We start from the raw sequence: 57,671 nt of genomic DNA on the forward strand, positions 1-57,671 counted from the left end.
TTTCGCGACCCGCCGCTCTTGCGTGCTGCCGTGCCGCACCGACAGACGAGGCACGGCGGGTGGTCCGGATGTCCGAGGGCCCCAGCCGGGGCCCTCGTGGACAACCGGGCAGCAGACACCCCGATCTGTGCTCTTGGTGCTGTGAACCCCTGCGGGCGGGCGCGACCTGGCCGGTCGGCGGCGCACCATTGCTCCTCGGCGTACCACAGCACATCTCTCACATCACCACGTTCGGTTTGCCCGCTTCCACACCTCCTGATACACCGCCTCACCGTGAAGGCGAGACCTGATGTATCTGCCCTACACACGAGTGGCCCCGCAGCGTCGAGGAGGGCATCCGGCAGCGCAGTCCAGGCCGTAGTCGTAGACGGTAGTGAACGATGCGGCGGCGGCCAGTGTCCTCGCTCCAGCGGATTGCCCTGTGTTGGCCGGATCCCGGGTCGCACCCGGTGCTGTCCGAGCTGTCCCTGTGTGTGGAGACGCGGGTCGCTTACCGCTGTGGGCTGGGGTGTGTGAGAGGACGGCCCTCGGGCCGCCATCGGGGCCAGTTTGACACTGTCGGCTGACACAGTGTTATTGACGTTTGAACATTGGTAAGCTCTCTTGAGCCTCCGCCCTTGCCGGGGCGGTTACCCGTGGTCAGGCCGGGCGCACGGAGGTCCGCCGGTGCCACGGCGTGCGAGAGCCGCTACGCGCCCTCGTTTCCGAGAGGGACCCATTTCTCATGGCCGACGCATCATGGCGTGATCTCCGCCCTTCGACCGCCATATCGGGCGTATCGGATGGAACCACGAAGTACCTCGACTACTTCCAGGTCCAGCAGTTACACAATCTGCAGCAGCCCGTCACCGAGACCCCTTACGAGATGGCCTTTCTGGTCAGCTCCCAGGTGATGGAACTCTACTTCGGACTGCTGTGCCACGAGCTCGGCAGGGCGCGGCAGGAAATCCGCGCCGACGACGTCGCCGACGCGCTGCGCACCCTGAGCCGCAGCGCGGCCCACCTGCGCGCTCTGGAGGGCACGTGGGAGAGCTACACCGACATGACGCCGGCGGACTGGAACCCGATCCTGGCCCACCTTGGCGGCTCATCGTCCCTTCAGTCGCCGATGTACCGCCATCTGAACTTCCTGCTGGGCCTGAAGTCCCCGGAGATGCTGGCGCCGCACGAGCCCACACCGCGGATCCACGAGGAGCTCAGGCAGGCACTCGGCGAACCCAGCCTGTACGACGAGGTTCTCGCCCTGCTGTACCGCTGCGGAGTGCCGCTGCCCGACTCGGCCGTTCGGCGGGACTACACCGAACCGTACGCCGCGCGGCCGGAGGTCGAGGCGGCCTGGACGCGGGTCTACGGGGACGGGTCCCTCGGCGAACTGCGTGAGCTGGGCGAGGCATTGATCCGTGTTGCCGATTGCTTCACCCGCTGGAAGCAGGGCCATCTGACCGTCACCCAGCGCACCTACGGGACCAAGCCGGGCTTCTACGGTACCGACGCCGTCGCCTGGCTGCGCCACAGCCTGGACCTGCCCGTGTTCCCCGAGCTGTGGAGTGCTCGCGCCGCCATGTGACGGCGCAAGCTGCCCGGGGCGCCCACCAGAGCCGAAAGGACGCCCCGGGATTCAACGCGAACGCCCCGCCCCCGCCGCGCGGCGGGGGCGGGGGCGGGGCGTGGTGCAGACCCTCACAGATTGGGCGAGTAAGGCGGCGCCGGCGTCGGGGACCGGCGCTTCCTCATCGGTGACACCAGCAGCGACCGCCAGGTCGTGGACGCCACCGCGCAGGCCGTCACCGGCGGGGACACGGGCCTGCGTGGCCGGCCTGAGTCCGGGGAGGAGGCGGACCGGCAGTGCCGGGGTCGTGCAGGCGCAGCTGCGCATCGCCGCCGGCGAGACGCTCGCCGGCGGCGCCTCGGCCCCGTGAGCTCCCCCTCTCGCCAGGGCTGGGGAGCGCAGCGCGGCTTGGCCGAAGGAAGTGCGTCAGGCGGGCGTGAGGGTCGGGTAGTCGGTGTAACCGGTCGCGTCGCCGCCGTAGAAGCTCTTCGGATCGGCCGTGTTGTACGGGCCCTCGGTCCTGAGCCGGGTGATGAGGTCCGGGTTGGCCAGGTAGGGGCGGCCCAGGGCAACCGCGTCGGCGATGCCCTCTCCCAGCACCTCGGCCACCGCCACGTGCGGCGCGTGCTCGTCGTAGAGGGGGTTGAGAACGAACGTGCCCGGCCAGGCGGCGCGCATCTTGCGCGTGAGGTCGCGCTCCCCGGTCTCGCGCATGTGGACGTAGGCGAGGGACAGGTCGGACAGGGCGCTGAGCAGCGTGGCGTACAGCCCCGCCGGGTCGCTCTCCACGATGCCGAGGTCGGTGTTCCCGGGGGAGATACGCAGGGCGACCCGCTCCGCGCCGATGGCCGACGCGGCGGCCTTGACGACCTCGACCGGGAAGCGGACGCGGTTGTCGACGCTGCCGCCCCAGCGGTCCGTCCGCAGGTTGACGTTGTCGGAGAGGAACTGCTGGAGAAGGTAGCCGTTGGCGCTGTGGATCTCCACGCCGTCGAATCCGGCGTCGACGGCGTTGCGGGCGGCGGTGGCGTGGTCCTCGATGGTCCGGAGGACTTCCTCCTCGGTCAACTCACGTGGGACACCGTTGTCCTTGGGGCCTTCCGCGGTGTACGTGACACCCGGCGCAGCCACTGCGGACGGAGCCACGGGGGTCAGACCCGTCAGCAGAGGGTGGCCCACGCGGCCCGTATGCATGATCTGGGCGAAGATCATGCTGCCCGCAGCGTGCACGGCGTCCGTGACGGCTCGCCAGGCGGCGACCTGCTCGGCGTTGTGCAGGCCGGGCGTGGAGATGTAGCCCTGGCCGACCACGCTCGGCTGGATGCCCTCGGTGACGATCAGACCGGCACTGGACCGCTGGGTGTAGTAGTCGACCATGATGTCGGTGGCCCGTCCGTCCGGCGTGGCGCGGTTACGCGTCATCGGGGCCATGAACACCCGGTTCGCCGCCGTGATGGTGCCGACCTCGACGGGTTCTAATGCGTTGGTCACAACTCTTCCTCTCCTGTGACAGCCCCGCGACGAAACGGTCCCGGGGACGGCGTGGGGTGACCTGCACGCAGGCGGGCAGAGTCTCCGTCCACAACTGGTTTATACATCAACGAAGTTCGACGGTTGGGCAAATGCAGAACAACAATGTGACACAGTGTTGGACCGCTCGCCCTCATTGTCACACTGTTGTGCGCCTCGGTGGCGTGCCGCGGTGGCGCGGAATGCGCCGGGCCGGCTCCGAAGTGCTGCTTGCCCGCGATCATCACGTTCTTCTCGGCGCACACGCCCGCGCCGAGGAAAGCTCCCTCCTCGGTGGTGGCCCGGCGCCATTTCTCGCGCGCCCGGCCGCGGCCGACGCCCCGCGCTCCGTCGCTGCGCAGACCGGGAAGACTTCGTCGTACCCGGTCGACACGATCACCTCGGGACCAGGCACGGCCGGGCAGTAATCAGCCGCGCCTTCCTCTATATGTCGGAGGATCCGGCCCCGCCGCTCTCAGGCGGGTGCCGGTGCTCCTGGAGGCGAACATGATCTGACCGCGCAGCAGGCCGGCCTGGGCGAGCTGGCGCTCGTCCGTCGGGCTGAGGTCGGCGGCGTCCAGGAGTGCTGGACCTGGCCTACGACAAGCTGGTGCTGGCCGCGGGCAGCCGGCTCGTACGGCCTGACTTCCCAGGCTCGCAGGAAATCTTCGACGGCAGGCCGCTTCTCCACCGGCTCACAGTCGGCCCAGAGCGCCACCAAGGTGGACCGGCTGGTTTGCCCTGGACTCCACCGTTGTCCGCACCCATCAGTGCTCTGCCGCGAAAGGGGGCTCGACGAACGTGGACTCGGACGCTCCCCCGGCGGTCTGGCGAAGAAGATCCATCTGCCTGCGACGGACGCGGCCGGCCCCTGGCGTTCCCGGTCACCGCAGGCACCCACAACGACTTCACGTTCCGCGCCTACCCGCGGCGGCGGGGCGTCAAGGCCACCATTCCCGAGCGCGTCAACCACTCGCCGTGGGCCACGACCACGCGCTTGTGAATCGCTGTTGCGGCCGTGTCGTCCACCGGAGCGGTGCGGCAACCGGCCCGTCGGCGGCTCATGGCCCCCAGGGCTGATGGTTCATCAGGATAGTCGGCAACGGGTCAGTGTGAGTCCTGAAACACCTGGGGCAGCTGACCGAAAATGCGAATCGTTGTACGCTCCGGAGACCGCCCTTGACCTGTAAAAAGCAGGCAGGGAGCAGACGAATCGGGAGTTTTTCCGTGTTTCGTACAATGTTCAAGTCGAAGATCCACCGTGCCACGGTCACGCAGGCCGATCTGCACTACGTCGGATCCGTCACCATCGACGCCGACCTCCTCGACGCCGCCGATCTGCTGCCCGGTGAGCTTGTCCACATCGTCGACATCGCCAACGGCGCCCGCCTGGAGACGTACGTCATCGAGGGCGAGCGCGGCTCCGGAGTGGTCGGGATCAACGGGGCGGCGGCCCATCTCGTCCGTCCCGGAGATCTGGTGATCATCATCAGTTACGCTCAGGTCTCCGACGCCGAGGCGCGGGCGCTGCGGCCGCGGGTCGTGCACGTGGACCGGGACAACCGGATGGTGGCCCTGGGGGCCGATCCGTCCGAGCCGGTGCCGGGCTCGGACCAGGAGCGCAGTCCACAGGCAGTCACCGGCTGAACCTCTGCCTGAAACCCTGCCATGGGAGTCGGACGACAGAGGACCCGAGGACGCGAAGGAGTACCCATGAGCGACATCAAGATCCGCGACGACCGGGCGGGCGGACGCCTGGAGGCGCTGGCCGGGGAGGAAGTGGTCGGCCACATCGAGTACTTCGTCCTCGAAGCCCCCGCGCGCGCCCTTGTCCCCGTGCACACCATCGTGGAACCCGAGCACGAGGGGCAGGGCATCGCGGGCTCCCTTGCCCGCGAGTTGTACGCCATCGCCGCGCGCGAGGGCATCGTGGTCGCGCCGCTGTGCCCGTACGTCGTGAAGTGGGCGGCACGCCACCCCGAGGAGGCTCCGGTGGCCGCCCCGGAGCTGCGGGAGGCGGCGGTGCAGTGGCTCAAGGCACATCCGGGCCGCTTCTGATGACCGGCGTTTCTGACGACGGGGCGTCGGTGAAGTCCCGGCCCGGAACGCTTGCTCTGCTGCACACCTCGCCCGCTCACGTCCCCGTCTTCGACGCGCTGCGCGACGAGGCGCACGAGGGTTTGCGGCTGCGGCACTTCGTGGACGAGGGACTGCTGGCCCGGGCTCGGATCGAGGGCCCGGACGCGGTGGCCGAGGAGGTGCGGGCGGTGCTCGACCGGGCCGCCGCGGAGGGCGCGCGGGCCGTGCTGTGCACCTGCTCGACCATTGGAGACGTCGCGGAACGGGCGGGCGCAGCGGTGCCCGTGCTCCGCTCGGACCGGCCGATGGCCGCCGCCGCGGTGGCCGCGGGCCCGCGCGTCGTCGTCCTCGCGACCGTGGAGAGCACGCTGGAGCCGACGGTCGCCCTCGTCGAGGAGGAGGCCCGTCGTGCCGGGCGTCCCGTCGAGGTCCGTACCGTGCTGGTCGAGGGCGCGTGGACGCTCTTCGAGGCAGGCGACACGGACGGCTGCGCCCGCGCCGTGGCGGCCGCCACCGACGCGGTCACCGACGCCGACGCGATCGTCCTCGCCCAGGGGTCCATGGCTCCGGCCCAGCATCTGACCACGACCTCGATCCCGGTTCTGTCGAGCCCCCGCCGGGGTCTCGCCGCCGGGGCGGACGCGGTGCAGTAGGTGACGGTGGCGCACGTCGAGTAGACCCACCTGGTCCGCATCCCTCGCGCGACGGGGTGAGTGGGTGCGCGCGGACCGGGTACGTGTGGGACAAGTCCCAGGGCCGATGTACCGACTGGCTGGAGGACACCATGACGCATCCGTTCCCCGATCCGGTGAGGCCGGGCCCGACACCCGGGCCGGGCCCGGACCGCCCGCAGCCCTTCCCGGAACCGCAGCCTGTCCCGGACCCGGCTCCGGGCCCCCACCCGGCACCGGAGCCCACACCGCCCCCGTCCCCGATCCCGCAGCCGCCGGGCCCCGAGCCGGTGCCGGAGCCCGAACCGCGACCGCTCTCCTGAAACTCGACGGGGTCCATGGACCCCATGGACCCCGTCGCACGCGGCGAGGCCGTCATGTCCCCGGAACCGGGGACATGACGGCCTCAGTGGCGCATGTCGACCGCGCTCAGGCCTCGACCTCCGACCGGTCGCCGCCCCACAGCGTGTGGAACGACCCCTCCCGGTCCGTCCGGCGATACGTGTGCGCCCCGAAGAAGTCCCGCTGCCCCTGCGTCAGAGCGGCGGGCAGACGCTCGGCGCGCAGCGCGTCGTAGTAGGCGAGGGCCGCGGAGAAACCAGGCGCGGGCACGCCCTGGCGGGTGGCGGCCACGAGGACCTCCCGCCAGTCGTCCTGAGCCGCCGCGATCTCCTGTGCGAACGTGTCGTCGGACAGCAGGCTCGGCAGATCGGGCCGGGCGTCGTACGCGGCCCGGATACGGTCCAGGAAGGCAGCCCGGATGATGCAGCCGCCGCGCCAGATCGAGGAGACGGCGCCGAGGTCGATGTTCCAGTCGTACTCGTCGCTGCCCGCGCTGATCTCGTGGAAGCCCTGCGTGTACGACACGATCTTCGAGGCGTACAGCGCCTGCTCCACCCGGTCCGCGAAGGCCGCCGCCTCGGACTCCCCGAGCTGCGTCGCCTTCGGGCCCGCGAGCCCGCGCGAGGCGGCCCGCAGATCGGCGTGCCCCGACAGCGAGCGGGCGAAGACCGCCTCCGCGATACCGGAGACCGGCACGCCCAGGTCGAGGGCGATCTGCACGGTCCAGCGACCGGTGCCCTTCTGCTCCGCCCGGTCCTCCACCACGTCCACGAACGGCTTGCCCGTCGCCGCGTCCACGTGCGACAGGACCTCGGCCGTGATCTCGATCAGGTAAGAGTCGAGCCGACCGGTGTTCCAGGTGCGGAAGATGTCGGCGATCTGCGCGGGGGAGTACCCGGCGACATCGCGCAGCAGCTGGTACGCCTCGCCGATCAGCTGCATGTCGGCGTACTCGATGCCGTTGTGCACCATCTTCACGAAGTGCCCGGCTCCGTCGGGACCGACGTGCGTCACGCAGGGAGCGCCGTCGGCCGCCTTCGCGGAGATCTTCTCCAGCATCGGGCCGAGCGACTCGTACGATTCGGGCGAGCCGCCCGGCATGATGCTCGGCCCGTTCAGCGCGCCCTCCTCGCCGCCGGAGACGCCCGTGCCGACGAAGTGGATGCCCTGGCCGCGCAGTTCGCGCTCCCGGCGCCGGGTGTCCGCGAAGTGCGCGTTGCCACCATCGATGATCATGTCGCCGGGCTCCAGGAGCGGGGCGAACTCCTGGATCACCGCGTCGGTCGGCTCACCGGCCTTCACCATGATCACCAGGCGTCGCGGTCGCTCCAGTGCGGCCACGAACTCCTTCGCGGTCTCCGCCGCCACGAACTCGCCCTCATGGCCGAATTCCTCCACCAACGCGTTGGTCCGGGCCACGGTGCGGTTGTGGAGGGCGACCGTATAGCCGTTGCGTGCGAAGTTGCGGGCGAGGTTGCGCCCCATGACCGCGAGACCAGTGACGCCGATCTGGGCTGAAGTGCTCATACGGTTGGCTCCTAAGAGGTCCTGCAAGAGGTCCTGTAATCGGTGCTGCTGTTCGGTGCTGTCAGTCGTACTCGTCAGTGCTGCCTCTGGCCATCCTGACGCGTCGAGGGTGTGTACGCAGAAGAACCCCTTGGTGCCTCATCGCCGGGTGTGTCGGCAGGGCGGCGGCTTTCACCGGTCCGGTCGCCGGTATGCCCGAGTGTCAGCGGCGATCGCCGCTGTGATCAGGCTCTGCTGCGCGCAGACGACGACGGTCGGAGGAAGCCTGCGGGCCTTGATCAGGCTACCCGGGAGAGGTCTGGGGCACCTATGCGGATCGGGCCGCCTGCGACGGCGTGGTTGATTGTCCGTGTGAAGGTCAGGCCGCGGAGGCGGCCGACAGACCGCCCGAACGACCCGGCATCACCTCACTCGCCGCCGCCTGCGGCGAAGTGACCCAACGTCAGCGGAGGCTCATCCAGGCCACCTGGCGGCGCAGTACGACCGATTGCACCCTTGTCATGGCCTGTTCGCAGCGCTTACTTTTGCCGCTCCTGACGCATGTCTAGGGGGCTCCCACATGGCCGTACGCGGCCGGCACCGCCGGTATCAGCCGAACAGGATCAATCGCGCCTCACTCACCGTCACCGCGGGCGGCGCCGGAATGGCACTCCCGCTCATCGGCACCGGCGTCGCGCACGCGGCCGACGTGGACACCTGGAACAAGGTCGCCGCCTGCGAATCCACCAACAACTGGAGCATCAACACCGGCAACGGCTACTACGGCGGACTGCAGTTCACCCAGTCCACCTGGGAGGCCTACGGCGGCAAGGTCTACGCACAGCGCGCGGATCAGGCCACCAAGGACCAGCAGATCGCCATTGCCGAGAAGGTGTTGAAGGGCCAGGGCCCCGGTGCCTGGCCGGTCTGCTCGGTCCGCGCGGGCCTCACCCGGGGTGGCGACACCCCCGACATCAGCCCCACCGCCGACCCGTCCAGCACCGCGCCCCAGACGGCCAAGCGCTCCGTCCGCGACGTACAACCGCAGACCACGCCCCAGTCACAGGCCGGCACCGCCGAGATGTACACCGTCATCCACGGCGACACGCTCTCCGGCATCGCCGACTCCCGCAACGTCCAGGGCGGCTGGCAGCAGCTGTACGCCGCGAACCGCAAGGCCGTCGGCTCCGACCCGGACCTGATCCTGCCGGGCCAGCGGCTGAACCTGCGCGGCAAGACCCAGGCGCCCGCGCACACGGAGAGCGCGCCCGCGCCGACGGAGAAGTCCTCGGTCAAGAAGACCTCCTCGGACCCCGTCAAGAAGACCCACACCCTCGTCGCCCCCGTGAAGGCCGCGACCGGCACGCCCTACCGTGCTGCCGGTGCGTCCTGGTCGAAGGGCTACCACACGGGCGTCGACTTCCCCGTGCCGACCGGCACCTCGGTGCAGGCGGTCGCCGCGGGCCACGTGGTCACCGCGGGCTGGGGCGGCTCGTTCGGCTACCAGGTGGTGATCCGGCACGCCGACGGCCACTTCACGCAGTACGCCCATCTGTCGGCGATCTCCGTGAAGGACGGGCAGAGCGTGGTGGGCGGCCAGCGGATCGGCCGCTCCGGCTCCACGGGCAACAGCACGGGCCCGCATCTGCACTTCGAGGTGCGGACGGGGCCCGGCTTCGGTTCTGACATCGACCCGGCGGCCTACTTGAGGGCGGGCGGCGTCAGGATTTGACGCAGGTTCGGTGGTGGTCGAGGACGGGCGTCGGTATGTAGAGCCCGCACAAGGGGCCGACATACGCAGGCTCGCCGGGCGGCCCGTCCTCTTCGGACGAGCCCTCCGCGGCAGGCACCGCCACCGGAGCCGGTACGAAGACGTCCTCGGTCAGCACGAAGACGTCCTCAGGCGGTACGAACCTGTCCTCCAGGTCCGCGGCGAACCTGTCCTCGGCCGGTACGAACCTGTCCCCCAGGTCGGCGGCGAACCCGTCCTCGCCGGTCTGAGCGAGGTGGCGCTGCTCGGGAAGCCCCGCGAGCAGCAGCTTCTCGACGGAGGGCGACACGGCCGGGTTCGATTCGGCATCGGCGCCACCGGCCGCCGGAGCGGCTGGTGCGGCGTCATCGGCCGTGCGCCGGGTGCTGCCGATCTGCTCCGTCGTGAGGAGGATCAGACCGCCCGCGGCGACCACGCCGCAGCCCAGCGCGAGCAGGGTGCCCGTCTGGCCGTACCGGAACGTCTCGCCGAACATCGTGATGCCGACGGCGGCCGCCACGACCGGGTTCACGACCGTCAGCGTGGCCAGCGGCGCCGCGAGGCCGCCGCCCCGGTAGGCGGCCTGAGACAGCAGCATTCCGGCCGTCGCGAAGACACCTATGAGGGCGAGGCTGGGCAGGTCGGAGAGCGAGACCTGGTTCGACCAGTCCACCGCGACCGCCTTCGTGTACACGGAGGACATGCTGAAGGCGATGCCCGATCCGACCGCGAGCATCGCACTGCGCGCGGCCGGGTGCCGGTGCGCGGCGCGGCCCGCCACCATGAACGCCGCCACCGAGCCACCCGCCACCACGGCCAGCACCGTGATCTGTGCGTCGCTCAGGGATTGCGCATCGGCCGAGCCGACCAGGGACAGCAGCACCGCGAGGCCCACCGTGGCCATGATCGCGCCGCGCCAGGCGGTCGCCCCGGCCTTGCGGCCGACGAAGAGCGCCGCCATGGGGAGGGCGAACACGATGGTCAGTGCGCCCAGCGGCTGCACCAGGCTCAGCGGGCCGTAGGCGAGCGCCGCCACGTGCAGCACTCCGCCGAGGCCGCTCAGGGCGACGGCCGCCCACCAGCCCGGACGGCGCATCGGCGCGTACGTGTGGTCGGGAGAGGTCAGTGCGACCTGCTCCTGCACGATCGCGCCGCCCGCGTACGCTACGGCGGAGACGAACGAGAGCAGGACGGACAGCGCGAGTGCGCTCATGAGTCCCTCCTCTGCGTGCGGCGCGGGCGGTGTGCCCGTCGCGGCGAACGATCGGCCTTCATAGCCACTACGATGCCTCGCGCACGCGCTCACGTCGTCGTACCTGAGCAGGCATTGAGTCCTACTGCCGATGCAGTACGAAACGCACTTTGTCCTCCCCTGGGTGGGCGACACCGGGTGTGGTCCCCGTGGTGGCATCCCCTAGGGGGCTTGGTACTACTGCTCTTCGTGGACCTCGACCCCGAACTCACGGCCCTCGGCTCGCTCGGCGGCTTCTTCGTACTACGCACCGGCGTACCGCCGCGCGGCCCGCTGCCCACGCTCGCACAGGCCTATGCGACACCATGGATCGGCGACCCCGAAGAGGTTTACGCGGATTCGCTAACTTTCCGCATTCAAAAGGTCGCGGAAGGTATTCATGCGCCTGAGCCGCGTATCGCGGTCTCGGTGGCGCAGCAGGCCCTCGCGGCCCGGCTGTGGTCGATCGCGCTCGGCGCCGCCGCGCTGTACGGGCAGCTGCCGGACCTCGATCCGGAGCTGCTGCACTGGGATCCGGACGGCAGCGCTCCGGACGACCTGTGGCTGTCCAAGGTGCGCGCCCTGCCCGCCACGGCGATCGGGGAGGTCGTACGAGACCGCCACCTCGCCCCGCTGGCGGCGGCCCTGCGATCCCGGTACCGCATCTCGGAACGCCTGCTGTGGGGCAACGCGGGCTCGGCCCTGGCAGGTGCCTGGCGCCAGCTCGATCGCTGGGCCAAGGCCGACGGCCGTACGGACGTGGCCGACCGGGCCCGCGGCCTCGCCGCCGACCTCTTTGCGCACCCGGACCTCTCCGGCACCGTCGACCCCGGCACGCTCCGCCGCCGCAGCTGCTGCCTCTACTACCGCCTCCCCGGCGGCGGACTCTGCGGCGACTGCTGCTTCGACCGCCCGCCGGGCCGGGCGGCGGGCCCTCTCTGAGACCGACCGGCAATTGCTGGTCGGTCTAAGTCCGTGGTCTTCCCCAACCGCCTCATCTGGGTGACCATGAAGGGCACCAGCACACGCTATTACGGGGGGGTTCTGCGTGCGAGTGGGACTGCTGACCCGGGAGTATCCGCCGGACGTGTACGGCGGTGCCGGGGTCCATGTCGAGTTCCTCGCCCGGGAGTTGAGGTCTCTCACGCAGCTGGACGTGCACTGCTGGGGAGAGGGTGCCGCGGGCGGCGTCGTGCGCCACCGGCCCTGGTCCTCGCTCGACGGCGCCAACGACGCGCTGCGCACCTTCTCGGTTGACCTCGCCATCGCCGCCGCCCTGGAAGGCCGCGACCTCGTCCACTCGCACACCTGGTACGCCAATCTCGCCGGCCACTTCGGGAAGCTGCTCCACGGCATCCCGCACGTCATGACCGCCCACTCCCTGGAGCCGCTGCGCCCCTGGAAGGCCGAGCAACTCGGCGGTGGCTACGCCCTGTCCAGCTGGGCCGAGCGCACCGCCATCGAGGCCGCCGACGCCGTGATCGCCGTCTCCGGCGCCATGCGCGAGGACATCCTGGCCTGCTACCCGGCCCTGGACCCGGCCAAGGTGCGCGTCGTGCACAACGGCATCGACACCTCCCTCTACCGCCCGGACCCGGGGACGGACGTCCTCGACCGCATCGGCATCGACACCGGCCGCCCGTACATCCTGTTCGTCGGCCGCATCACCCGCCAGAAAGGCGTGCCCCAACTTCTGCGCGCGGTACGGCACCTCGACCCGGCCGTGCAGGTGGTGCTGTGCGCGGGCGCCCCGGACACCCCGGAGATCGACCGGGAGTTCCGCGACCTCTTCCAGGAATTGAGCGGCGTACGCGAGGGAGTGCGCTGGATCCCGCAGATGCTGCCGCGCCCCGATGTCATCCAACTCCTCACGCACGCCGCCGTGTTCGTCTGCCCCTCGGTGTACGAGCCGCTCGGCATCGTCAACCTGGAGGCGATGGCCTGCGGAACGGCCGTGGTGGCGTCCCGGGTCGGCGGGATTCCCGAGGTGGTCGAGAACGGCGTGACGGGCGTCCTGGTGACGGTCGAGGGGAACTTCGAGGCCGATCTGGCGCTGGCCCTCGACTCCGTGCTCGCCGACCCCGAGAAGGCCCGGCGGATGGGCGAGGCCGGACGCGAGCGCGCGGTGCGGGAGTTCGGCTGGGACGCGGTGGCCCGCAAGACCGTCCAGCTGTACGAGGAAGTCCTCAAACCGGGGTAACCATCGGACAGGTGTAGTTCAGCAACAGGGCCGGCCCGGTGGACCGGGGGCGGCTCGACCGGGCGTAGAGGGGCGGCGGTATGCGCGGTGGACCTTCGGTGCTGGGAATCGTACTTGCGGGTGGAGAGGGCAAACGGCTCATGCCCCTCACCGCGGACCGCGCGAAACCCGCGGTCACCTTCGGCGGCACGTACCGCCTCGTCGACTTCGTACTCTCCAACCTCGTCAACGCCGACATCCTGCGCATCTGCGTCCTGACGCAGTACAAGTCGCACTCCCTGGACCGGCATGTGACGACGACCTGGCGGATGTCGAGTCTGCTGGGCAACTACGTCACTCCGGTCCCGGCCCAGCAGCGGCTCGGACCGCGCTGGTACCTGGGCAGCGCGGACGCGATCCTGCAGTCCCTCAACCTCGTGCACGACGAGCGGCCCGACTACATCGCGGTGTTCGGCGCCGACCACGTCTACCGCATGGACCCGCGGCAGATGCTGGCCCAGCACATCGAGGGCGGCGCGGGTGTGACGGTGGCCGGCATACGGGTGCCGCGCTCCGAGTCCTCGTCGTTCGGGGTCATCAGCCCCGGCACCGACGGCCAGAGCGTGCGGGGCTTCCTGGAGAAGCCCGCCGATCCGCCGGGCCTCCCGGACGACCCCGAGTGCGTCTTCGCCTCGATGGGCAACTACATCTTCACCACCAAGGCCCTGGTCGAGGCGCTCCAGCGGGACGCGGAGGACGAGGCGTCGGTGCACGACATGGGCGGTTCGATCCTGCCCATGCTGACCGACCGGGGCGAGGCACAGCTGTACGACTTCAGCGACAACCACGTACCCGGCGAGACCACCCGCGACCAGGGGTACTGGCGCGACGTCGGAACCCTCGACGCGTACTACGACGCCCACATGGACCTCATCGCCGAACGCCCCGCCTTCAACCTGTACAACCGCAGCTGGCCCATCTACACCCACTCCGGGCAGCTCTCGCCGGCGAGATTCAACGCCGGGGGCATCGCCGGTGAGTCGATCATCAGTGCGGGCTGTCTGATCCGGGGGCAGGTCACGAGGTCGGTGCTGTCGCCCGGCGTGGTGGTCGATCCGGGAGCCGTCGTGCAGGGCTCGGTCCTGCACGACAACGTCCACATAGGGCGGGGCGCTGTCGTGCGGGGCGCGGTCCTCGACAAGAACGTCGAGGTGCCGCCGGGCGCGACGATCGGCGTGAACCCCGGGCGGGACGCCGACCTCTACACGGTCTCGAAAGGGGGAGTGATCGCGCTGGGCAAGGGTCAACTCGTGTCGTGAACACGTACTCCGAATGCCCGCTCCCGCCCGCTCGCGTTCACCCTTCGGCGCTGAGCCGTCCGGATGGGGCGCGACCGCCACGGTCGCGCCCCCTGTCCTGAACAGGCCTCAGGTGCCCCTTGTGTCCCACCCGTTTCGACGGGGTGGGACTTAATCTGCTGTTAACTGTGCGTAGCTTGATCGTACTTGACCGTAATCACCTCTCCGGGTTTCACTGCTTGCTCACCTGTCGTCGACGCGAGAGCAAGCCTTTGATTAACGACCTCCTCGCACCACTCGACCTGGCTTTCTGGAACATCGAGTCCGCTCAGCACCCGATGCACCTCGGCGCGATCGGTGTCTTCGAGGCGCACTCGCCCACCGCGGGCGCGCACGCCGCCGACCTGCTCGCGGCCCGCGCGGCCGGGGTGCCCGGACTGCGCATGCGGATCCGCGACGTCTGGCAGCCCCTTGCCTCCCCGCTGGCCTTCGGGAGCGCGACCCGGGAGCCCGCGCCCGACTTCGAGCCGCTCGACCACGTCCGGCTGCACGCGCCGACCGCGGACTTCCACGGGGTCGCGGGACGCCTCATGGAGCGCCGGCTGCAGCGCGGTCGGCCCCCGTGGGAGGCGCATGTGCTGCCTGGTGAGGACGGCACGTCGTTCGCCGTGTTCTTCAAGTTCCACCACGCGCTCGCAGACGGGCTGCGGGCGCTGATGCTCGCCGCCGCCATGATGGACCCGATGGACATGCCGGAGCCCCGCCCGCGCCCCGTGGAGCCGCCACGCGGGCTCTTCCCGGACGTCCGCAAGCTGCCGGACCTCGTCCGCGGCACCCTCTCCGATGTGGGCCGTGCCCTGGACATCGGCGCCTCCGTCGCCCGTGCCACCCTGGGCGTCCGGTCCTCGCCCGCGCTGACCTCGCAGCCCACCGGCACCCGCCGCGTCGCGGGCGTGGCCCTCGACCTCGACGATGTGCACCGCGTCCGCAAGAGCGTCGGCGGCACCGTCAACGACGTCCTGATCGCCATCGTCGCGGGCGCCCTGCGCAGCTGGCTCGACGAGCGCGGCGACGGCAGCGAGGGAGTCGCGCCCCGCGCCCTGATCCCCGTCTCCAGGCGCCGCCCGCGCACCGCGCACCCCCAGGGCAACCGGCTCTCCGGCTACCTGATACTGCTCCCCGTCGACGACCCGGACCCGCTCGGCCGGCTGCGCGCCGTACGGACGGCGATGGACCGCAACAAGGACGCGGGGCCCAACCGGGGGGCGGGCGCCGTCGCCCTGCTCGCCGACCATGTGCCGCCGATCGGCCATCGCCTCGGCGGGCCCGCCGTCGGCCAGGCGGCCCGGCTCCTCTTCGACATCCTGGTCACCAGCGTGCCGCTGCCCAGTCTCGGCCTGAAGCTCGGCGGCTGCCCGCTCACCGAGGTCTATCCGCTCGCCCCGCTGGCCCGCGGCCAGGCGCTGGCGGTCGCCGTGTCGACGTATCGCGGACGTGTCCACTACGGGCTCGTCGCCGACGCACAGGCCGTGCCCGACCTCGACCGGCTGGCCCGCGCGGTGTCCGAGGAGGTGGAGACCCTGACCGCCGCCTGCGGCCCCTGAAAGCACCGCTGATCATCGCGGGTTTGGCGCCTTGCCCACTTGCTCCGTAAAATTCCGCCTTCGAAAGCGAACGCGGTTCGAGCGCGGCGCGAAACCCCGAGGAACGGCAACGGCGATGACGGTGACAGACGACGGCCCGGCGGCCATGGACGAGGTGTCCTATGGGCCAGGGATCGACCCGGAGCGGCTGGCCGTCTGCCTCAGCGTGCTCGACGAACTCGAGAAGGTCGACGTCGACCACCCCGACGCCATCGCCGTGCGCCGCGCCACCGCGGGCATCTACCGCACGGTCAAGCAGCGCCGCCGCCAGGAGCGCCGGGCCGCCAAGACCGCCCACGACAAGGCGGTCACCGAGGCCACCGCCACCGGCTCCGCCCAGCGCATCGACGACGAGACCGAGGGCATCCTGCCCTCGTCCGTGACCGACGCCGGCGAGATCGCCGGGATACTCCAGCGCCCGCGCTCCTGCTACACGTGCAAGACGCGGTACGTCGAGGTCGACTACTTCTACCACCAGCTCTGCCAGAACTGCGCCGCCGAGAACCGCGCCCGCCGCGACGCCCGCGCCGACCTCACCGGCAAGCGCGCGCTGCTCACCGGCGGCCGCGCCAAGATCGGCATGTACATCGCGCTCAGGCTGCTGCGCGACGGGGCCCACACCACGATCACCACGCGCTTCCCGAACGACGCGATCCGCCGTTTCAAGGCCATGCCCGACAGCGACGAGTGGATCGGCCGCCTGAAGATCGTCGGCATCGACCTGCGCGACCCCGCCCAGGTCGTCGCGCTCGCCGACTCGGTCGCCGCCGCGGGCCCGCTCGACATCCTGATCAACAATGCCGCGCAGACCGTACGACGCTCTCCCGAGGCGTACAGCGAGCTGCTCGGCGCCGAGTCAGGCCCGCTGCCCGCCGGTGAGCTGCCGCCCGCCGAGGTGATCGGCACCTTCGGCTCCGGCGCGGTGGCCGCGCTCCCGGTCGCCGGCGGCGGCGCGCTGACCGCCCAGGACGTCACGGACCTGGCCCTGGTGTCCGGATCGGCCTCACTGGAGCGGATCGCGGCCGGTACGGCGATCGACGCGGGCGGTCTCGTCCCCGACCTGCACGACACCAACAGCTGGATCCAGTCCGTCGAGGAGGTCACGCCGGTCGAGCTGCTCGAGGTGCAGCTCTGCAACTCGACGGCCCCCTTCATCCTGATCAGCCGCCTGCGCACGGCGATGGCGGCGGCGCAGGCCAAGCGCACCTACATCGTGAACGTCTCCGCGATGGAGGGCGTCTTCAACCGCGGCTACAAGGGCGCCGGTCACCCGCACACCAACATGGCCAAGGCCGCCCTGAACATGCTCACGCGCACCAGCGCCCAGGAGATGTTCGAGAAGGACGGCATCCTGATGACCGCCGTCGACACCGGCTGGATCACCGACGAGCGCCCGCACCCCGACAAGATGCGGCTCGCCGACGCCGGCTTCCACGCCCCGCTCGACCTCATCGACGGCGCGGCCCGCGTGTACGACCCGATCGTGCGCGGTGAGCAGGGCGAGGACCTGTACGGCGTCTTCCTGAAGGACTACGCGCCCGGGAAGTGGTAGCCGGTTCACTCAGGAGCGGGTGAACGTGGCCCAGGCCGTCCCGCACGCGTTCCGCGGTCGCTCGGTGTCCGTGGGGGTGGGGGAGCGGCTCCGCTGTCGCAGGGAGGCCGCGGCGACTGCGATCAGCGCCGTCCCTCTGCGGTGTCCCGCCTGTCGCCGCACACCCGTGCGCACCATTCAACGCGTCGCGGGCGCCTTTGTCCTCCGGAGCCGGACGACGGCCCTCAGTCGACAGCCCCCAGTCGTGAGTGCTGCGCCGCCACCAGTTCCAGTACCGTGCGCCAGTCCTCCATGACCCCGGCGTCGAGGCCGACGACCTTGCCCGCGTCGCACGCCTGGCGCAGGCGGAGCACGTCGTCGGCGTGGGGAGCGTCCACAGCGTTCACCCGTCCGCCGGCGTGCAGGCGTACGAGATGGCAGACCCGCTCGCCGAGCAGCGGCCGCACCGTGTCCGCCGCCAGGTCGGTGTGGTCGGCGGGGTCTGCGGGCCGCAGTAGCTGCCCGATGTCGTGGACCAGGGCCGCCACCTGGAGTTCCTTGTCCGCGGGACGACTCCGGCGCACCAGCGCGGCGGTCTGCAGGGCGTGGTCGTGCGGATCGACCGGGTCGCCACCGCGGCCGGGGGTGTCCCAGGCGCCCCGGCAGGCGTGCAGCAGATCCATCAGCTCCTGGACGCTGCGCAGCTCCATGCGTCGGTCCTCCCGCGAGAAAAGCCGTTGCCGGGCGCCAGCAGACCATGGCCGGCTTGCGAACCGGCCAACGGGACTTGAACTGCGCCCCGTGTTCAGCGGTGGTCGTGACGGCCGGCTTCCCGCCCCCGCCCGTCAACAGCGTCGTCATCACATCGAGTTCGACCGGCAGATCGGTCTAGGCGATCTCAGCGGTCGGATGCTACGCCGAACAGGTGGTATGAAGCTGGGTAAACATCAGCAAATAGGCGCAGATCAGGGTCTGATGGACGGTGGTCGACTCGAGACGGTTACCTTATGTTTTCAGCCCCATCGAGCGGGTGACCGCTCATTTGGTTACTCTGTACCGGACGGGCAGCCTGCAGGGGTTCCACCCACACCCACGGTCCGTCGAGGGACAAGCCGGTCACCACGGTCTCGTCTCACAAGAGTTACCGGCGCCACCGCGTCCCTAACTGCCCTTCGACTCAGCCCCGAGCGGACAACAGGCGACCTGCAACAGACTGGCCCTGCAAGTCCCGAGGGTGACCCGACACAAAAGGAGTGCGCGGTGACACCGGAGAAGACAAATCGCGATCAGCGGCCCAAGGACGGTACGGAGCGCGCGGGCGGCCCCGAGAAGAAGCTCGGCAGCCTCGACGTGTGGGCCAGGTCCGCCCCGATCCGCCTCGCGGGCTACGAGGACGACCTCGCCGAGCCCCACATCCTGCCCAGCGTCGACTGACCGGCCGAGGCTGGACCCATCGCGAACGATGACAGCATGGGCGTGCCAGACTCACGTCCATGCTGATCAGAGAAGCCGCGGCCGACGACTGGCCGCGGATCTGGCCTTTCTGGCACCGAATCGTCGCCGCGGGCGAGACCTACACGTGGGACCCGGACACCTCCGAGGAGGCGGCCCACGCCCTGTGGATGGCGCCGGGCAAGCGCGTGTACGTCGCCCAGGACGCCACCGGGACGGTCGTCGGCTCCGCCTACGTCACCCCCAACTACGGTGGCCCCGCCGCCCGGATCGCCAACGCCGGATTCATGGTCGACCCGGACCACGCCGGGCTCGGCGCGGGCCGCGCCCTCGCCGAGCACGTCCTCGCCGCGGCGAAGGCCGACGGCTACCGGGGCATGGTCTTCAACGCAGTCGTCGAGACCAACCCCGCCGTCAAGCTGTGGACTTCGCTCGGCTTCACGATCCTGGGCACCGTGCCGGACGCGTACGAGCACGCCCGGCACGGGCGGGTGGGGCTGCACATCATGTATCGCGCCCTGTAGTTCAATCCAGCGGTGCCGTACGCCGCCACGGACGCGCCTGCTCCAACTGGCCCGCCAGCTCGAGGAGTTCCAGTTCGCAGCCGGGTCGGCCGACGAGCTGCACGGCGCAGGGGGCGCCGCTCGGCAGCGTTCCGAACGGCACCGACATCGCGGGCCACCCGGTGAGGTTCCAGGGCGGAGTCAGCGGCGAGTAGTTCGTGTTGGCCAGCACATTGCGCAGCCAGCCCCGCTCGTGCCAGGCCGCGGCGGCCGGACCACGCCGGGCGAGCGCCGGGGTCAGCAGCACGTCGTGCTCCGTGAAGAACGGCTCCAGACGCCTCCGCAACTGCTCGCGGCGATCCCCCTTGCGGACGCCGGCCACGAAGCGCCTGCCCACGGTGGCGTGCACGCGGGTACGCCGGGCGAGCCGGCGCAGGTCGAGGTCCTCGGCGTCCACCGCGGTGCCCGCCGTCCAGTGCGCGAGCGAGGTCGTGCCCAGCCACAGGGGGTACGGCGGGTCGGCGGGCCGCACCCGGTGGCCCGCCCCGGCCAGCAGCTCGGCCGCCTCCCGGGCCGCGGTCGCGTACGGGCGGCTCACCTTCACACCGACCAGCGGGCTGCGCACGGACACGGCCACCTTGCGGACAAGATTCCCCGACGGACGTATCGCCTCGGTGTCCGCCAGCACCGCGAACATCAGTCGCGCGTCCTCGACCGTGGTCGCCAGCGGCCCGTTCTCCGACATGCCGAACCAGTCGCCGTGACCGATACCGGCCGGAATGGTGCCGGGGCCCGGCTTCAGGCCGATGAGGCCGCAGTTGGCGGCCGGGATGCGCAGCGAGCCCATCCCGTCGTTGCCGAGCGCGATGGGTACCATCCCGGCGGCGACCGCGGCCGCGCTGCCGCCCGAGGAGCCGCCCGCGGTGCGCAAGGTGTCCCAAGGGTTGCGGGCGATGCCGTGCACGCCGTCCGTGGTGCCGAAGACGCAGAGCTCGGGCACGTTCGTCAGGCCCACGACCACGGCACCCGCCGCGCGCAGCCGCGCCACGGTGACGTGGTCGTGGTCGGCGGGGGTGTCCGGGGTCGCGGAGGAGCCGTTGCGGTTCGACTCGCCACGCACCGAGAGGTTGTCCTTGACCGCCACGGGCACGCCCGCGAGGGGGAGTTCGGCCAGATCCGAGCGGTCGGCCAGCTGGTCGGCCTCCGCGAGGGCCGCCTGGGCCCGGAGGGTGCGGAAGGCGCCGACGCGCGCGTCGAGCAGTTCGATCCGCGCGAGGTGTTCGGCCACCACCTCGCGGGGTGTGGCCCGCTTCTCGCGTACGGCGGCGGCGATCTCGGCGGCGGTCCGGCCGGCCCAGCTGGTCACGTGCGCTCCTCGGGGGCAGGGGATTACTGGTGAGTACGAAGAGCACTGTGCCCGGGTACGGGGTGCCGCGTCGAGAGCTGCCGCCACAGGGATGAGTGTCACCCTCACCGTCAAGCCCCGCAGGGCCCCGTACTCTCCCGCTCGATCAGCCGCGGCACCGGCACCTGCACCGTCCGCGCCGGACCGCCGTCCAGCAGCGCGGTCAGTTCCTGTGCGGCCGTGCGCCCGAACTCCACGGTGTCGCGGGAGAGCGCGGACAGCCACGGCCTGACCATGCGGCACAGCGCTGAGTCCTCCCAGGCCACGACCGAGACGTCGCCCGGCACGGAGAAGCCCAGCTCCCTCGCCGCGGCGACCCCGGCGACGGCCATCACGTCGTTGTCGTAGACCAGCGCGGTCGGCGGGGTGGCGCTCTCCAGGACGCGGCGGGTGACGGCGGCGCCCGCGGCGTCCGAGTAGTCCGTCGGCACCGAACGCACCTCGGCCAGTCCCCGCCGCTCCGCCTCGGCACGCAGGGTGCGGATACGGCGCTCGGTGTGCGCGAGCCCCGGCATGCCGGCGATGTGCGCGATCCGGCGGTGGCCGAGCGCGTACAACTCGTCCACGACCGACGCCATCGCGCCCGCGTCGTCCGCCCAGACCGTGGACATCCCGGCGTGCCGTGCGTCCGGCACGCCGCCGATGACCACGGCGGGCAGGCCCAGCTCCTCGAGCAGGCCGGGACGCGGGTCGTCGGTCCGCGGGTCGACGACCAGGACGCCGTCCACGCGGTGCTCGGCCCACCAGCGCCGGTAGACCGCGCACTCGTCGGCCACGTCCTCCACCACCTGGAAGAGCAGACCGAGGTGACGTTCGGCCAGCACCTCCTGGACACCGGAGATCAGCTGCAGGAAGAACGAGTCCACGCCCAGCGTGTCGGCGGGGCGTGCCACGACGAGACCGACCGTGGCCGCGCCCTCGCCGGACAGGGCGCGGGCCGCCGTACTGGGCCGCCAGCCCAGCTGATCGGCGACACGGCGCACCCGGTCACGGGTGATCTCGGAGACGCCGGGCCGGTCGTTGAGCGCGAAGGAGACCGCGCTCTCGGAGACCCCGGCGCGCTGCGCGATGTCCTTCATCGTCGGTCGGCGCGCGGGTGACCGCTTGGCTGGCGGCACGTTGGCTCCCTAGTTTTTCGAGCTGTGCACTAATGCGCTTGAGCAGAAGAACCCTAAAGCGCATTAGTGATGAGGTGCAAGTAGTCGCCAAGAACGCTCTGACCTGGACTAATGGTGAAGCATTTCCTTTAGTCCGTGCGAATCCATTGACTTTCCTCAAACCCGGCGGGCAAGGTCTGCCACTACCACTCGTCGACGCCGCAAGGGAGTCGTGTCACCGTGCCCATGTCCCGCAGAGCACTCGTCGCTGTCGCTGTCGCCGTCGTCCTGCCGCTGAGCGCCTGCGGCTCCGGGGACGACGGGGGCGGCTCGACGGACGCCTCCGGCAAGGTCGAGGGCGACATCACCTTCCAGACCTGGAACCTGAGGGCCAACTTCAAGTCGTACTTCGAGGGCGTGATCGCCGATTTCGAGAAGAAGTACCCCGGCACCCACGTGAAGTGGATCGATCAGCCCGCCGAGGGCTACGCCGACAAGATCAGCGCGGACGCGGCCGGCGGCACCCTGCCCGACGTCGTCAACGTCTCGCCGGACCTGGTCGCCCCGCTCGCCAAGGCGGGCCTCGCGCTCGACCTCGACAAATCCGCCGCGCAGTACAAGAAGGAGTACCTCGACGGCGCCTGGGCCAGCCACCAGATACCGGGAATGACCGGGACGTACGCCTTCCCCTGGTACCTCAACACCGGCCCGCTCTTCTACAACAAGTCGCTCTTCGAGGAGGCCGGACTCGACGCCTCCAAGCCGCCGACGACGTACGACGAACTCTTCGCCGACGCCCTGGAACTGGCGGGGAAGAGCGACGGCAAGGTCGCCACGCTCGCCAACGTGCCCACCATCGAGGACTTCGGGCGCTACGGCGTCGAGCTGATGAACAAGGAGGGCACCGCTTTCGCCTTCAACGATGCGAAGGGTGTCGAACTCCTCACCAAATACAAGGAGTTGTACGACGCGAAGGCGCTGGACTCGCAGGCGCTGACCGCGACCCCCGAATCGTCCGGCAAGAAGTTCCTCACCGGGGCCGTCGCCATGAACCCGGGCAGCGCCCTGGACCTCGGCAACTTCAAGAAGCAGGCGCCGAACCTCTACAAGAACATCGGCATCACGGACCAGATCACCAGCACCGGCAAGGTGAACATGTACGTGATGGGCGTGATGGTCAACTCGCGCACCCGGCACACGCCCGCCGCGGTCGCCTTCGCGCACTACGTCACCGACGCGCAGAACCAGATGTCGTTCGCCAAGAAGGTCGCGATCTTCCCCAGCACCGCCGGCTCGCTCGACGACCCGTACTTCACCGAGGAGGATGGCACCGACGAGACGCGGGTGCGGATCGCCGCCGCCAAGTCCCTGAAGAACGCGGTCAATTACACACCGGTCCTGTTCAGCGAGCAGATGAAGACCGCGTTGCGCAACGAGGTCGCCAAGGCGCTCCAGGGCAAGGAGAGCCCCGAGGAAGCCCTTGACAACGCTGTCAAGGCCTGCGGCCGACTGCTCCAGCAGCAGGGCTGAACCGGCACATGGCGAGTTCGACCGTGACGCGCGTACGGCGTCATCTGCCCACCAGCCCCTGGCTGTTCGCCGCCCCCGGGCTGGCGATCACCGGCGTCTTCATCCTGTACCCGTTCGTCTCGACGCTGGTCAACGCCTTCACCGACCGCCGGACCCTGATCCCCGGCCGCTTCGTCGGCCTGGCCAACTTCCGGGAGCTGCTGCACGACGAGATGTTCTGGATCGGCCTGCGCAACAGCACGCTGTACGTCGTCGGGGTCGTCCCCGCATTGGTCCTGCTGCCGCTGCTGCTCGCCCTGCTCGTCCAGAAGAACATCCCCGGCATCACCTTCTTCCGGTCGGCCTTCTACACCCCGGTGGTCGCCTCCATCGTCGTGGTCGGTCTGATCTGGGTGTGGCTCCTGGACGAACGCGGCCTGGTGAACTCGCTGTTGGAGACGATCGGCGTCGGCAAGGTCGGCTTCCTCAGCGATCAGTGGCTGCTCCTGCTGAGCGCCATGGCCGTCACGGTGTGGAAGGGCCTCGGCTACTACATGATCATTTATCTGGCCGCGCTCGCCAACGTGCCGCGCGAGCTGCACGAGGCCGCCTCGGTGGACGGCGCGGGCGCGGTGCGCCGCTTCCTCAACGTCACCGTGCCCGCCGTCCGCTCCACCATGGTGCTGGTCGGCGCACTCTCCTCGGTCGCCGCCTTCAAGGTGTTCTCCGAGGTCTATCTGATGGCCGGCCCGGACGGCGGCCCGGCGGGCGAGGACACCACCCTCGTCATGCTCGTCCAGCGCACCGGCACCGGACTGACCGGCCGGGTCGGCTACGCCTCCGCCATCTCGGTCGTCGTCTTCGTCGTCACCGTCGTCCTGATGCTGCTGGTGCTGCGCGCCGACCGGAAGGAGGAGGCGTGACTCTCACCGAGAAGGTACGTCCCGTCGAACAGCCGGTGGTCACGCGCGGGCCCCGTCGTCGCCTCAGCGACGAGCACGGCCGTCGCATCCGCGTCTGGGAACTCGCCCTGCGCTACCTGCTGTTGCTCGCCGTCCTCGCCCTCACCGTCGGCCCGTTCCTGTGGCAGCTGTCCACGTCGCTCAAGGGCCCGACCGAGGACATCTTCAGCTCGCCGCCCACGTTCCTGCCGAGCGACCCGACCCTGCACAACTACAAGCGGGTCGCCGACACCATCCCCGTCTGGGACTACGCCCTCAACTCGCTCAAGGTCGCGAGCGCCAACGTCGTGACGAACTGCGTCGGTTCGGCCCTCGCGGGGTACGCCCTGGCCCGGCTGCGCTACCGCGGCCGACGCGTCGCCACCCTCGTCTTCATCCTCGCGATGCTGGTCCCCGTCGAGGGCATCATCATCGCCCAGTTCACGACCATGCGTGAGCTCGGCCTGAACAACACGCTCATCGGGGTCGTCCTGCCCGGCTGCATCGGCGCCATGAACGTCCTGCTGATGCGCAACGCCTTCCTCAACCTCCCGTACGAGATCGAGGAGGCGGCCTTCGTGGACGGGGCGAACGCCTGGCAGCGGTTCCTACGGATCGCGCTGCCGTCGGTGAAGGGCACCCTCGCCGTTGTCGCGATCTTCGCCTTCATGTTCGCCTGGGACGATTTCCTGTGGCCGCTCATCGTGCTCAGCGATCCCTCGAAGTTCACCCTCACCATCGGCCTCAACTATCTGCACGGCACCTTCGCGAACGACGAACGGCTCGTCGCAGCGGGCACGATCATCGCCGTGGCACCGCTGATCGCCCTCTTCGCCTGTCTCCAGCGGTACTTCTTCCGCGGCGTCGGTGAAGGCGCCGTCAAGGGCTGAACTCCCGTACCCCCGTTCCAAGGACTCCGCATGCCTGCTGCCGTGCGCTTCGGCGTCAACTACACCCCGAGCGCGGGGTGGTTCCACCACTGGCTCGACTTCGACCTCGACTCCGTACGCGCCGATCTCGACTCGATCGCCGCGCTCGGCCTCGACCACATCCGGGTCTTCCCGCTGTGGCCCTACTTCCAGCCCAACCGCACCCTGATCCGCCCACGCGCCGTCGAGCAACTCGTCACCCTCGCCGACGCGGCCGCCGAGCGCGGGCTCGACGTCAACGTCGACGGACTGCAAGGCCACTTGTCGAGTTTCGACTTCCTGCCCGCGTGGACGCGGACCTGGCACCGGCGCAACATCTTCACCGATCCTGATGTGGTCGACGGGGAGGCGGAGTATCTGCGCACCCTGGCCGCGGCGCTCGCCGACCGGCCGAACTTCATCGGGATGACGATCGGCAACGAGGTCAACCAGTTCGCGGCGGGACCGCATCCCGACCCCGACCGCATCACGCCCGAGCAGGCCTCCCGGTGGCTGATGCGGCTGCTCGCCGCCTGCGAGGAGGGCGCGCCGGGCAAGCTGCATCTCCATGCCTCGTACGACGCCGCCTGGTACCAGGACGACCAGCCGTTCACGCCCGAGCACTCGGCGCGCCTCGGCGAGGTCACCGCCGTGCACTCGTGGGTGTTCAACGGGACGGCGCAGCGCCACGGCCGTACGGGCGTCGCCACCGAGCACCATGCCGCGTATCTGATCGAGCTGTCCAAGGCATGGGCGGACGATCCGCACCGCCCGGTCTGGCTCCAGGAGGTCGGCGCGCCCGCCCCGCTGATCCCCGCCGAGCACGCAGCCGCCTTCACCGAGGCGACCGTCGCGAACGTGCTCGACTGCCCGGATGTGTGGGGCGTGACCTGGTGGTGCTCGCACGACGTCAGCCGCGACCTCGCCGACTTTCCCGAACTGGAATACAACCTAGGCCTGTTGACCAGCGACCGGCGGACCAAGCCGACGGGTCACGCCCTCGCCCGGATCGCCGAGGAGCGGCGTTTTCGGGCCCCTGCCCCCCGTACGACCGCCCTGGTCGTGGACACCGCGCAGAGGCGCTCCGCGTGCGCCCCCGGCGGCCCCGTCTTCGAGGCCTTCGCCCGGCTGACCGCCGACGGAGCCCGTCCCACCACCGTTCTCGCGAGCCGCGCCGACGACAAGGAACACCTCGCGGCCCGTGGCATCACCGAAGTCGTCACCCCCGAGCAGGTCACCGAGTAGCCCGTCCCCACGACGATACGGAGCACACAGTGAACCTCAGCAGACGCACCCTCCTGCTCGCGGGAGCCGCCGCGGCGCTCACCCCCGCGCTGCCCGGCCCCGCGACCGCCGCCGGCCGCGACCTCCAGCCGTACGCCTCCTATTGGTACCCGGACTCGCTTCCCTCGGGTACCCCGGGCACCGGCATCACCTGGCGCAGTCTCAAGGCCTGGAACGCCGCCGCCGACACCGACCTGGCGTTCAACGCGGCGTCCGTGCCGCTCGCCGCGCGCTTCACCCCGACCCCCGCGAACACGACGGCCCGCGCCGGCCAGGCTCGCATCCAGTCCCTCGTCTCCTTCGGGCCCACGTCGAGCAACCCCTCACAGGGCGCGGCCACCGCCGACTACTACGCCCTCACCCACTGGGCCTACCTCGACGAACTCGTCTTCTGGGGCGGCTCGTCGGGCGAGGGCCTGATCCTCGCGCCGAACGCCCCGATCGTGGACGCGGCCCACCGCCACGGCGTACCCGTCCTCGGCAACGTCTTCCTGCCCCCGGTCGCCTACGGCGGACAGCTCCAGTGGACCCGCGACCTGGTGCAGAAGGACGCGACCGGGCACTACCCGCTGGCCGCCCAACTGGTCGCGGTCGCGGCCGCGTACGGCTTCGACGGGTGGTTCGTCAACGCCGAGACCAGCGGCGGCAACACCGCGCTCGCCACCGACATGCTCGGCTTCCTGCGCGAGTTGAAGGCGCTCGGGGAGGCCGAGGGGCAGCGCGTCACCTGGTACGACTCGATGACCGTGAGCGGGTCGGTGAGCTGGCAGGGCGCGCTGAACACCCAGAACAGGCCGTTCTTCGAGGCCGCCGACACCATGTTCGTCGACTTCCGCTGGTCCCAGAGCGGTCTCGCCTCCTCGGCGACGACCGCTCAGCAACTCGGGCGCAGCCCCTACGAGTTGTGGGCAGGCGTCGATGTCGAGGCCAACGGCACGAGCAAGTCCGTCAATTGGGATGCCTTCGTGCCGACCACCAGATCACACGTCGTCTCCGTGGGCTTCTACCGACCCGAGTGGACCCGCAACCACCTGCCCGCGAACCGCACTCCCGGTGACTTCCACGCCGCCGACGACAAGTTCTGGACCGGCGCCTCCCTCGACCCCTCCAAGCCGGACACGAGCGCCGGTTGGCGGGCCCCGGCGCTCTGGGCCGCCGACCGTTCGACCGTCGGCTCCCTCCCGTTCGCGACCGTCTTCAACACCGGCCACGGACTGAAGTGGTACGAGGACGGCGAGGCCGGCTCGGACGCCGCGTGGAACCACCTCGGACTGCAGGACCGGCTGCCGTCCCGCCGCTGGGTCGTGCGGACGACCGGTCAACGCCCCGCCGTCTCCTTCGACTTCGCCGCCGCCTGGCGCGGCGGCAGCAGCCTGCTCGTCGACGGCGCCCTCGACGCGCCGACCACGCTGGACCTTTACGCGACCCGGCTGCCGCTCGGCGTGGACACGGTGGTCGAGCTGACCCACCGCACGGACGCGGGCAGTGCCTCCGTGGAGCTGGCCGTCGCCACCGCCGAGCCGAGCGGGGCAGGAGCGGCGCCCCCGTACACGTACTTCCCCGTGTCGCCCTCGGGGGACGGCTGGGGGACCTCCACCGTGCGGCTGAGCGGACTGTCGGGGACGGTGTACGCGCTGGGCGTCCGGCTGACCGCGAGCGGTGGGCCCGTGCGATGGCGACTGGGAGCGCTCGCGGTCCGGGACGCGGTGGCGAACCCCGCGAACCCCGACGCGCCGACCGACCTGCGCGTCACCGACGCGGACGGCGGCAGCCTGCGCTTCGCGTGGCAGGGTGCCCCTGGTGACGTACGCCACTACGAGCTGTACCGGACGCTCCCCGACGGCACGCGCCGCTTCCTCGGCGGCACCTGTCAGACGGCGTTCCATGTCGGGGGTCTCACCCCTGAACAGGGGGAGGCCGCCGCAGGATTCGAACTGCGTGCGGTGGGGGAGCTGTTCACCGTCTCGACCGCCGCCACCACGACCCACACCTGGTAGCCAGCACTCTCACCCCACGGAGCACCCGCATGCATGACGACCGCACACTGGTCGAAGCCCGCCTCAAGCGCGTCCTCGACGAACGCATCCGACCCGCCGTGTACCCCGAGTCCGTACCGCTGGAAGTGGCGGTGTGGCACGCGCCCGGCGAGCCGGTGCCCGTCGCCGAGGGGCTCGCGGCCGCACCGGAGCCGATCGAGGTGGGCGCGCGCTGGGGTGCTCCGTGGGGCACCAGCTGGTTCCGGGTCACCGGGACCGTCCCCGAGACGTGGGCCGGCCGGACGGTCGAGGCTCTGCTGGACCTCGGCTTCGACGAGAACATGCCCGGCTTCCAGTGCGAGGGGCTGGTCTACCGGCCCGACGGCAGTCCGGTGAAGGGACTCAACCCGCGCAATCAGTGGGTGCGCATCGGCGCGCCGGTCAAGGGCGGCGAGGAGGTCCGGCTGCACATCGAAGCCGCGTCCAACCCGGTGATCCTGGACTACCACCCCTTCCTGCCCACCCAGCTGGGCGACAAGGAGACCGCGGGCAGCGAGCCCCAGTACACCCTCGCGCGGATGGACCTCGCCGTCCTCGACGAGACCGTGTGGGAGCTGGTGCTCGACCTGGAGGTGCTCGGCGAGCTGATGGCCGAGCTGCCGGTGGAGTCCGCGCGGCGCTGGGACATCCTGCGCGCGGTGGAGCGGGCGCTCGACGCGGTCGACCTCCAGGATGTCAACGGGACGGCAGCAGCGGCGCGTTCACGGCTGACAGGAGTGCTCGCCGAACCCGCGGCGCCCTCCGCGCACCGGATCAGCGCCGTCGGGCACGCGCACATCGACTCCGCGTGGCTGTGGCCGCTGCGGGAGACGGTCCGCAAGGTGGCCCGGACGACCTCCAACATGACCGCGCTCATCGAGGACGAGCCCGAGTTCATCTTCGCCATGTCGCAGGCCCAGCAGTGGGCGTGGGTGAAGGAACACCGGCCCGAGGTGTGGGCCCGGGTGAAGAAGGCCGTCGCCGACGGGCGGTTCGTGCCCGCGGGCGGCATGTGGGTCGAGTCGGACACGAACATGCCGGGCTCGGAGGCGATGGCCCGTCAGTTCGTGCACGGCAAGCGGTTTTTCCTCGACGAGTTCGGCATCGAGAACGACGAGGCGTGGCTCCCCGACACCTTCGGTTTCGCCGCCGGACTCCCGCAGATCATCAAGGCGGCGGGATCCAAGTGGCTGCTCACGCAGAAGATCTCCTGGTCCCGGACCAACAAGTTCCCGCACCACACCTTCCAGTGGGAGGGCATCGACGGCACCCGCATCTTCACCCACTTCCCGCCCGTCGACACCTACAACTGCTCCATGCGGGGCGCCGAACTCGCCCACGCCGCCAAGAACTTCAAGGACAAGGGGGCCGCCCGGCACTCCCTCGCACCCACCGGGTGGGGCGACGGAGGCGGCGGTACCACCCGCGAGATGGTCGCCAAGGCGACCCGGCTTCGTGACCTCGAGGGCTCCCCGACCGTGGTGTGGGAGACCCCGACGGAGTTCTTCAAGAAGGCCGAGGCCGAATACGCCAACGCCCCCGTGTGGGTGGGCGAGTTGTATCTCGAACTGCACCGAGCCACCCTCACCAGCCAGGCCAGGACCAAACAGGGCAACCGCCGCAGTGAGCACCTTCTGCGCGAGGCCGAACTGTGGGCGGCGACCGCGGCCGTTCGGACCGGATTCCCCTATCCGTACGAGGAGTTGGACCGCATCTGGAAGACGGTGCTGCTCCACCAGTTCCACGACATCCTGCCCGGCTCGTCCATCGCCTGGGTGCACCGGGAGGCCCGCAGGACCTACGAGCGGATCGCCGAGGAGCTGAACGGCATCATCGACGGGGCGCAGCGCGCGCTGGCCGGCGAGGGGTCCACGGAACTTGTCTTCAACTCCGCGCCGCACCGGCGCGACGCGGTCCCGGCGGGCGGCGCCCTCCCGGCAGTGGTCGAGAGCGAGGTCGCGCTCGCACCGCGTGTGAACGGCGGCTACGTCCTCGACAACGGCCTGCTGCGGGTCGAGATCGACGCCCGGGGACTCGTCGTCTCCGCGTACGACATCGACGCCGACCGCGAGACGATCGCGCCGGGGTGCGTGGCTAACCTGCTCCAGCTCCACCCCGACTTCCCGAACATGTGGGACGCCTGGGACGTCGACGAGTTCTACCGCAACACGGTCACCGACCTGGTGGACGCCGACGAGGTGGGCCTCGGCGCGGACGGCGTGTCGGTCCGGATCGTACGATCCTTCGGCGCGTCGCGGGTCACCCAGGTGCTGTCGCTCGCGCCGGGGGAGCGGCGGCTCGGCATCGACACCGAGGTCGACTGGCACGAGACCGAGAAGTTCCTGAAGCTCGCCTTCCCGCTCGACGTGCACGCCGATCGGTACGCGTCCGAGACCCAGTTCGGGCACTTCTACCGTCCGACGCACACCAACACGTCCTGGGAGGCCGCCAAGTTCGAGGCGTGCAACCACCGGTTCGTGCACATCGACGAGCCGGGCTGGGGTGTAGCGATCGTCAACGACTCGACGTACGGCCATGACGTGACCCGTACCGTTCGCGACAGCGACTCCGGTACGACCACCACCGTGCGTGTCTCGCTGCTGCGCGCCCCGCGCTTCCCGGACCCCGAGACCGACCAGGGCGTCCACCACTTCCGGCACGCGCTGGTGCCCGGTGCCGGGATCGGGGACGCGGTGCGTGAGGGGTGGCGGATCAATCTGCCGGAGCGGCGGATGAGCGGCGCACGGGAGGTCGCGCCGCTGGTGGGTGTCGCGCAGGACGCGGTCGTGGTGACCGCGGTCAAGCTCGCCGACGACGGCAGCGGGGATGTGGTCGTGCGCTTCCACGAGTCCCGGGGCGGGCGTACGAGGGCCACGCTGACGGCGGGCTTCGAGATCGGGGGAGTGACGGTGACGGACCTGTTGGAGCGGCCCCTCGCGGAAGCCGCGACGCCGCGGCGCGACGGCGACCGCGTCACCCTGTCACTGCGCCCCTTCGAGCTGGTGACGCTGAGGTTGACGCGGGCCTGACCACCGACGGGCGGCGGACCCGGCTACTGGGTGAGCTGGGTCCGCAGCCACTGTTCCACCTCCCCCACGTGCGCGGCGGCGGCCGCCCTGGCCGCCTCCGGGTCGTGGGCCACCAGCGCGCGGTGGATCGCCGCGTGCTCGCGGCGCGTGCGCGCGAAGGCGCCCTCCTCCTGGTAGCCGCGCCAGACCCGGGCGCGAAAGGTGCGCGAGGACAGGCCCTCCAGGATGGCGGCCATGGTGTCGTTGCCGGCGGCGGCCGCGATCTCGCGGTGGAAGGCCAGGTCGTGGGCGAGGATCTCCTCCGGATCGTCGGTCGCGTTCATCGCCGTGAGGTGTTTCTCGACCTCGGCGAGTTGGTCGGGCGTGATCCGGGCGGCGGCCAGCGCGGTCGCCGTCGACTCCAGGATCCGGCGCACCTCCAGCAGCTCGACCAGCCGCGGGCCGCGCGAGAGATCGGCCACCACACCGAAGGTCTCCAGGAGGTCCCCGGCCTCCAGCTGGGTGACGTAGATGCCCGAGCCGTGCCGGGCCTCCAGTACGCCGAGGACCGTGAGCGCGCGGATCGCCTCGCGCATCGAGCTGCGGGACATGCCCAGCTGGGCGGCGAGATCGCGCTCGGTCGGCAGCCGCTGCCCGGGCTCCAGCCGGCCCTCGCCGATCATCGCCTTGATCCGCTCGATGGCGCGTTGCGTCACCGTGCCCTTCTGCGGGGCGGCATCCGTCCCCCCGGGCTCGGCTCCCTTGGGCAGGGTCTCGTCCACGCCACATCCTCCTGTTGCCGGTGCGCCGCAGTCTAACCACCGATGTGGTCGGACCACTATGGCCGGAAACCGTGAAAATTAGCCGCCGAAGGGTGTTGCGGACCCGAAGTGGTCTGATAAATATTCGTCCCGGCTGGAAGAGGGACCTCCGGCCGCGCGTCCTGTTCGATCTCGCTCAATGAGGAGCCGTCAGATGGCCGGCAGAACCATGCGAAACAGGCGAATCTCGTCGCGTGCCGTGCGGGTGGCGGCCGCTGCCGCCTGCGCGAGCCTCGTGCTCGCGGCGTGCGGCAGCACCAAGGACTCCGTCTCCTCCGATGAAGGCGGCGGCAGCGGCAAGGTCGGGGTGATCCTGCCTCTGTTGACCTCGCCGTTCTGGCAGTCCTACAACGACTACGTGCCGAAGATGGCGAAGTCCGAAGGGGTCGACGCGCTCAAGACCGTCAACTCCAACAGCGACCCGTCCCAGCAGATCACCGACATCAACAACCAGCTCAACCAGGGCGTGAAGGGGCTCGTCGTGGCCCCTCTGGACAGCGCCGCGATCGCCGCGGGGCTCGATCAGGCCGAACGCAAGGGCGTCCCCGTGGTCGCCGTCGACGTGGCGCCCGACAAGGGCAAGGTCGCCATGGTCGTGCGCGCCAACAACGTCGCGTACGGCGAGAAGGCCTGCGAGTACCTCGGCAAGCAGATCCCCTCCGGCAAGGTCGTGCAGATCATGGGCGACCTGGCCTCCGTCAACGGCAGGGACCGCTCCGAGGCCTTCCGCTCCTGCGTCCAGCAGAATTACCCGAAGCTGAAGGTCCTGGAGATCCCGGCCAAGTGGGAGTCCGACACCGCGGCCTCCAAGCTGGACACCCTGCTGAACGCCAACCCCGACATCAAGGGCATCTACATGCAGGCGGGCGGCGTCTACCTCGCGCCGACCCTGCAGACCCTCAAGTCCAAGGGCATGCTGAAGAAGGCCGGCGAGGCGGGCCACATCGCGATCGTCTCGAACGACGGCATCCCGCAGGAATTCGACGCCATCCGCAAGGGTGAGATCGACGCCACCGTCTCCCAGCCGGCCGACGCGTACGCCAAGTACGGCATGTACTACATCAAGGCCGCGATGCAGGGGAAGACGTTCAAGCCCGGCCCGACCGACCACGACTCCGAGATCGTCAAGCTGCCCAGCGGCATCCTGGAGGACCAGCTGCCCGCGCCGCTGGTGACCAAGGACAACGTCGACGACGCCGAGCTCTGGGGCAACACGGTCAAATGAGCACCCCACTGGTGGAGGCGCGGGGGATAGCCAAGCGGTACGGTCCCACCGTCGCCCTCCAAGACGGCCGACTCACCGTGCTGCCGGGTGAGTCCCACGCCCTCGTCGGGCGCAACGGCGCGGGCAAGTCCACCCTCGTCACCATCCTCACCGGCCTGCAGGCTCCCGACGAGGGCACGGTCCGCTTCGACGGCGAGCCCGCGCCCACGCTCGCCGACCGCGACGCGTGGCGCCGCAAGGTGGCCTGCGTCTACCAGAAGCCCACGGTCGTACCGGAGTTGACGGTCGCCGAGAACCTCTTCATCAACCGGCAGCCCGTCGGGCGCGGAGGGTTCATCAGCTGGCGCAGGCTGCGGGCCGAGGCGGCCGAGGTCCTCGAGACCTGGGACGTGCATGTCGACCCCGAGGCCCGCACCGCCGACCTCAAGGTCGAGGACCGCCAAATGGTGGAGATCGCCCGGGCGTTGAGCTTCGGCGCTCGGTTCATCGTCCTCGACGAACCGACCGCGCAGCTCGACAACCGGGAGATCGAGCGGCTCTTCACCCGGATGCGCGCGCTCCAGGAGTCCGGTGTCACCTTCCTGTTCATCTCGCACCACCTCCAGGAGGTGTACGAGGTGTGCCAGACGGTCACCGTGCTGCGCGACGCCCGCTGGATCACCACCGCGCCGGTCGCCGAACTCCCGCGCCCGGCGCTGGTGGAGGCCATGGCGGGCGAGTCGATCGCCGATCACGTGACCTCGCACCAGTCCGTGGCTGCCGACGCGCAGGTGATGCTCGACGCCCGGGGGCTCACCTCGGACGCGTACGAGGACATCGACCTGACCGTCCGCCGTGGCGAGGTCCTCGGCCTCGCCGGCTCCAGCGGCAGCGGCAAGATCGAGCTGGCCGAGGCCTTCGCCGGACTGCACACGCCGACCGCCGGAACCGCCCGGCTGGGCGACGAGGAGCTTGTGTTCGGTGATGTGCAGGCCGCGCTCAAGGCGGGCGTCGGCTGCGTTCCGCGCGACCGGCACCAGCAAGGTCTCGTCTCCGGCATGACCATCGGCGACAACACCACCATGAGCGTCCTGAACCGGCTCGGCCGCTACGGCTTCATCCCCGCCGCCCGTAAACGCGCGTTCGCCACCGAGCTGATCGAACGCCTCGACATCCACACCGAAGGCCCTGAGCAGCCCGTCTCGGACCTGTCCGGCGGCAACGCGCAGAAGGTCGTCATGGCCCGCGCGCTCGCCTCCAACCCCCGCCTCCTCGTCCTCATCAACCCCACGGCGGGTGTCGACGTGAAGTCCAAGGAGTCACTGCTGTCCCGTATGGACAGCGCCCGCGAGGACGGCACCGCCGTACTCGTCGTCTCCGACGAACTCGACGACCTGCGCCGCTGCGACCGCGTCCTCGTCCTCTTCCACGGCCGTGTCGTCGCCGAGCATCCGGCCGGCTGGCACGACCATGAGCTGATCGCCTCCATCGAAGGAGTGGACCATGGCTGACACGAAGGCCCCGTCGGCCTCGTCACCCACCTCCGTGCGAGCCCCCGACGCGCAGGCCGCCAAGACCGTCCTGCTCCGTCGGGCCCGCGAACTTGCCCTCGTACCAGCCTTGTTGGTGCTCCTGGTGCTCGGCGCGATCGTCAATGACTCATTCCTCACCGAACGGAACCTGATCTCCATCCTGGGCGCCTCGGCGGCGCTCGCGATGGTGGTCCTCGCCGAGTCGTTGGTGCTGATCACCGGCAAGATCGACCTGTCGCTGGAGTCGGTGGTCGGCATCGCGCCCGCCGTCGGTGCCCTGCTGGTACTGCCCGCAGCGCAGTCCGGCTGGGGCACCGAGTGGTCGGCCGCGCTCGCCCTCGTCGCGGTCCTCGTCGTGGGCGGGGTCATCGGCGCCTTCAACGGCGTCCTCGTGGTGAAGTTCAAGCTCAACGCCTTCATCGTCACCCTCGCGATGCTGATCGTGCTGCGCGGTCTGCTGGTCGGTGCCACCAAGGGCAAGACGCTGTTCGGCATGCCCGACGCGTTCTTCTCCCTGGCCACCTCCACCTTCCTGCGCGTCCCGCTGTCGGTGTGGCTGGCCGCGGTCTCCTTCGCCGCCGCCGGGCTGATCCTCAAGTACCACCGGGTCGGCCGCGCCCTGTACGCGATCGGCGGCAACGCGGAGGCGGCCCGCGCGGCCGGTATCCGCGTCGACCGGATGCTGCTCGGGGTGTCCGTCGTGGCGGGCGTCCTCGCCGCGGTCGGTGGGATCATGCAGACCGGTTACGTCGGCGCGATCAGCGCCAACCAGGGCAACAACATGATCTTCACGGTGATGGCGGCGGCGGTCATCGGCGGTATCAGCCTCGACGGCGGCAAGGGCACCATGTTCGGCGCCCTGACCGGCGTACTCCTCCTCGGCGTGGTGCAGAACCTGCTCACGCTCGCCCAGGTGCCGTCCTTCTGGATCCAGGCCATCTACGGCGGAATCATCCTGGTCGCCCTGATGATCGCCCGCGTGACCACCGGCCGCGCCCAGGACTGACCCCCTCCCTCGATTTCGTACGGATCCCAGGATCTACGAATCCCGGCCCCCTCCGTACGCCCCTGTCCCGGACCGAAAGGCCTCCCGTGTCCCCAACTGCCGCTCGCATCACCGCGGTCGACACCTACGACATCCGTTTCCCCACCTCGCGTGAGCTCGACGGCTCCGACGCGATGAACCCGGACCCCGACTACTCGGCAGCGTATGTCGTGCTGCGCAGCGACGCGGCCGACTGCCCCGAGGGGCACGGCTTCACCTTCACCATCGGGCGGGGCAACGATGTCCAGGTCGCCGCGATCGAGGCGCTGCGCGGCCATGTGGTGGGACGGTCGGTCGAGGAGCTGTGCGCCGACCCGGGCTCCCTCGCCCGGGACCTGATCGGGGACAGCCAGCTGCGCTGGCTCGGGCCCGAGAAGGGCGTGATGCACATGGCGATCGGCGCCGTCGTCAACGCCGTCTGGGACCTGGCCGCCAAACGGGCCGAGAAGCCCCTGTGGCAGCTGCTCGCCGACGCCGAACCGGAATGGCTGGTCCGCCAGGTCGACTTCCGCTACCTCACGGACGCCCTCACCCCCGAGGAGGCGCTGGAGCTGCTGCGACGCGGCCGGGAAGGCGCCGCCGAGCGTGCCGCGACCCTCCGGGAGAAAGGTTTCCCCGCCTACACGACCTCACCCGGCTGGCTCGGCTACAGCGACGAGAAGCTCACCCGCCTCGCCGCCGAGGCCGTCGCCGACGGGTTCCGGCAGATCAAGTTGAAGGTGGGCGCCGATCTGGCGGACGACGTACGCCGCTGCCGCGTCGCCCGCTCGGTCGTCGGCCCCGACATCCGCATCGCGATCGACGCCAACCAGCGCTGGAACGTGGGCGAGGCGATCACCTGGACCAAGGCCCTCGCCGAGTTCGAGCCCTACTGGATCGAGGAGCCCACCAGCCCCGACGACGTCCTCGGCCATGCCGCCGTCCGCAAGGCCGTCGCCCCCGTCAAGGTCGCCACCGGCGAGCACGTCCAGAACCGGGTCGTCTTCAAGCAGCTTCTCCAGGCCGACGCCATCGACGTCCTGCAGATCGACGCGGCCCGTGTCGCCGGAGTCAACGAGAACCTCGCCATCCTGCTCCTCGCGGCCAAGTTCGGGGTGCCCGTCTGCCCGCACGCCGGCGGCGTCGGCCTGTGCGAACTCGTCCAGCACCTGTCGATGTTCGACTTCGTGGCGCTCTCCGGCACCACCGACGACCGGGTCATCGAATACGTCGACCATCTGCACGGCCACTTCCTCGATCCGGTGGTGATCAGGCAGGGTCATTACATGGCACCCACCGAGCCGGGATTCTCCGCGACCATGCGACCGGAGTCCATCGCGGAGTTCACCTACCCCGGCGGCACCTTCTGGGCCGCCGACCTCGCCCCACAGAAGTCCGACAACCAGACGAGCGAAAAGCAGAAAGGGGAAGCCGCGTGAGTGCCGACTTCGAAGGTCTCAAGGCGCTGGTGACCGGTGGCGCCTCCGGCATCGGCCGCGCCACCGCCGAGCTGCTCGCCGCCCGCGGAGCCCAGGTCGCCATCCTCGACCTGGACCCCTCGACGGTCGAGAAGCCCTTGCTCGGCTACCGTGCCGACGTCACCGACGACGCCTCCGTCCGCCAGGCCGTGGCCGCGGCCGTCGCGGACCTCGGCGGACTCGACGTACTGATCAACAACGCGGGGATCGGAGCCCAGGGCACCGTCGAGGACAATGCCGACGACGAGTGGCACCGGGTCCTGGACGTCAACGTCGTCGGCATGGTCCGTACGGCCCGCGCCGCCCTGCCGCACCTGCGCGAATCCGCGCACGCGGCGATCGTGAACACCTGCTCCATCGCCGCTACCGCCGGGCTGCCGCAGCGAGCCCTGTACTCCGCCACCAAGGGTGCCGTCCTCTCCCTCACCCTCGCCATGGCCGCCGACCACCTCCGCGAGAGCATCCGCGTCAATTGCGTGAACCCCGGCACCGCCGACACGCCCTGGGTCGGCCGCCTCCTCGACACCGCGCCCGACCCGGCCGCCGAACGCGCCGCGCTGGAGGCCCGTCAGCCCTCCGGCCGCCTCGTTTCGGCGGACGAAGTCGCGGGTGCCATCGCCTACTTGGCGAGCCCCTTGTCCGGCGCCACCACCGGTACTGCCCTCGCCGTGGACGGCGGCATGCAGGGGCTGCGGCTGCGCCCGGTGGGCCAGTGAGCACCCTGGGGAGAAGCGGCATCGCGGTCAGTCCCCTGTCCTTCGGCGCCGCGGGCATCGGCAACCTGTTCACCGCGATCAGCGACGAGCAGGCGTACGAAGCCGTGGACGCCGCCTGGTCCGGCGGCATCCGCTACTTCGACACCGCGCCGCACTACGGCATCGGCCTCTCCGAACGCCGTCTCGGCGCGGCCCTGCGCGACCGGTCCCGCGCCGAGTACACCGTGTCCACCAAGGTGGGCCGCCGCCTGGAGCCCACGGACAAGGGCGGCGACGACCTCGCGGACGGTTTCGACGTACCCGCCACGCACCATCGCGTCTGGGACTTCAGCGCCGACGGCGTACGCCGGGGCCTGGCGGACAGTCTCGAGCGGCTCGGTCTCGACCACGTGGACGTCGTCTACCTCCACGACCCGGACGACCACGCCGAGCAGGCCTTCCGAGAGGGCTATCCGGCACTGGAGAAACTCCGCTCGGAAGGCGTGGTGGGCGCCATCGGAGCAGGCATGAACCAGGCCGAGATGCTCACCCGCTTCGTACGCGAGACAGATGTGGACGTGGTGCTCTGCGCGGGCCGCTACACGCTGCTCGACCACGGCGCGCTGGCCGAGCTGCTGCCGGCCGCCGAGGAGCGCGGCACTTCGGTCGTCATCGGCGGCGCTTTCAACTCCGGTCTGCTGGCCGACCCGCGGCCCGGAGCGACGTACAACTACGCGGCGGCGCCGGTGGAGTTGCTGGACCGGGCCCTGCGGCTCAAGGCGATCGCCGAACGGCACGGCACCACCCTGCGCGCCGCCGCGCTGGCCTTCCCCGCCGCCCACCCGGCCGTGGCCAGCGTCCTCGTCGGCGCCCGCTCGCCGTACGAAGTCCGCGACTGCGTGGAGCAGTTCGAAGCGCCGGTCCCCGCCGAGTTCTGGCGGGAGCTGCGGGAGGCGAAACTGCTGCCCGAGGACGCCCCCGTACCCGTAGAGGATCCGTCATGAGAGTAGCCCTGCACACGAAGGTCCGCGCGGACCGGATCGCCGAGTACGAGACCGCCCACCGGGAGGTCCCCGAAGAACTCACCTCGGCCATCCGCGCCGCCGGAGCCACCTCCTGGACGATCTGGCGCAGCGGCAGCGACCTCTTCCACGTCCTGGAGTGCGAGGACTACGGCCGCATGCTCGCCGAACTGGAGAAACTGCCGGTCAACATCGCCTGGCAGGCACGCATGGCCGAACTCCTCGACGTCGTGCACGACTACTCCGACGAGGGCGCGGCTGCCGGGTTGCCCGTCGTATGGGAGTTGCCGTGAGGGTGGACGCGCACCACCACGTGTGGGACCTCTCCGTTCGTGACCAGGACTGGATCACCGGGCCCGAACTCCGGCCGCTGAGGCGTAACTTCGGCGTGGTGGACCTCGAACCGGAGGCGCGGGCCGCCGGGATCGACCGCACCGTCCTCGTGCAGACGATCGCCGTGCCCGAGGAGACCCCGGAGTTCCTCGCCCTCGCGGAGCGGAGCGAGCTGATCGCGGGGGTGGTGGGCTGGACCGACCTCACGCGGCCGGACATCGCCGACGAGCTCGCCCGGCTGCGGGAGCTGCCGGGCGGCCGGTACCTCAAGGGCATCCGGCACCAGGTCCAGGGCGAGCCCGACCCCCAGTGGCTATTGCGTCCGGACGTACGGCGCGGGCTCGCGGCCGTCGCGGCGGCAGGCCTCGTCTACGACCTGCTTGTGCTGCCGCACCAGCTGCCCGCGTGCGCTCGGGCAGCAGCGGATCACCCTGAACTCACCTTCGTCCTGGACCACTTGGGGAAGCCCCCGATCGCCACGGGGGTACTGGAGCCGTGGGCGGCGGGCGTGCGGGCACTGGCCGCGCTTCCCCACACGGTGTGCAAACTGTCCGGCATGGTCACCGAGGCGGATCTCGCGACGTGGACGGTCGACGAGCTGCGCCCGTACGCGGACACCGTCCTGGAGGCCTTCGGACCCGGCCGCCTGATGTTCGGCTCCGACTGGCCGGTGTGCACTTTGGCGGCCTCGTACACCCAAGTGGTCGACACGGCACAGGAGTTGCTCGGTGGACTGGGTGCGGGAGAGAGTGCCGAGGTCTTCGGCGGCACCGCGACCCGCGTCTACCTCTGATCTTGTGAAGGCCATCTCGGAACTGCTCTGAACCTGTTGTCGACTTGATCCATCAAGCTCACGACGGCGCAGGCCGGCACCCTTCTTCGAGGGCGCCGGCCTGCGGGGCTACGGACGGCTCGCTGAGCACTCCGAGACGCTGATCACGTGGGCGGCCATCACGGGACGACGCCACCCTGCCGGGTGCCTCGGTCAGTTGGCGCGGCGAGTTTTGACTCCGTCGGCCTCGAAGTCGTAGATGGTCTTGTTGATCCGCAGGCCGTCGACAGCGCCGATCCAGATGTGGTCGCGGCCCTTGCCCACCGCGGCGGTGTAGATGGTCGGCCGCGCGCCGCCGTCGTTGAGCGCGGTTTTCAACTGCGAGAAGGTGCACAGGGTGGTCTGGTTGCAGCCGGTCGCGACCCCCGCGGCGCCCGTGAGGAACCACAGGCCGGTCGTGGTGGCATCCAGGTAGGAACTCCAGCGGTTCGTCACCGGGGAGGGGTCCGGCACCCACACCGCCGTGGAGTAGGTGGTCGGAGTCGCGGTGAGGTGCGGATGGATCTCGAACCTGATGTTCGGCAAGTTCCCGGGGCCGCCGTAGGAGACGTTCTCGGCGGTCTGGAAGACGTGGAAACCGACCTTGTTCAGTCCCAGTACCGGGTCGCCGTAGAAGTCGACCTCGTTGCCGAAGTCGACCTTCTCGCTGGGCGGGTTGAGGGAGGTGGAGTTGTTCGCTACCTCGATGCCGAGGCTGCCCCGTCCGTAGGGCGGCCTCGCGGAGGGGCCCGATACGCCGAACGAGCCGAACGGGCCGTTCCGCAAGGCGGCGACGGGAGAGCCGATCGTGTTGCGGGTGATGATGCCCCAGTGGTCCGAGCTTCCCCGGATTCCGTCGGTGACGGCGGATGCCGATCCCGGGACGGCCGAGGCGGCGATCGCGACCAGCGCTGTGACCGCAAGCGTCACTTTCCGCTTCACACCAAAGCGAGCCTTCACGCTCACTCCTTTCGTGGTTGATGCAAGGGCAGGACGGGCGCCCGAGCCGGGCCCTGCGTAGCGCACGCCACGGTAAGGACTCTGAGTAGCGGAACTGGCCACGACGCACCTGTGACGTAGGGCGATTAATCCCCATGGTGGAGCGAACGATTGATCCGTTCATGTCCGTGGATCTGCTTGCCGTCCAAACGGTCGGGCCGTCCAACCGGTTGGGCCGGCCGTCGGCGGGGCGGCCACCACCGACTGGGCTGATCGCCGGCCCTTCGTCGGTGTCCCGACATCCAGGCCGGCGCTGCAGGCCGGCTGTCAGGAATCTCCCGGCTTCAGTCAGGAGTGCACGTCAACGGCTCTGATCAACCCATTCCAGCCGCATCGGCGGCAGAAAGTCCCGTACATATGTGCGGTGCCAGCACGCGCCCGTCTCGCGCAGCTCCCGCCAGGTCGTGTAGCGATAGCGGTAGAGGCGGGCGCGGACGTACCGGGGTGGAGTGTCCGCCGGGAACGGGGAGCGGCGCAGCAGCCGTAGTGTGTCGCGGTCGTTCTCCAGGAGCCGTTCGACCAGACCGGTGAACCACGAAGCGGCGTACGCGGGGGAGAGCGCCGCGAACCACATCAGCCAGTCGAGCCGCAGATGGTAGGGCGCGAACTGGCGTGGCCAGTAGCGGGTGGCGCCGGGCTTGCCCTTGAACTCGTACTCCCGCCAGTCCGAGTCCTCGCGCGGCAGGGCGTCCGCCGTGCCCTCGACGATCACCTCGTGGCGGATCCGGCTGACGCTGCCGAACGCGCCGTAGGTGTTGACCAGGTGGAGCGGGTCGAAGGAGCGGTTCATGACCTGGCGCCGGGAGACGAGATTGCGGGCGGGGCGGTAGCTGAGCACGACCAGGCCGGTGGCGACGGCGAGCACCACGATCTCGTACCAGAGGGGCGGGCCGGACACCCGCGGGGGAGTGGTGGGGAACTCGACCGCCGACAGGGCCAGCACGATCGTCGTCCAGTTCAGCCAGGAGAAGTTGCCGGACAGGACCAGCCAGAGCTGGGTGAGGATCATCAGCGAGGCGGCGGCCGTCGCGATCGGCTGCGGGGTGAACAGCAGGACGGGGACGACGAGTTGGGTGACGTGGTTGGCGGCCACCTCGGCCCGGTGGAAAGGCTTCGGGAGATGGTGGAAGAACCAGCTCAGCGGGCCCGGCATCGGCTGTGTCTCATGGTGGTAGTCCAGGCAGGTCAGCTTGCGCCAGCAGGCATCGCCGCGCATCTTGATCAGCCCGGCGCCGAACTCCACCCGGAAGAGCACCCAACGCAGCAGAAAGAGGACCACGATCGGGGGAGCGACCTCGTCATTGCCCAGGAAGACGGCGAGGAAGCCGACCTCCAGGAGCAGGGACTCCCAGCCGAACGCGTACCAGGTCTGGCCGACATTGACGATGGAGAGGTACATCGCCCAGGGCGCGACCCATAGCAACATGGCACCCCAGAGCGGTAGTTGTTGATCCAGGCCCGCGATCAACGCCACCGACACCGCACAGCCCGTCCAGCACCACGCCGCGAAGAAGCGGTCCGAGTAGCGCAGCTGGAACACGCTCGGCGCGTTGCGGAAGGGTACCCGTGCCACGAAATGGGGCACCGGGAGCATCCCGCGCTCCCCGATCAGCGCGCGGAACTGGAGCGCCGCGCCCAGGAACGCGGCGAGATACACGACGGCCAGCACCCGCTGGAAGACCAGCCGGCTCAGCCAGTACTCGGGGGCGATGAACCACTCCACGACAAGGCGCTCCTCTCCCTCCCATTGTGACGCTGGGTGACCGTCTCGGCTTGCGTAAGCCAACTGGGCGACGCAGACAATAGCGGACGAAACGTCCCGGGGGTGAAGGGAGGGGCACCAGCGTCACGATCATCGGCGGCGGTCTGATCCCCGGCGAGTCGTCCTCCATCGAGGGCATCTTCGACGCGGCGGCCGACGTCCTCGACGGCCGAGCCCCCGCGCGGCCGGAGAGAAGGCCCCTGCGCGCCCGGGAGAAGTCGAATAATCGGGCAAATGCTGGCAAGGTAGCCCCATGGTTGATCGGGGAGCGAGCGCCCTGTCACTCCCGGACGACTGGCCCGCCCACCCGGATCCGATCCTGGCGCTCAACCGCATGGGCAGTTTCGACTGGGACCTGGACACCGGTCTGATGCAGATGGACGCCCAGGCCCACGAGGTCTTCGACCTGCGCCCCGACGAATACGACGGCCGCCCCGAGACGCTGTCCACGCGGGTGCCCGCGACCGAGGCCGGCCGCATCGACACCCTGGTCTCCCAGGCACTCAAGGACGGCAGCGAGAACTACGGCGCCTACTTCCGCATCCGCTGCCGGGACGGATCGTCACGCTGGACGCACACCCAGGGCTACATCCGCCGCGACGAGACGGGCCGCCCGCGCCGGATCATCGGCATCGTCCGCGACGCCACCCAGGAGCTGAGCGAGAGCGCGGCGCGCCGCGAGCAGGCCGCCCAGGACGAGGCCCGGCGTCAGCAGACGAACGTCGTGCAGGTCACCACGGCGGCGCTCGCGCACGCCCGCACCGTCCAGGACGTCATCGACGTCCTCAAGGACTCCCACGGCCTCACCCACCTCGGGGCGACGAGCCTGGTCATGGGCCTGGTGGAGGCCGGACGCATCCGGCTGGTCGCCGAGGGGCCCGAGGGCAGCTTCGTGGCCGGCACCCGGGTCACCCGTATCGACGAGCAGTACCCGATGAGCGAGGTCGTACGCACCCTCGCGCCGCGCTTCATCGAATCCCCGGAGGACTTCGCCGAGTCGTACCCGCTGCTGTGGCCGAACATCACCGACCTGGAGATCACCTCGGCGGCTTATCTGCCGCTCATCGCGCAGGCCCGCCCCATCGGTGCGATGGGCCTGCTCTACAACGACCGGCGCGGTTTCTCCGCGGAGGACCGCAACGTCCTCGTCGCGCTCGGCAGCAGCATCGCGCAGAGCCTGCAGCGGGCCATGTTCTACGAGCAGGACAAAGACCTCGCGCAGGGCCTCCAGCAGGCCATGCTGCCGCGTTCCATCCCCAGTGTGCCCGGCGCCGACATCGCGGTCCGCTACCGCTCCGCCTCCCTGGGCCGGGACATCGGCGGCGACTGGTACGACCTGATCCCGCTGCCCGGCGGGCGCGTCGGTGCCGTCATCGGCGACGTGCAGGGCCACGACACCCACGCCGCCGCCGTCATGGGCCAGCTGCGCATCGTGCTGCGTGCCTACGCCACCGAGGGCCACACCCCCGCCACCGTGATGGCCCGCGCCTCGGTCTTCCTGCACGAGCTCGACACCGAACGCTTCGCGACCTGCCTGTACGCGGAGTCCGACCTGTCCACCGGTGTCGTCCAGCTCGTGCGGGCCGGCCATATCGATCCGCTGATCCGCCAGACCGACGGCAGCTGCCGCAGGCTGCCCGTCGAAGGGGGGCTGCCGCTGGGCCTGTCCGCCGAGTTCGGGCGCGTCGAATACCCGGTCGACACGTTCGAGCTGGATCCCGGCCAGACCCTGCTCCTGTGCACCGACGGCCTTGTCGAGGAGCCCGGCGCCGACCTCGACGAGGGCATGTACACCCTCATGGAGCTGATCCGCTCGGGCCCGGACGACGTGCGCGACCTCGCCGACCTGCTGATCGACGTCGCCGAGGAACGCGGTGGCGACGACGATGTCGCCCTGCTGCTCCTGCGCCGTCGCGGCGCCGGCCCGCAACAGTCCGGCGGGCGGCTCCAGCAGCATGTCGCGCCCGGCGACCCCGAGGCGCTCATCGAGGCCCGGCACATGATCCGCGCCGCGGTCCGCGCCTGGGGCGCCCAGGAGCGCACCGACGAGATCGAACTGGTTGCCGACGAGCTGATCACCAACGCCCTCATACATACCGAGGGCGCCGCGATCGTCACCCTGCGGGTCCTCACGGGCCCCGACCGCAGGCTGCGCGCCGAGGTGGAGGACTGCTCCAGCGCCCTGCCGCGCCGTCGTGAGGCCGGCGAGTCAGGCGTCTCGGGGCGCGGCCTGCTGCTGGTCGACCGGCTCACCGACGTCTGGGGCGTGGAGGCCCGTGGTCGGGGCAAGTGCGTGTGGTGCGAGTTCATCGTCCGGGAACGGGACTGACCACCGGCGCGCCCGGGGTGTGCGCCAGGGACGGGCGACGTTCCGGGTGGTGTTGTCGGTGCCGGGTGGCACCCTGGAGCCATGCCGGAACTGCCGGAGGTCGAAGCGCTCAAAGACTTCCTCGCCGACCATCTCGTCGGCCGCGAGGTCGTGCGCGTGCTGCCCGTCGCCATCAGCGTCCTGAAGACGTACGACCCACCCGTCACCGCCTTCGAGGGCCGTGAGGTCACCGCCGTGCGCCGGCACGGCAAGTTCCTCGACATCGAGGCCGACGGCCTGCACTTCGTGACGCATCTGGCCCGCGCGGGCTGGCTGCACTGGAAGGACACGCTGCCCGACGGTCCGCCCCGCCCCGGCAAGGGCCCGCTCGCGCTGCGTGTCGCCCTGGAGACCGGAGAGGGCTTCGACCTCACCGAGGCCGGCACCCAGAAGAGACTCGCGGTGTACGTCGTACGGGACCCGGCAGAGATCCCGGGCATCGCCCGACTCGGCCCCGACCCGCTCGCCGCCGACTTCGACGAGGCGCGGTTCACCAAGCTCCTGGAGGGTGAGCGGCGTCAGCTGAAGGGCGCGCTGCGCGACCAGAGCCTGATCGCGGGTGTGGGGAACGCGTACAGCGACGAGATCCTGCACGCCGCCAAGATGTCCCCCTTCAAGCTCGCCGCCTCGCTGACCCCCGAGGAGACGAGCCGTCTGTACGAGGCGCTGCATGCCACGCTCACCGAGGCGGTGGAGCGCTCCCACGGGCTGGCCGCCGGGCGTCTCAAGGCGGAGAAGAAGAGCGGTCTGCGGGTGCACGGCAGGACGGGCGAGCCGTGCCCGGTCTGTGGCGACACCATCCGCGAGGTCTCCTTCAGTGACTCCTCGCTGCAGTACTGCCCGACCTGCCAGACGGGCGGGAAGCTGCTGGCGGACCGCCGGATGTCCAGGCTGCTCAAATAGCCCCCGGTCACCGGGACTCGACCGTCACCAGGTGCTCGCCGTCCGTCGTGCGCACCTCGAACCGGCTGATCTCCTCGGAGTGGAGCGCGGCGCCGCCCTGCATCGTGGTGGCCGCGCCGTCGTGCGCGGACCCCATCCAGCTCGTCACCGTCTCCTCCGAGCCGTCCTTGCCGACGGCGACGAGCTGACAGGGGCGGCCCCCGGCGTCCTTGACCTTGACGTCGACCTCGCTGCCCCAGACCCGGTCCTGGGTGGTGATCTGGGCCCACACACCGGTTTCCACGTCCGTCGCGGCGACCTGGGTCGACGGGTCGCCGTTCGCCGTCACGATCGCGATCGCGGGCCCGCCCGCCGCGAACACCACGGCGGCGGCCACCGCGTACAGCCAGCGCCTGCGCCCGGCCCGATGCCGCGCCGCCACCTCGCTGAGCAGCCGGTCCAGCAGCCGGGGCCCGGGGCCGGCGAAGGGGTGCACGGAGCGCGGGGTGGCTCGCCGGTACAGCATCAGCTGTCGCGCGGCGGACCGGAACTCACTCACGTGCGCCGTGCACTGGGGGCACTCCATGAGGTGATCCTCGAAGCGGAATGCCTCCGCCTCGTCCAGCACGCCGAGCGCGTAGGCGCCGACGTCTTGATGCCGTTCCAGGGACCTCATACCGAATACCGAATCCTCGTGGCGATGGTGCGGGGTGGGAGTGGTGTTGCTGTTGCCCACCCGTACGCACCGGAGCCACGAATCACTCAAGACCCGTACCGAATCGAGACCAAGACATTCGGAGCGAGAGGGCCCGCGGATTGGTGCGAGCTCAGAAAAAAAAGTTGCTCAGAAAACTTGTTCGGAGAGTGACCGGTCGTGGCGGTCAGAAGAGGTGGATCGCCAGATGCCCCAGTGGCAGCCCCAGCTGCCAGGCCGGTGTCCACACCTTCGGACCGTCGTCCTCGCCCGGGACCGGGCCGCCACCGGGCACGGCGTCCAGGTCGGGGGCGAGCAGTTCGGTCTCCTCCAGCCAGCGCCAGGCCGCCGTCGCCAGTTCCAGGTCCGGGGCGGGGCCGCCGGACTCGACCGCCTCGGCCGCGAGGCGGGCCATGTGCTCGCGCACCCAGTCCTGCCACGGTTGGTCGTACGCCGTCAACGAAAGCCAGGTCTCCAACTGGGTGACGACCCGGATGCCCGAGAGCTCGCCTTCCGTGTCGGAGAGAAAGATGGTCAGCGCCAGGGCGTCGCGCCCGGCGCGGAACTCGAAGGACGTGGGCGGCATCAGGTCGCCGGTCCGCAGCAACTCGTCGGCGATGTACTCGGCGTACAACCACGCCATGGGGACCGTGAGTTCCCCACCGCCGGCGCCGTCCGTGCTCTCTTGACCTCTGTGCAGCATCCCTTCCGCCTTCCTCCGGTTTGCGTGCGCGTCGCCCGACCCGGGCCCCAACCCGGAAAACGGATGAGGACAGCTGATTGCTCAACCATGGTCCTCAGCAAGGCGCTTTACGGAGGCTTGACCCGGCCTTGGGTTTCACCGCAGGTCGGCCGCGTAACCCGGAAGAACCCGGCGCAGGGCGCGCAACGCGTAGTACGCGCGCGACTTCACGGTACCGGGCGGAATTCCGAGCGCCGCGGCAGCCTCCGCCACACTCGCCCCCTGGAAGTACACCTGCACCAGGACTTCACGGTGCTCGGGAGTGAGTGTCTTCACAGCCTCCCGCACATCGAGCGTCGCCGCCGACCTTTCGGCGTGATCCGCACAGACCCGCGCACTCTCCAGCACCGCGTCCCCGACCTCCGGCGGACGCGCCTGGCGGGCCCGCCGAGCGTCGATCGCGAGCCGCCTTCCGACGGTGAGCAGCCAGGGACGCACGGAGTCGAAGTCGTCGGCGCGCAGCGCCTCGGGATGCTGCCAGGCGCGTACGAACGTCTCCTGCACCAGGTCCTCGGCGCGCTGCCGGTCGCCGTCGCAGAGCCGTAGGAGCAGGGCGAAGAGGGGCCGGCCGTGCTCGCGCTGCAGCGCGGCCAGCTCATGCTCGGCGGTCGTCTTGGTGGTGGTTCCGGCCGTCATGGCCTGTATGCCAGCGGGTGCCGCTCCGCTCGGACAGGGCCGGGACACGGGTCTGCGGTGGGCGGTCGATGCCGTCGGTGAACGGCGCGGCGAACGGTTCAGCGGGCTTCACCCAAGGCCCTCGTATCGCCCCAACGGGCTTGTCCGCGAGCGCCGGACGGGCGAGAGACGTGCGTTGCTCCTTGACTCCGGCGCTCCCAAGTACGTGGATTCATATGACTTCGTACTTAAATATGACCGTATCGGGGTTCGGCATGATCACACGTAGACGACAGGTCACTCTGGCTCTCACGGCCGTGCTCGTAGCCGCCGCGGGCTGCCAGGCCGCTCAGAAGCAGTCGGCGCCGCAGTCGGCGCCGCCTGGCAATAGCGGACCGCCACCGGCACCGTCCCCCGCCGCCGCGCGCGGCTTCACCCTCGTCGCCTCCGGTGACGTACTGCCGCACGCCTCGGTCGTCGCGCGGGCGAACGCCGACGCGGGCGGCGTCGGGTACGACTTCCGGCCGATGTTCGAAGCCGCGAAGCCTCTGGTCGGCGGCGCCGATCTGGCGATCTGTCACATGGAGACCGTGTACGGCGCCGTCGGCGGTGCCGACGCCGCCCAATCCGGCTTCCCGGCCCCGACCTTCAAGTCCCCGCCGCAGGTGGCCGATGGGCTCGCCGCGACCGGCTACGACGCCTGCTCCACCGCCTCGAACCACGCCCTGGACGACGGCGCCGCGGGTATCCAGCGCACCCTGGACGCACTCGACCGCGCGGGCGTAAGGCACGCGGGAACGGCACGCACCGCGGGCGAGGCGGGCGCGGTCACCCTCCTGCGCGCGGGCGCCGCCACCGTTGCCCAGCTCGCTTACACGTACGGGACGAACGGCTTGCCGATGCCCGTGGGCGCGCCCTGGGCCGTCAATCTCATCGACCGCGACCGGATCCTCGCGGATGCCCGGGCCGCCCGGAAGGCGGGCGCCGATGTGGTCGTCGTATCCCTGCACTGGGGCACCGAATGGCAGGACGAGCCCGATATGCAGCAGGTGACCCTGAGCAGGGAACTCACCGCCTCCCGCACGGACGGGCGGCCCGACATCGATCTGATCCTCGGCACGCACGCCCGTGTTCCACAGGCGTACGAGAAGGTCAACGGCACCTGGGTCGTCTACGGGATGGGTGACCAGATCGCGGGCGAGATGTTCAACTACCAAGGCGTCCGGGACTCGCGGGGCAACGAGAGCACCCTCGCCCGGTTCACCTTCGCCCCTCCGACCGGCAAGGGCGCCCGCTGGGAGGTCACGAAGGCGGAGTTCGTGCCGCAGTTCTTCGACATCGACGCCGGGCGCGTGGTCAACCTCAACACCGCCCTGGCGCTGGGGGCCGACGTCGGCGGCGTACGTGACCGGATCCGGGACGTCGTGCTCAGCCGCGGCGCGGCTCAGGAGGGGCTGATGATGGGGCAGTGACCCCACCGGCCCGTACTCCGTACGACGCACCACGTACTACGGGACGACCGTGACCGGCCAGCGCCCCGCCTTCACCAGCCGGACCGCCACCGACCCGATGATCCTGTGCCCCGCCTGTTCGGAGGCACCGACCACCACGGCGTCCGCCTTGAGCTCGTCCGCCGCCGTCACCAGGCCGTTGTAGGGGTCGCCACGGAAGGTGTGGAACTCCCAGCGCATCGAAAACATGTCCTTGGACCGCTCGGCGTACTCCCGGACCTGCGCGACGAGGTCCTCGGCGATCCGGTCGGTCGTCTCGGCGACCGGTACCCCGAGCGCCGCCCCCGCGGCCATGACGGGCTGGACGTAGACGAGGGCGAGCAGCGCGCGCTGCCGCCTGGCAAGCCCGGCGGCGTAGGCCGCGGCCCGCAGCGACGAGTCGGAGCCGTCGACGCCGGCGACGATGACCTTGGGACCGTCCGTGCCACGTTCGAACCGCTGCGCGGGTTGCTGTTCCGTCACAGGGCCGAGGCTATCGGAATTCGCAGGTCCGGGAGCCGGGCGGGTCCGAACCGGATACAGCCCCCGCTGCCCCCGTGACCGCTCGACGGGCGGGTCCGCCCGGCTCTTCCTACAGTCGAAGCCATGAGTGCCCCCGTGGAGGCCCGCGCACCGAAGGACACGAAGGGCCCGATACGGCCGTCCCGAGGCGGCCTCCTCAGCAAGGTGCCCCAAGGCTTCGCGGCCTTCTTCGGCGTCCTCGCCCTGCTCTGCGCCCTGCTGGCGTTCTTCGCACCCCTGCGCCGCCTGCTGCGCCCCGTCGTCGACTTCCTCGACCTGCTGACCGTCCCGGTCAGCGCCAACCTCGCGTACGCCGTCTTCCTCTTCCTCCTCGCCGCCGCGACCGCGGCCCGCAAGAAGGTCGCCTGGTGGCTGGTGGTCGCCTACCTCGGCCTGCTCGTCCTGTTCGACGTCATCGGCCTCGCGATGGGTCTGTACGCCCAGTCGCTGCCGTCCTTCGTCGTCTGCGGGCTCGCCCTGGTGCTCCTGATCGTGGCCCGCCGCGAGTTCTACGCCGACTCCCGGCAGGGCGCCGTGTGGCGGGCCCTGGCCGTGCTGCTGGCCGGGCTCGGCGTGGCGATCCTGGTCGGCTGGGGGCTGGTCGAGCTGTTCCCGGGCACACTGCCGCGCGGCCAGCGGCTGCTGTGGGCGGCCAACCGGGTCTGCGGCGGACTTGTCTCCGGACGTTCGTTCGACGGGAGTCCGCCCCGGGGGCTCTTCTTCGTCCTCGGTCTCTTCGGCGCCCTCGCCCTGCTCAACGCCGCCGCCACGCTCTTTCGCTCCCAGCGCCTGGAAGCGGGCCTGCACGGCGACGAGGAGGCCCGCATCCGCGCCCTGCTGCACAGGTACGGCGCCGACGACTCCCTCGGCTACTTCGCCACCCGCCGCGACAAGGCCGCCGTCTTCTCGCCCAGCGGCAAGGCGGCCGTCACCTACCGCGTCGAAGCCGGAGTCTGCCTCGCTGGCGGCGACCCGGTCGGCGACCGCGAGGCCTGGCCGCACGCCATCGACGCCTGGCTCGACGTGGCCCGCCGGCATGCCTGGGCGCCCGCCGCCATGGGCGCCTCCGAGGACGGCGCCAAGGCCTTCGCGCGCGCCGGGCTCGGCGCGCTCCAACTCGGCGACGAGGCGATCCTGCACGTCGCCGACTTCGACCTGGACGGTCGCGACATGCGCGTCACCCGGCAGGCCGTACACCGCGTGCGGCGCACCGGCGCCACCTGCCGGGTACGCCGCCACGCCACCCTCACCGACGAGGAGATGAAGGAGATCGTCGACAGGGCCGACGCCTGGCGCGACACCGAGACCGAACGCGGCTTCTCGATGGCCCTGGACCGGCTCGGCGACCCCCTGGACGGCGACTGTCTCCTCGTCGAGGCCCGGGACGCCGACGGCAGACTGCTGGCGCTGCTCTCCTTCGTGCCCTGGGGCAGGGACGGCATCTCCCTCGATCTGATGCGCCGTGACCGCGGCGCTCCCAACGGCGTCACGGAGTTCATGGTCGCCGAGGTGTGCGCGGCGGCCGGGAAGTTCGGCGTCCGTCGTATCTCCCTCAACTTCGCGGTGTTCCGCTCGGTCTTCGAGGAGGGCGCCCGCATCGGTGCCGGGCCGGTGCTCCGGCTCTGGCGCAGGCTGCTGCTGTTCTTCTCCCGGTGGTGGCAGCTGGAGGCCCTGTACCGGTCCAACGCCAAGTACCACCCCGCGTGGTACCCGCGCTTCATCTGCTACGGCGAGACCGGCGCCCTCGCCCGCATCGGCCTGGCGTCGGGCATCGCCGAGGGCTTCGTCTCCGTGCCCTCGCTGCGCAAGCTCTGGAGCAAGGGCCACCCGAGGGCCGGACCCGCACCGGCGACCATCGAAAGCCTGCCCCCGCTGTCGGCCCTCGGCCTCGACGGAGGGGCCGAGGCCGACGATCCCATCGCGGGCCTGCCCGAACAGATCCGCGTCCGGCACCACAAACTCGACCGGCTCCGCGCTGCCGGCATCGACCCCTACCCGGTGGGCATCCCACCGCGCACCCATACCCTCGCCGAGGTCCGCGGCGGCGGACAGCGGGTGACCATCGCCGGACGCGTCATCCTCGTACGCGACTTCGGCGGCCTCGTCTTCGCCGTGCTGCGCGACTGGTCCGGCGACCTCCAGATCGCCCTCACCCGCAAGGATTCCGGCCCCGCGCTGGACCGGTTCCGCAAGGACATCGACATCGGCGACCACATCGTCGCCGACGGCCTCGCCGGCGTCAGCGACAAGGGCGAGCTCACCGTCTTCGTCACCGACTGGCAGCTCACCGGCAAGTGCCTGCGCCCTCCGCCACGTTCTCGGCTTCGCTCGAACAGGGGGGACCCCCATCCCGACAAACGCCGAGGCCTGGCCGGCCCCGAGGCGAAGGTGCGCCGCCGCTACCTCGACCTGGTGACCAGCCCCGACGCCCGCCAGGTCGTACGGGACCGCTCCACCGAGGTCCAGGCGCTGCGCCAGGGCCTGCTCAACCGCGGTTACCTCGAGGTCGAGACCCCGATTCTCCAGCAGATCCACGGCGGCGCCAACGCGCGCCCCTTCACCACCCACATCAACGCCTACGACCTGAACCTCTATCTGCGCATCGCACCCGAGCTCTACCTCAAGCGACTGTGCGTCGGCGGTCTGGAGAAGGTCTTCGAGATGGGACGCACCTTCCGCAACGAAGGCGTCTCCTACAAGCACAACCCCGAGTTCACGATGCTGGAGGCCTACCAGGCGTTCGCCGACTACGACGTGATGCTCGACCTCGCTCGCGAACTGATCCAGGAAGCCGCGACCGCCGCCTTCGGCGCGCCGATCGCACACAAGGACGGCACCGAGTACGACATCTCCGGGCCGTGGCCGGTCACGACGGTGTACGGCGCGGTGTCCGAGGCACTGGGGGAGGAGGTCGACGCCGACACATCCCTGGAAAACCTGTTGCGGCTGTGTGACCGCGCGGGCGTCCCGTACACAGCGGACGACGGACGCGGTGATGTCGTCCTGGAGATGTACGAACGGCTGGTCGAGGAGAGGACCCGGCTGCCGACGTTCTACAAGGACTTCCCGACCGACGTCTCCCCGCTCACCCGACAGCACCGCACCGACCCGCGCCTCGCCGAACGCTGGGACCTCGTCGCCTTCGGCACCGAACTGGGCACCGCCTACTCCGAGTTGACCGACCCGGTGGAGCAGCGGCGACGGCTCACCGCGCAGTCACTGCTGGCCGCCGGGGGCGACCCCGAGGCGATGGAACTCGACGAGGACTTCCTCGACGCGCTGGAGTACGCGATGCCGCCCACCGGGGGTCTCGGAATCGGGGTCGACCGGCTCGTCATGTTCCTGACGGGGCTGACGATCCGCGAGACACTGCCGTTCCCGCTGGTGCGCCGTCGCTGAGCTGGTCCCATCGGGTGCTTTGCTGAGGTCGCGCCGGTGTTGCTCAGTCGCGCCACCCCGCACATGGGTGACTGATGAATCATGAAAAACGATCAGCTGCTCACGCGGCGCCGGGCGTTGATCGCCGGCGCGACCGTCCTGGGGGCGGCCGGGGTGGCGGGCACGGCACGCGTCCTCACCGCCGAGCCGGCCGAGAGCCCGGCGCGAAACGCCCCTGCGGTCGCGGGCCCGCAGGCTCGCCGGGCCCTCAAGCCCTCTGCCTACCGCCTCCAGCCGGTGACGGGATACGGCCCGCCGCGCAGCGCACTTGCGCGGCCCGTGGTCCGCCACGAGCCGATTCTGAGCATGTCCGGGCGTGGCCGCAGCATGGTGCTGACCTTCGACGACGGCCCCGACCCGCGCTACACCCCGGACATCCTGCGCACCCTGCGCGAGCACGATGTGCGCGCGATGTTCTTCGTGTGCGGGGGGATGGCCGTCGACAACAAGGACCTGCTGAGCGAGATGGCCGACGAGGGGCACATCGTCGGCAACCACACCTGGAGCCATCCGCTGCTGATCCAGCTCTCGCGCTCCGAGATCCGCTCCGAGATGGAGCGCACCAGCGACGTCATCAAGGACGCCTACGGCGAACGGCCCGTCTGGTTCCGCGCGCCCTACGGCGCGTGGAACCGCGCGACCTTCCAGATCGGCGCCGACCTGGGCATGGAACCGCTGGCCTGGACGCTCGACACTCTCGACTGGACCAGCCCGGGCACGCGCACCATCATCGACCGGGTGGAGAACGGCGCCGGACCGGGCGTCGTGGTGCTCTCGCACGACGCGGGCGGCGAACGCTCGGAGAGCGTACGGGCGTTGCGCGACTATCTGCCCCAACTGCTCGATTCCGGCTATCACATCACTGTGCCGCGACGGCGCTACGCCTGAAGCCTCCCGAAAGGGTGACGGGCTTTCGCCCGCCCTGCCGAGGAACACTCAGTGAACCTCGACCAGGCGGGCGAACACCACGACGTTTCCGTCGTAACCGTTCTGTTTGGAGAAACCACCCCCGCAGGTGATGACCCGCAATTCCGGGGTGCCCTTGCTGCCGTATACGCGATCACCGGGGAAGCTGTTCTTCTCGAAGACCTCGATGCCGTAGATCTCGAATGCCGCGATCTTCCCGTCCTTTCGCTGCACCTCGACCCGGTTTCCCTTTTTGAGGGCGCCGAGGCCGTAGAAGACGGCGGGACCGCGCAGGTTGTCCACATGGCCCACGACCACGGCTGTGCCCTTTTCGCCGGGCGAGACCGCGCCGGTGAACCAGCCCGCGAGATTCGGGTCGTCGGGCGGCGGCGCGTCGACCCACCCGGCCGAGTCCAAACCCACCGGCACGACCGGCGCGTCGACCTGGATCGCCGGGATCCGGACCCGGTCGACGACGGAGTGCGGCAGCGCGCTCGAGAAGGTGGTGCCTGGGGTCCGGCTGTCCGCTGCCGCCGCAGACGCGGGCTGCGGAGGGCCGACATCGAACTCACCGGAACCATTCCGAATGAGTGCGAGGCCGGTCAGGAGAACAAGCGCTATGACACCCCACGGGGCACGCTTCCGCTGCCGCTCCTCCTCTTCGGCCAGTTCGGACGAAGACATTCGCCATCCCCTCTCGACGCGGCCGTCGCCGCGTCCGTCGCGCATACGAGAACGCTAAGTGCCGCCCGCCCGGACGGCGACGGGGCACGGGCGAACGGGTGGCCCCGCGCAACCGTGGTGCGCCATCCGAGTTGACGAGCACAGGAATTTTCTGACGGTCCGTGACCTGCGACAATATCCGATTGTATGGAATTCTCTCGGCGTGTCCTCTCACCAGGACGGACCATTCTCGAAATGCGGCCCTGTGCACGGCATCTGAGGGTCTGTCTGGGAGGCGCTTTCTCGCCGATCAACCGGGGACGGTTCCCGGGGCGTCTTCCGCGGAGGATCACATGCGTACAACTCGTGCCCTGGCGGTCTCTGCCGCCGCGGTCGCCGCGGTGGGGCTCGCCGCGCCCGCGGCCACGGCCTGGAACGAACCGAGCAATATCGTCGCCATGCCCAGCGTCATCGCGCAAGGCGGGCAGCTGACCGTCACCGTGGACGGGGACGCGTGCCAATACCAAGGCAGCGCGGTCTCGTCACCGGTCTTCCGCACCACCTCGCTGCGCCGGGTCAGCGGCAACACGTCCACCGCGACGGTCACCATCGACCGCAACGCGCGGGCGGGGACGTACGACATCGCGGTCCGCTGCGGCGGAGACCGGGCGTTCACCCGCTCCCGCGCCTTCACCGTCATCGGCGGCGTCCGTGGCGGTCTCGGCGGCAGCAGTTCCCCGCGGGCGACGCCCACCGACATGGCGATCGGCGGCGGGCTCGTGGGCGCGGCTCTCCTCGGTGGCGGGGCGTTCTGGGTGCGCCGCAGGTCCGAGCGGCGGACCTGACCGGGCGTGCCCGTCGGGCGCGCACCTGACAGCACTTCGCCCCGGACCCTGCCGGGAGGGTCCGGGGCGATGGGCGATGGTCGGTGCGTCGCGCCGTCCGGAGTCGTCGTCGGCGGTGCGGCGGCGCGACAGGTACCACGCGGCACCCACGGAAGCGCCGATGAGTGCGGCCCCCAGACCGATCTCCTTCAGGTCGAAATCGCCGACGCTGCCCCCGGCTCCGGCTCCGGCTCCGGCTCCGGCCCTGACGCCCTGTTGCGCGGGCACAGGCAGGGGCACCTGGGTCGGGTCGCTGTCCTGGCGGCCGGTGGTGAGGGTGAGATCGGTGTGCTCGCTCTCGTCGCCGCACTGGAACGTCACCTCGTACACGGCACCGGGCTGGGCGTCCCGGTCGACCGTGGCCGCTGCGGACGACTGCCCCCTCGGGATGGTGACCGCGTCGAAGACTTCCGAGGAGACCCTGGCGGTGGAGTCGCAGTCCTTCACGTTCAGACGGACCTGGCCGCCCGCCACGACGGTCGACGGCTGCACGTCGAAGCCGAACGAGGTGATGTTGCTGTCCCCGCTGCCGCTGTCGTCGTTCTTGGCGGCGGCGGCGGATACGGAGAAGATCAGGGCGGTCACGCCCAGCAGTGCGGCCGAAGCGACGCGTATCGCGCGCATGGTGAGCCTTTCGGTCCCCGAGGAGCCTTGCTGCGGATCTTTTCCGCCTGCGCCTGAAATGCGCCTCGATGACCGGAACGCTAGGAAAGGCGGGGCGGGGGCGCGATCGCAGTGGCGCGAACGGGGCAACCGTATGGGCCGCACGGGGGACGGCGTACGTGCAGTCGGGGGACGGACGCGGCGTGGCGTCCGTCCCCCGGATGAGGGGTCCCGCTGAGGAACCGTTACGGACAGTCCGTCACCCCGGAAGGTGCGGGAACAGCTCCTTGAACGGTTCGGCGGAGGCCGTGATCCCCCGGCTGTAGGGCGCGTCGAAGTCCCAGATCAGGAAGAGCAGAAAGGCGATCAGGGCCGAGAAGAGCCCGGCGAGGATCAGCTCCCGCCTGGTGCGCCGGATCTGCAGCGCGAAGACCATCCCGATCGTGACCACCGCGCCGGTGATCAACCCGAACCACACCACGCCCGGCATGGTCGCCCCGGTGGAGCCGGCGCGGGAGGCTCGCGCCGCGTCGGCCATGGTCACCTGGTCGACGAGCGGCTGGTAGGCCTGGGCCTCGAAGTCCGTCCTCGGCTCGTAGTCGGTGACGTCCTGGCGGATCCGGTCGAAGAGCCGGCCGCCCTCGGCGGTCACCTTGCCGTGGTCCGCCATGACCTTCCACTCGGTGCTGACGACGTGGCCGACATACGTGTTGACGTCACCGCGGATGCGATCCCGCACGTCCGGCGGGTAGACGCGGACCCGCTCCGAGATC

At 70.3% G+C, this 57,671-nt stretch carries 47 protein-coding genes (1 of these 47 running past the window's edge); 32 read left to right on the forward strand and 15 right to left on the reverse strand.

Translation table 11 applies throughout. The features are described 5' to 3' along the window. The first annotated feature begins 724 nt into the window (after positions 1 to 724). Positions 725 to 1,567: a tryptophan 2,3-dioxygenase family protein gene (locus AB0D57_RS25455; protein ID WP_362077249.1), complete on the forward strand. Its 843-nt coding sequence runs from the start codon at positions 725 to 727 to the stop codon at positions 1,565 to 1,567. Positions 1,568 to 1,975: 408 nt separating this feature from the next. On the opposite strand, the gene AB0D57_RS25460 is transcribed toward AB0D57_RS25455, so the two are convergent. Beyond that, on the reverse strand, positions 1,976 to 3,040 hold the full coding sequence (locus tag AB0D57_RS25460) for an alkene reductase (RefSeq protein ID WP_362077252.1): 1,065 nt from the start codon (positions 3,038 to 3,040) through the stop codon (positions 1,976 to 1,978). A 1,245-nt stretch (positions 3,041 to 4,285) separates the two neighbouring features. Between AB0D57_RS25460 and panD the strand changes: the two genes are divergently transcribed. The 3 genes from panD to AB0D57_RS25475 all read left to right on the forward strand — a co-directional run bounded on the left by panD (position 4,286) and on the right by AB0D57_RS25475 (position 5,790). Beyond that, positions 4,286 to 4,705, forward strand: coding sequence for an aspartate 1-decarboxylase (gene panD, locus AB0D57_RS25465; RefSeq protein ID WP_362077255.1), 420 nt, complete (start codon positions 4,286 to 4,288; stop codon positions 4,703 to 4,705). A 66-nt stretch (positions 4,706 to 4,771) separates the two neighbouring features. Next, on the forward strand, positions 4,772 to 5,116 hold the full coding sequence (locus tag AB0D57_RS25470; protein ID WP_362077258.1) for a GNAT family N-acetyltransferase: 345 nt from the start codon (positions 4,772 to 4,774) through the stop codon (positions 5,114 to 5,116). Beyond that, positions 5,116 to 5,790, forward strand: coding sequence for an aspartate/glutamate racemase family protein (locus AB0D57_RS25475; protein WP_362077261.1), 675 nt, complete (start codon positions 5,116 to 5,118; stop codon positions 5,788 to 5,790). Before AB0D57_RS25470 ends, AB0D57_RS25475 begins: the two co-directional genes overlap by 1 nt. A 447-nt stretch (positions 5,791 to 6,237) precedes the next feature. Here AB0D57_RS25475 and gndA read toward each other — a convergent pair whose 3' ends face one another. Continuing rightward, the gene (gene gndA, locus AB0D57_RS25480; RefSeq protein WP_362077264.1) at positions 6,238 to 7,677 is read right to left on the reverse strand and encodes an NADP-dependent phosphogluconate dehydrogenase; all 1,440 of its coding nucleotides are present in this window, start codon (positions 7,675 to 7,677) and stop codon (positions 6,238 to 6,240) included. A gap of 559 nt (positions 7,678 to 8,236) precedes the next feature. Here gndA and AB0D57_RS25485 point away from each other — a divergent pair. Beyond that, positions 8,237 to 9,388: a transglycosylase family protein gene (locus AB0D57_RS25485; protein WP_362077267.1), complete on the forward strand. Its 1,152-nt coding sequence runs from the start codon at positions 8,237 to 8,239 to the stop codon at positions 9,386 to 9,388. Here the strand turns inward: AB0D57_RS25485 and AB0D57_RS25490 are convergent. Continuing rightward, positions 9,378 to 10,619, reverse strand: coding sequence for a DMT family transporter (locus tag AB0D57_RS25490; RefSeq protein ID WP_362077270.1), 1,242 nt, complete (start codon positions 10,617 to 10,619; stop codon positions 9,378 to 9,380). The two genes, AB0D57_RS25485 and AB0D57_RS25490, sit on opposite strands and share 11 nt — an antisense overlap. Before the next feature lie 210 nt (positions 10,620 to 10,829). On the opposite strand from AB0D57_RS25490, the gene AB0D57_RS25495 reads away from it, so the two are divergent. From AB0D57_RS25495 to AB0D57_RS25515, 5 genes are all read left to right on the forward strand, one after another. Beyond that, positions 10,830 to 11,579 carry a (2Fe-2S)-binding protein gene (locus AB0D57_RS25495; RefSeq protein WP_362077273.1) on the forward strand — a complete coding sequence of 250 codons (750 nt, stop codon included), beginning with the start codon at positions 10,830 to 10,832 and terminating at the stop codon, positions 11,577 to 11,579. Positions 11,580 to 11,685: 106 nt separating this feature from the next. Beyond that, the gene (glgA, locus tag AB0D57_RS25500) at positions 11,686 to 12,837 is read left to right on the forward strand and encodes a glycogen synthase (protein WP_362077276.1); all 1,152 of its coding nucleotides are present in this window, start codon (positions 11,686 to 11,688) and stop codon (positions 12,835 to 12,837) included. 80 nt (positions 12,838 to 12,917) lie between these two features. Continuing rightward, complete coding sequence (gene glgC / locus AB0D57_RS25505; protein ID WP_362077279.1) at positions 12,918 to 14,135, forward strand: glucose-1-phosphate adenylyltransferase; 1,218 nt, start codon at positions 12,918 to 12,920, stop codon at positions 14,133 to 14,135. A 251-nt stretch (positions 14,136 to 14,386) separates the two neighbouring features. Next, complete coding sequence (locus AB0D57_RS25510) at positions 14,387 to 15,718, forward strand: wax ester/triacylglycerol synthase family O-acyltransferase (RefSeq protein WP_362077282.1); 1,332 nt, start codon at positions 14,387 to 14,389, stop codon at positions 15,716 to 15,718. Positions 15,719 to 15,833: 115 nt separating this feature from the next. Further along, positions 15,834 to 17,309 carry an SDR family NAD(P)-dependent oxidoreductase gene (locus AB0D57_RS25515; RefSeq protein WP_362077285.1) on the forward strand — a complete coding sequence of 492 codons (1,476 nt, stop codon included), beginning with the start codon at positions 15,834 to 15,836 and terminating at the stop codon, positions 17,307 to 17,309. A gap of 224 nt (positions 17,310 to 17,533) precedes the next feature. Here AB0D57_RS25515 and AB0D57_RS25520 read toward each other — a convergent pair whose 3' ends face one another. Next, the gene (locus AB0D57_RS25520; protein ID WP_362077288.1) at positions 17,534 to 17,998 is read right to left on the reverse strand and encodes an HD domain-containing protein; all 465 of its coding nucleotides are present in this window, start codon (positions 17,996 to 17,998) and stop codon (positions 17,534 to 17,536) included. Between the two features lie 550 nt (positions 17,999 to 18,548). On the opposite strand from AB0D57_RS25520, the gene AB0D57_RS25525 reads away from it, so the two are divergent. Together AB0D57_RS25525 and AB0D57_RS25530 are read left to right on the forward strand one after the other, a co-directional pair. Beyond that, positions 18,549 to 18,722, forward strand: a complete 174-nt coding sequence (locus AB0D57_RS25525) for a hypothetical protein (protein ID WP_362077291.1) — start codon at positions 18,549 to 18,551, stop codon at positions 18,720 to 18,722. 59 nt (positions 18,723 to 18,781) lie between these two features. Further along, a complete protein-coding gene (locus tag AB0D57_RS25530; RefSeq protein WP_362077294.1) occupies positions 18,782 to 19,264 on the forward strand; it encodes a GNAT family N-acetyltransferase in 483 nt (160 codons plus the stop codon). Between the two features lies 1 nt (position 19,265). Here AB0D57_RS25530 and AB0D57_RS25535 read toward each other — a convergent pair whose 3' ends face one another. Continuing rightward, complete coding sequence (locus AB0D57_RS25535) at positions 19,266 to 20,609, reverse strand: amidase family protein (protein ID WP_362077297.1); 1,344 nt, start codon at positions 20,607 to 20,609, stop codon at positions 19,266 to 19,268. A gap of 110 nt (positions 20,610 to 20,719) precedes the next feature. Further along, positions 20,720 to 21,727 (reverse strand): LacI family DNA-binding transcriptional regulator, encoded by a 1,008-nt coding sequence (locus AB0D57_RS25540; RefSeq protein WP_362077414.1) that lies wholly within the window; start codon positions 21,725 to 21,727, stop codon positions 20,720 to 20,722. 258 nt (positions 21,728 to 21,985) lie between these two features. Here AB0D57_RS25540 and AB0D57_RS25545 point away from each other — a divergent pair, with 258 nt between their 5' ends. From AB0D57_RS25545 to AB0D57_RS25570, 6 genes are read left to right on the forward strand one after another with little or no spacing between them, the layout of a single operon-like run. Further along, positions 21,986 to 23,275 (forward strand): sugar ABC transporter substrate-binding protein, encoded by a 1,290-nt coding sequence (locus AB0D57_RS25545; protein ID WP_362077300.1) that lies wholly within the window; start codon positions 21,986 to 21,988, stop codon positions 23,273 to 23,275. Positions 23,276 to 23,283: 8 nt separating this feature from the next. Next, entirely contained in the window at positions 23,284 to 24,177 is an 894-nt protein-coding gene (locus AB0D57_RS25550) for a sugar ABC transporter permease (protein ID WP_362077304.1), read from the forward strand. A 35-nt stretch (positions 24,178 to 24,212) separates the two neighbouring features. Next, positions 24,213 to 25,085 (forward strand): carbohydrate ABC transporter permease, encoded by an 873-nt coding sequence (locus AB0D57_RS25555; protein ID WP_362077417.1) that lies wholly within the window; start codon positions 24,213 to 24,215, stop codon positions 25,083 to 25,085. Between the two features lie 30 nt (positions 25,086 to 25,115). Beyond that, positions 25,116 to 26,348, forward strand: coding sequence for a glycosyl hydrolase (locus AB0D57_RS25560; RefSeq protein WP_362077307.1), 1,233 nt, complete (start codon positions 25,116 to 25,118; stop codon positions 26,346 to 26,348). 29 nt (positions 26,349 to 26,377) lie between these two features. Then, entirely contained in the window at positions 26,378 to 28,384 is a 2,007-nt protein-coding gene (locus tag AB0D57_RS25565) for an endo-beta-N-acetylglucosaminidase (RefSeq protein WP_362077310.1), read from the forward strand. 29 nt (positions 28,385 to 28,413) lie between these two features. Next, the gene (locus AB0D57_RS25570) at positions 28,414 to 31,431 is read left to right on the forward strand and encodes a glycoside hydrolase family 38 C-terminal domain-containing protein (protein ID WP_362077314.1); all 3,018 of its coding nucleotides are present in this window, start codon (positions 28,414 to 28,416) and stop codon (positions 31,429 to 31,431) included. 23 nt (positions 31,432 to 31,454) lie between these two features. Here the strand turns inward: AB0D57_RS25570 and AB0D57_RS25575 are convergent, their stop codons facing one another. Next, positions 31,455 to 32,192, reverse strand: coding sequence for a FadR/GntR family transcriptional regulator (locus AB0D57_RS25575; RefSeq protein WP_362077317.1), 738 nt, complete (start codon positions 32,190 to 32,192; stop codon positions 31,455 to 31,457). 193 nt (positions 32,193 to 32,385) lie between these two features. On the opposite strand from AB0D57_RS25575, the gene AB0D57_RS25580 reads away from it, so the two are divergent. The 8 genes from AB0D57_RS25580 to AB0D57_RS25615 all read left to right on the forward strand — a co-directional run bounded on the left by AB0D57_RS25580 (position 32,386) and on the right by AB0D57_RS25615 (position 40,312). Further along, complete coding sequence (locus AB0D57_RS25580; RefSeq protein ID WP_362077320.1) at positions 32,386 to 33,456, forward strand: sugar ABC transporter substrate-binding protein; 1,071 nt, start codon at positions 32,386 to 32,388, stop codon at positions 33,454 to 33,456. Next, positions 33,453 to 34,946: a sugar ABC transporter ATP-binding protein gene (locus AB0D57_RS25585; protein ID WP_362077323.1), complete on the forward strand. Its 1,494-nt coding sequence runs from the start codon at positions 33,453 to 33,455 to the stop codon at positions 34,944 to 34,946. Before AB0D57_RS25580 ends, AB0D57_RS25585 begins: the two co-directional genes overlap by 4 nt. Further along, on the forward strand, positions 34,939 to 35,973 hold the full coding sequence (locus tag AB0D57_RS25590) for an ABC transporter permease (RefSeq protein ID WP_362077326.1): 1,035 nt from the start codon (positions 34,939 to 34,941) through the stop codon (positions 35,971 to 35,973). The genes AB0D57_RS25585 and AB0D57_RS25590 overlap by 8 nt, the downstream gene beginning before the upstream one ends. 86 nt (positions 35,974 to 36,059) lie before the next feature. Then, a complete protein-coding gene (locus tag AB0D57_RS25595) occupies positions 36,060 to 37,430 on the forward strand; it encodes an L-fuconate dehydratase (protein ID WP_362077329.1) in 1,371 nt (456 codons plus the stop codon). After that, positions 37,427 to 38,185 (forward strand): SDR family oxidoreductase, encoded by a 759-nt coding sequence (locus AB0D57_RS25600; protein ID WP_362077332.1) that lies wholly within the window; start codon positions 37,427 to 37,429, stop codon positions 38,183 to 38,185. Before AB0D57_RS25595 ends, AB0D57_RS25600 begins: the two co-directional genes overlap by 4 nt. Next, positions 38,182 to 39,168 carry an aldo/keto reductase gene (locus tag AB0D57_RS25605; protein ID WP_362077334.1) on the forward strand — a complete coding sequence of 329 codons (987 nt, stop codon included), beginning with the start codon at positions 38,182 to 38,184 and terminating at the stop codon, positions 39,166 to 39,168. The genes AB0D57_RS25600 and AB0D57_RS25605 overlap by 4 nt, the downstream gene beginning before the upstream one ends. Then, positions 39,165 to 39,479 carry an L-rhamnose mutarotase gene (locus AB0D57_RS25610; RefSeq protein ID WP_362077337.1) on the forward strand — a complete coding sequence of 105 codons (315 nt, stop codon included), beginning with the start codon at positions 39,165 to 39,167 and terminating at the stop codon, positions 39,477 to 39,479. Before AB0D57_RS25605 ends, AB0D57_RS25610 begins: the two co-directional genes overlap by 4 nt. Beyond that, entirely contained in the window at positions 39,464 to 40,312 is an 849-nt protein-coding gene (locus AB0D57_RS25615; RefSeq protein ID WP_362077339.1) for an amidohydrolase family protein, read from the forward strand. The genes AB0D57_RS25610 and AB0D57_RS25615 overlap by 16 nt, the downstream gene beginning before the upstream one ends. A 192-nt stretch (positions 40,313 to 40,504) precedes the next feature. Here AB0D57_RS25615 and AB0D57_RS25620 read toward each other — a convergent pair whose 3' ends face one another. Further along, complete coding sequence (locus AB0D57_RS25620) at positions 40,505 to 41,290, reverse strand: hypothetical protein (protein WP_362077342.1); 786 nt, start codon at positions 41,288 to 41,290, stop codon at positions 40,505 to 40,507. A 340-nt stretch (positions 41,291 to 41,630) separates the two neighbouring features. Next, positions 41,631 to 43,052: a lipase maturation factor family protein gene (locus AB0D57_RS25625; protein ID WP_362077345.1), complete on the reverse strand. Its 1,422-nt coding sequence runs from the start codon at positions 43,050 to 43,052 to the stop codon at positions 41,631 to 41,633. A 292-nt stretch (positions 43,053 to 43,344) separates the two neighbouring features. On the opposite strand from AB0D57_RS25625, the gene AB0D57_RS25630 reads away from it, so the two are divergent. Both AB0D57_RS25630 and AB0D57_RS25635 read left to right on the forward strand, forming a co-directional pair. Continuing rightward, complete coding sequence (locus AB0D57_RS25630; protein WP_362077348.1) at positions 43,345 to 45,420, forward strand: SpoIIE family protein phosphatase; 2,076 nt, start codon at positions 43,345 to 43,347, stop codon at positions 45,418 to 45,420. Between the two features lie 81 nt (positions 45,421 to 45,501). Continuing rightward, positions 45,502 to 46,362 (forward strand): DNA-formamidopyrimidine glycosylase family protein, encoded by an 861-nt coding sequence (locus tag AB0D57_RS25635; RefSeq protein WP_362077351.1) that lies wholly within the window; start codon positions 45,502 to 45,504, stop codon positions 46,360 to 46,362. A 7-nt stretch (positions 46,363 to 46,369) separates the two neighbouring features. Here the strand turns inward: AB0D57_RS25635 and AB0D57_RS25640 are convergent, their stop codons facing one another. From AB0D57_RS25640 to AB0D57_RS25650, 3 genes are all read right to left on the reverse strand, one after another. After that, entirely contained in the window at positions 46,370 to 47,017 is a 648-nt protein-coding gene (locus AB0D57_RS25640; protein ID WP_362077354.1) for a zf-HC2 domain-containing protein, read from the reverse strand. Positions 47,018 to 47,222: 205 nt separating this feature from the next. Next, positions 47,223 to 47,738: a hypothetical protein gene (locus AB0D57_RS25645; protein WP_362077356.1), complete on the reverse strand. Its 516-nt coding sequence runs from the start codon at positions 47,736 to 47,738 to the stop codon at positions 47,223 to 47,225. Positions 47,739 to 47,873: 135 nt separating this feature from the next. Beyond that, on the reverse strand, positions 47,874 to 48,413 hold the full coding sequence (locus tag AB0D57_RS25650) for a sigma-70 family RNA polymerase sigma factor (protein ID WP_362077358.1): 540 nt from the start codon (positions 48,411 to 48,413) through the stop codon (positions 47,874 to 47,876). A gap of 254 nt (positions 48,414 to 48,667) precedes the next feature. Here AB0D57_RS25650 and AB0D57_RS25655 point away from each other — a divergent pair, with 254 nt between their 5' ends. After that, positions 48,668 to 49,864, forward strand: coding sequence for a CapA family protein (locus AB0D57_RS25655; RefSeq protein WP_362077361.1), 1,197 nt, complete (start codon positions 48,668 to 48,670; stop codon positions 49,862 to 49,864). Positions 49,865 to 49,900: 36 nt separating this feature from the next. Here AB0D57_RS25655 and AB0D57_RS25660 read toward each other — a convergent pair whose 3' ends face one another. Then, complete coding sequence (locus AB0D57_RS25660; RefSeq protein WP_362077364.1) at positions 49,901 to 50,365, reverse strand: universal stress protein; 465 nt, start codon at positions 50,363 to 50,365, stop codon at positions 49,901 to 49,903. 123 nt (positions 50,366 to 50,488) lie between these two features. Here AB0D57_RS25660 and lysX point away from each other — a divergent pair, with 123 nt between their 5' ends. Together lysX and AB0D57_RS25670 are read left to right on the forward strand one after the other, a co-directional pair. Beyond that, entirely contained in the window at positions 50,489 to 53,803 is a 3,315-nt protein-coding gene (lysX, locus tag AB0D57_RS25665) for a bifunctional lysylphosphatidylglycerol synthetase/lysine--tRNA ligase LysX (protein WP_362077367.1), read from the forward strand. Between the two features lie 81 nt (positions 53,804 to 53,884). Beyond that, a complete protein-coding gene (locus AB0D57_RS25670; RefSeq protein WP_362077370.1) occupies positions 53,885 to 54,730 on the forward strand; it encodes a polysaccharide deacetylase family protein in 846 nt (281 codons plus the stop codon). A 48-nt stretch (positions 54,731 to 54,778) separates the two neighbouring features. Here AB0D57_RS25670 and AB0D57_RS25675 read toward each other — a convergent pair whose 3' ends face one another. Next, complete coding sequence (locus tag AB0D57_RS25675; protein WP_362077374.1) at positions 54,779 to 55,432, reverse strand: class F sortase; 654 nt, start codon at positions 55,430 to 55,432, stop codon at positions 54,779 to 54,781. A gap of 332 nt (positions 55,433 to 55,764) precedes the next feature. On the opposite strand from AB0D57_RS25675, the gene AB0D57_RS25680 reads away from it, so the two are divergent. Further along, entirely contained in the window at positions 55,765 to 56,256 is a 492-nt protein-coding gene (locus AB0D57_RS25680; protein ID WP_362077377.1) for a hypothetical protein, read from the forward strand. 901 nt (positions 56,257 to 57,157) lie between these two features. On the opposite strand, the gene AB0D57_RS25685 is transcribed toward AB0D57_RS25680, so the two are convergent. Continuing rightward, positions 57,158 to 57,671, reverse strand: the 3' portion of a protein-coding gene (locus AB0D57_RS25685; protein WP_362077380.1) for a hypothetical protein. It continues 251 nt past the right edge of the window; only the last 514 of its 765 coding nucleotides appear in the window; its start codon lies beyond the right edge, outside the window; its stop codon occupies positions 57,158 to 57,160.

The sequence above is a fragment of the Streptomyces sp. NPDC048275 genome (genome assembly GCF_040652275.1).
GTDB lineage: Bacteria > Actinomycetota > Actinomycetes > Streptomycetales > Streptomycetaceae > Streptomyces.

Excerpts from the sequence above, each read along its gene's own strand:
- AB0D57_RS25640 (WP_362077354.1), bottom strand. The coding sequence starts at position 47,017 with ATGAGGTCCCTGGAACGGCATCAAGACGTCGGCGCCTACGCGCTCGGC.
- AB0D57_RS25630 (WP_362077348.1), top strand. The coding sequence starts at position 43,345 with ATGGTTGATCGGGGAGCGAGCGCCCTGTCACTCCCGGACGACTGGCCC.
- AB0D57_RS25580 (WP_362077320.1), top strand. The coding sequence starts at position 32,386 with ATGGCCGGCAGAACCATGCGAAACAGGCGAATCTCGTCGCGTGCCGTG.
- AB0D57_RS25675 (WP_362077374.1), bottom strand. The coding sequence starts at position 55,432 with ATGTCTTCGTCCGAACTGGCCGAAGAGGAGGAGCGGCAGCGGAAGCGT.
- AB0D57_RS25475 (WP_362077261.1), top strand. The coding sequence starts at position 5,116 with ATGACCGGCGTTTCTGACGACGGGGCGTCGGTGAAGTCCCGGCCCGGA.
- glgC (WP_362077279.1), top strand. The coding sequence starts at position 12,918 with ATGCGCGGTGGACCTTCGGTGCTGGGAATCGTACTTGCGGGTGGAGAG.
- lysX (WP_362077367.1), top strand. The coding sequence starts at position 50,489 with ATGAGTGCCCCCGTGGAGGCCCGCGCACCGAAGGACACGAAGGGCCCG.
- AB0D57_RS25540 (WP_362077414.1), bottom strand. The coding sequence starts at position 21,727 with ATGAAGGACATCGCGCAGCGCGCCGGGGTCTCCGAGAGCGCGGTCTCC.
- gndA (WP_362077264.1), bottom strand. The coding sequence starts at position 7,677 with ATGAGCACTTCAGCCCAGATCGGCGTCACTGGTCTCGCGGTCATGGGG.
- AB0D57_RS25490 (WP_362077270.1), bottom strand. The coding sequence starts at position 10,619 with ATGAGCGCACTCGCGCTGTCCGTCCTGCTCTCGTTCGTCTCCGCCGTA.
- AB0D57_RS25655 (WP_362077361.1), top strand. The coding sequence starts at position 48,668 with ATGATCACACGTAGACGACAGGTCACTCTGGCTCTCACGGCCGTGCTC.
- AB0D57_RS25520 (WP_362077288.1), bottom strand. The coding sequence starts at position 17,998 with ATGGAGCTGCGCAGCGTCCAGGAGCTGATGGATCTGCTGCACGCCTGC.
- AB0D57_RS25610 (WP_362077337.1), top strand. The coding sequence starts at position 39,165 with ATGAGAGTAGCCCTGCACACGAAGGTCCGCGCGGACCGGATCGCCGAG.
- AB0D57_RS25615 (WP_362077339.1), top strand. The coding sequence starts at position 39,464 with ATGGGAGTTGCCGTGAGGGTGGACGCGCACCACCACGTGTGGGACCTC.
- AB0D57_RS25680 (WP_362077377.1), top strand. The coding sequence starts at position 55,765 with ATGCGTACAACTCGTGCCCTGGCGGTCTCTGCCGCCGCGGTCGCCGCG.
- AB0D57_RS25470 (WP_362077258.1), top strand. The coding sequence starts at position 4,772 with ATGAGCGACATCAAGATCCGCGACGACCGGGCGGGCGGACGCCTGGAG.
- AB0D57_RS25550 (WP_362077304.1), top strand. The coding sequence starts at position 23,284 with ATGGCGAGTTCGACCGTGACGCGCGTACGGCGTCATCTGCCCACCAGC.
- AB0D57_RS25570 (WP_362077314.1), top strand. The coding sequence starts at position 28,414 with ATGCATGACGACCGCACACTGGTCGAAGCCCGCCTCAAGCGCGTCCTC.
- AB0D57_RS25585 (WP_362077323.1), top strand. The coding sequence starts at position 33,453 with ATGAGCACCCCACTGGTGGAGGCGCGGGGGATAGCCAAGCGGTACGGT.
- AB0D57_RS25530 (WP_362077294.1), top strand. The coding sequence starts at position 18,782 with ATGCTGATCAGAGAAGCCGCGGCCGACGACTGGCCGCGGATCTGGCCT.
- AB0D57_RS25485 (WP_362077267.1), top strand. The coding sequence starts at position 8,237 with ATGGCCGTACGCGGCCGGCACCGCCGGTATCAGCCGAACAGGATCAAT.
- AB0D57_RS25590 (WP_362077326.1), top strand. The coding sequence starts at position 34,939 with ATGGCTGACACGAAGGCCCCGTCGGCCTCGTCACCCACCTCCGTGCGA.
- AB0D57_RS25650 (WP_362077358.1), bottom strand. The coding sequence starts at position 48,413 with ATGACGGCCGGAACCACCACCAAGACGACCGCCGAGCATGAGCTGGCC.
- AB0D57_RS25645 (WP_362077356.1), bottom strand. The coding sequence starts at position 47,738 with ATGCTGCACAGAGGTCAAGAGAGCACGGACGGCGCCGGCGGTGGGGAA.
- AB0D57_RS25670 (WP_362077370.1), top strand. The coding sequence starts at position 53,885 with ATGAAAAACGATCAGCTGCTCACGCGGCGCCGGGCGTTGATCGCCGGC.
- AB0D57_RS25560 (WP_362077307.1), top strand. The coding sequence starts at position 25,116 with ATGCCTGCTGCCGTGCGCTTCGGCGTCAACTACACCCCGAGCGCGGGG.
- AB0D57_RS25635 (WP_362077351.1), top strand. The coding sequence starts at position 45,502 with ATGCCGGAACTGCCGGAGGTCGAAGCGCTCAAAGACTTCCTCGCCGAC.
- AB0D57_RS25515 (WP_362077285.1), top strand. The coding sequence starts at position 15,834 with ATGACGGTGACAGACGACGGCCCGGCGGCCATGGACGAGGTGTCCTAT.
- AB0D57_RS25455 (WP_362077249.1), top strand. The coding sequence starts at position 725 with ATGGCCGACGCATCATGGCGTGATCTCCGCCCTTCGACCGCCATATCG.